The 57,671-nt window shown below is 51.7% G+C and carries 50 protein-coding genes (2 of these 50 only partly in view); 19 read left to right on the forward strand and 31 right to left on the reverse strand.

The genetic code is table 11. The features are described from left to right. From ACYVBJ_RS19295 to ACYVBJ_RS19315, 5 genes are all read right to left on the reverse strand, one after another. A protein-coding gene (locus tag ACYVBJ_RS19295; RefSeq protein WP_460983943.1) for a glycoside hydrolase family 130 protein crosses the window boundary here: on the reverse strand, positions 1-63 show its 5' portion. 1,425 nt of this gene lie to the left of the window's left edge; only the first 63 of its 1,488 coding nucleotides appear in the window; the start codon lies at positions 61-63; its stop codon lies off the left edge, out of view. A gap of 115 nt (positions 64-178) precedes the next feature. After that, entirely contained in the window at positions 179-2,494 is a 2,316-nt protein-coding gene (locus ACYVBJ_RS19300) for a glycosyltransferase family 4 protein (RefSeq protein WP_460983944.1), read from the reverse strand. Positions 2,495-2,751: 257 nt separating this feature from the next. Beyond that, positions 2,752-2,880, reverse strand: a complete 129-nt coding sequence (locus ACYVBJ_RS19305; RefSeq protein WP_460983945.1) for a hypothetical protein — start codon at positions 2,878-2,880, stop codon at positions 2,752-2,754. Positions 2,881-3,307: 427 nt separating this feature from the next. Beyond that, positions 3,308-5,362: a sialate O-acetylesterase gene (locus ACYVBJ_RS19310; protein WP_460983946.1), complete on the reverse strand. Its 2,055-nt coding sequence runs from the start codon at positions 5,360-5,362 to the stop codon at positions 3,308-3,310. Between the two features lie 101 nt (positions 5,363-5,463). After that, on the reverse strand, positions 5,464-5,766 hold the full coding sequence (locus tag ACYVBJ_RS19315; protein ID WP_460983947.1) for a DUF4286 family protein: 303 nt from the start codon (positions 5,764-5,766) through the stop codon (positions 5,464-5,466). Between the two features lie 87 nt (positions 5,767-5,853). Here ACYVBJ_RS19315 and ACYVBJ_RS19320 point away from each other — a divergent pair, with 87 nt between their 5' ends. Both ACYVBJ_RS19320 and ACYVBJ_RS19325 read left to right on the forward strand, forming a co-directional pair. After that, positions 5,854-6,309 (forward strand): cytochrome B, encoded by a 456-nt coding sequence (locus ACYVBJ_RS19320; RefSeq protein WP_460983948.1) that lies wholly within the window; start codon positions 5,854-5,856, stop codon positions 6,307-6,309. Between the two features lie 301 nt (positions 6,310-6,610). Beyond that, positions 6,611-7,180, forward strand: coding sequence for a C40 family peptidase (locus tag ACYVBJ_RS19325; protein WP_460984151.1), 570 nt, complete (start codon positions 6,611-6,613; stop codon positions 7,178-7,180). A 56-nt stretch (positions 7,181-7,236) separates the two neighbouring features. Here the strand turns inward: ACYVBJ_RS19325 and argB are convergent, their stop codons facing one another. The 9 genes from argB to ACYVBJ_RS19370 all read right to left on the reverse strand — a co-directional run bounded on the left by argB (position 7,237) and on the right by ACYVBJ_RS19370 (position 15,873). Continuing rightward, positions 7,237-8,019, reverse strand: a complete 783-nt coding sequence (argB, locus tag ACYVBJ_RS19330) for an acetylglutamate kinase (protein ID WP_460983949.1) — start codon at positions 8,017-8,019, stop codon at positions 7,237-7,239. Positions 8,020-8,082: 63 nt separating this feature from the next. Continuing rightward, complete coding sequence (locus ACYVBJ_RS19335) at positions 8,083-9,051, reverse strand: N-acetylornithine carbamoyltransferase (protein ID WP_460983950.1); 969 nt, start codon at positions 9,049-9,051, stop codon at positions 8,083-8,085. A gap of 48 nt (positions 9,052-9,099) precedes the next feature. Continuing rightward, positions 9,100-10,233: an aspartate aminotransferase family protein gene (locus ACYVBJ_RS19340; protein WP_460983951.1), complete on the reverse strand. Its 1,134-nt coding sequence runs from the start codon at positions 10,231-10,233 to the stop codon at positions 9,100-9,102. Between the two features lie 136 nt (positions 10,234-10,369). After that, complete coding sequence (locus ACYVBJ_RS19345) at positions 10,370-11,098, reverse strand: alpha/beta fold hydrolase (protein ID WP_460983952.1); 729 nt, start codon at positions 11,096-11,098, stop codon at positions 10,370-10,372. Between the two features lie 14 nt (positions 11,099-11,112). After that, on the reverse strand, positions 11,113-11,730 hold the full coding sequence (locus ACYVBJ_RS19350; RefSeq protein WP_460983953.1) for a hypothetical protein: 618 nt from the start codon (positions 11,728-11,730) through the stop codon (positions 11,113-11,115). Positions 11,731-11,949: 219 nt separating this feature from the next. Beyond that, complete coding sequence (locus ACYVBJ_RS19355; RefSeq protein ID WP_460983954.1) at positions 11,950-12,537, reverse strand: hypothetical protein; 588 nt, start codon at positions 12,535-12,537, stop codon at positions 11,950-11,952. A gap of 161 nt (positions 12,538-12,698) precedes the next feature. After that, complete coding sequence (clpX, locus tag ACYVBJ_RS19360) at positions 12,699-13,931, reverse strand: ATP-dependent Clp protease ATP-binding subunit ClpX (RefSeq protein ID WP_460983955.1); 1,233 nt, start codon at positions 13,929-13,931, stop codon at positions 12,699-12,701. A gap of 216 nt (positions 13,932-14,147) precedes the next feature. Further along, entirely contained in the window at positions 14,148-15,029 is an 882-nt protein-coding gene (locus ACYVBJ_RS19365) for a hypothetical protein (RefSeq protein WP_460983956.1), read from the reverse strand. 163 nt (positions 15,030-15,192) lie between these two features. Beyond that, positions 15,193-15,873 (reverse strand): ClpP family protease, encoded by a 681-nt coding sequence (locus ACYVBJ_RS19370; RefSeq protein ID WP_460983957.1) that lies wholly within the window; start codon positions 15,871-15,873, stop codon positions 15,193-15,195. A 176-nt stretch (positions 15,874-16,049) separates the two neighbouring features. Here ACYVBJ_RS19370 and ACYVBJ_RS19375 point away from each other — a divergent pair, with 176 nt between their 5' ends. After that, positions 16,050-16,463: a helix-turn-helix domain-containing protein gene (locus ACYVBJ_RS19375; protein WP_460983958.1), complete on the forward strand. Its 414-nt coding sequence runs from the start codon at positions 16,050-16,052 to the stop codon at positions 16,461-16,463. 102 nt (positions 16,464-16,565) lie between these two features. After that, positions 16,566-17,636, forward strand: coding sequence for a M42 family metallopeptidase (locus ACYVBJ_RS19380; protein WP_460975997.1), 1,071 nt, complete (start codon positions 16,566-16,568; stop codon positions 17,634-17,636). A gap of 81 nt (positions 17,637-17,717) precedes the next feature. Here the strand turns inward: ACYVBJ_RS19380 and ACYVBJ_RS19385 are convergent, their stop codons facing one another. The 3 genes from ACYVBJ_RS19385 to ACYVBJ_RS19395 form a co-directional block, all read right to left on the reverse strand. Further along, entirely contained in the window at positions 17,718-19,184 is a 1,467-nt protein-coding gene (locus tag ACYVBJ_RS19385) for a M48 family metalloprotease (RefSeq protein WP_460983959.1), read from the reverse strand. A 176-nt stretch (positions 19,185-19,360) separates the two neighbouring features. Then, positions 19,361-22,387, reverse strand: a complete 3,027-nt coding sequence (locus tag ACYVBJ_RS19390; RefSeq protein ID WP_460983960.1) for an outer membrane beta-barrel protein — start codon at positions 22,385-22,387, stop codon at positions 19,361-19,363. 32 nt (positions 22,388-22,419) lie between these two features. Then, positions 22,420-23,334 (reverse strand): GLPGLI family protein, encoded by a 915-nt coding sequence (locus ACYVBJ_RS19395; protein WP_460983961.1) that lies wholly within the window; start codon positions 23,332-23,334, stop codon positions 22,420-22,422. Positions 23,335-23,454: 120 nt separating this feature from the next. Between ACYVBJ_RS19395 and ACYVBJ_RS19400 the strand changes: the two genes are divergently transcribed. Both ACYVBJ_RS19400 and ACYVBJ_RS19405 read left to right on the forward strand, forming a co-directional pair. After that, positions 23,455-24,204, forward strand: a complete 750-nt coding sequence (locus tag ACYVBJ_RS19400; RefSeq protein ID WP_460983962.1) for an ABC transporter substrate-binding protein — start codon at positions 23,455-23,457, stop codon at positions 24,202-24,204. Positions 24,205-24,246: 42 nt separating this feature from the next. Further along, complete coding sequence (locus ACYVBJ_RS19405; protein WP_460983963.1) at positions 24,247-25,275, forward strand: AraC family transcriptional regulator; 1,029 nt, start codon at positions 24,247-24,249, stop codon at positions 25,273-25,275. A 25-nt stretch (positions 25,276-25,300) separates the two neighbouring features. Here the strand turns inward: ACYVBJ_RS19405 and ACYVBJ_RS19410 are convergent, their stop codons facing one another. From ACYVBJ_RS19410 to ACYVBJ_RS19420, 3 genes are all read right to left on the reverse strand, one after another. Next, positions 25,301-25,645 carry a DUF4260 domain-containing protein gene (locus ACYVBJ_RS19410; RefSeq protein ID WP_460983964.1) on the reverse strand — a complete coding sequence of 115 codons (345 nt, stop codon included), beginning with the start codon at positions 25,643-25,645 and terminating at the stop codon, positions 25,301-25,303. Between the two features lie 68 nt (positions 25,646-25,713). After that, positions 25,714-26,724, reverse strand: a complete 1,011-nt coding sequence (locus tag ACYVBJ_RS19415; RefSeq protein ID WP_460983965.1) for an NAD(P)H-binding protein — start codon at positions 26,722-26,724, stop codon at positions 25,714-25,716. Between the two features lie 427 nt (positions 26,725-27,151). Further along, positions 27,152-28,432: a 3-phosphoshikimate 1-carboxyvinyltransferase gene (locus ACYVBJ_RS19420; protein ID WP_460984152.1), complete on the reverse strand. Its 1,281-nt coding sequence runs from the start codon at positions 28,430-28,432 to the stop codon at positions 27,152-27,154. Between the two features lie 108 nt (positions 28,433-28,540). Between ACYVBJ_RS19420 and nagA the strand changes: the two genes are divergently transcribed. Further along, positions 28,541-29,743, forward strand: a complete 1,203-nt coding sequence (gene nagA, locus ACYVBJ_RS19425) for an N-acetylglucosamine-6-phosphate deacetylase (RefSeq protein WP_460983966.1) — start codon at positions 28,541-28,543, stop codon at positions 29,741-29,743. A 36-nt stretch (positions 29,744-29,779) separates the two neighbouring features. On the opposite strand, the gene ribD is transcribed toward nagA, so the two are convergent. Beyond that, entirely contained in the window at positions 29,780-30,853 is a 1,074-nt protein-coding gene (ribD, locus tag ACYVBJ_RS19430) for a bifunctional diaminohydroxyphosphoribosylaminopyrimidine deaminase/5-amino-6-(5-phosphoribosylamino)uracil reductase RibD (protein WP_460983967.1), read from the reverse strand. A 113-nt stretch (positions 30,854-30,966) separates the two neighbouring features. On the opposite strand from ribD, the gene prmC reads away from it, so the two are divergent. The 5 genes from prmC to ACYVBJ_RS19455 all read left to right on the forward strand — a co-directional run bounded on the left by prmC (position 30,967) and on the right by ACYVBJ_RS19455 (position 34,545). Then, positions 30,967-31,815 (forward strand): peptide chain release factor N(5)-glutamine methyltransferase, encoded by an 849-nt coding sequence (gene prmC, locus ACYVBJ_RS19435; RefSeq protein WP_460983968.1) that lies wholly within the window; start codon positions 30,967-30,969, stop codon positions 31,813-31,815. 479 nt (positions 31,816-32,294) lie between these two features. Continuing rightward, entirely contained in the window at positions 32,295-33,272 is a 978-nt protein-coding gene (locus ACYVBJ_RS19440) for an AAA family ATPase (RefSeq protein WP_460983969.1), read from the forward strand. A 36-nt stretch (positions 33,273-33,308) separates the two neighbouring features. Then, positions 33,309-33,812 (forward strand): peptide-methionine (R)-S-oxide reductase MsrB, encoded by a 504-nt coding sequence (gene msrB / locus ACYVBJ_RS19445; RefSeq protein ID WP_460983970.1) that lies wholly within the window; start codon positions 33,309-33,311, stop codon positions 33,810-33,812. Positions 33,813-34,042: 230 nt separating this feature from the next. Beyond that, positions 34,043-34,372 carry a hypothetical protein gene (locus ACYVBJ_RS19450; protein WP_460983971.1) on the forward strand — a complete coding sequence of 110 codons (330 nt, stop codon included), beginning with the start codon at positions 34,043-34,045 and terminating at the stop codon, positions 34,370-34,372. Further along, positions 34,348-34,545 carry a hypothetical protein gene (locus ACYVBJ_RS19455; RefSeq protein WP_460983972.1) on the forward strand — a complete coding sequence of 66 codons (198 nt, stop codon included), beginning with the start codon at positions 34,348-34,350 and terminating at the stop codon, positions 34,543-34,545. The genes ACYVBJ_RS19450 and ACYVBJ_RS19455 overlap by 25 nt, the downstream gene beginning before the upstream one ends. Positions 34,546-34,584: 39 nt before the next feature. On the opposite strand, the gene ACYVBJ_RS19460 is transcribed toward ACYVBJ_RS19455, so the two are convergent. The 10 genes from ACYVBJ_RS19460 to ACYVBJ_RS19505 all read right to left on the reverse strand — a co-directional run bounded on the left by ACYVBJ_RS19460 (position 34,585) and on the right by ACYVBJ_RS19505 (position 46,789). Continuing rightward, complete coding sequence (locus ACYVBJ_RS19460; RefSeq protein ID WP_460983973.1) at positions 34,585-36,117, reverse strand: MBOAT family O-acyltransferase; 1,533 nt, start codon at positions 36,115-36,117, stop codon at positions 34,585-34,587. Further along, positions 36,107-37,402 carry a hypothetical protein gene (locus ACYVBJ_RS19465; protein WP_460983974.1) on the reverse strand — a complete coding sequence of 432 codons (1,296 nt, stop codon included), beginning with the start codon at positions 37,400-37,402 and terminating at the stop codon, positions 36,107-36,109. Before ACYVBJ_RS19465 ends, ACYVBJ_RS19460 begins: the two co-directional genes overlap by 11 nt. An 8-nt stretch (positions 37,403-37,410) precedes the next feature. After that, positions 37,411-38,727: a hypothetical protein gene (locus ACYVBJ_RS19470; RefSeq protein WP_460983975.1), complete on the reverse strand. Its 1,317-nt coding sequence runs from the start codon at positions 38,725-38,727 to the stop codon at positions 37,411-37,413. 161 nt (positions 38,728-38,888) lie between these two features. Next, entirely contained in the window at positions 38,889-39,881 is a 993-nt protein-coding gene (locus tag ACYVBJ_RS19475) for a glycosyltransferase family 2 protein (RefSeq protein ID WP_460983976.1), read from the reverse strand. 76 nt (positions 39,882-39,957) lie between these two features. Beyond that, complete coding sequence (locus tag ACYVBJ_RS19480) at positions 39,958-41,700, reverse strand: hypothetical protein (protein WP_460983977.1); 1,743 nt, start codon at positions 41,698-41,700, stop codon at positions 39,958-39,960. Beyond that, positions 41,697-42,434, reverse strand: a complete 738-nt coding sequence (locus tag ACYVBJ_RS19485) for a glycosyltransferase (RefSeq protein ID WP_460983978.1) — start codon at positions 42,432-42,434, stop codon at positions 41,697-41,699. The genes ACYVBJ_RS19480 and ACYVBJ_RS19485 overlap by 4 nt, the downstream gene beginning before the upstream one ends. Before the next feature lie 14 nt (positions 42,435-42,448). Further along, on the reverse strand, positions 42,449-43,888 hold the full coding sequence (locus ACYVBJ_RS19490; RefSeq protein ID WP_460983979.1) for a DUF6056 family protein: 1,440 nt from the start codon (positions 43,886-43,888) through the stop codon (positions 42,449-42,451). A 44-nt stretch (positions 43,889-43,932) separates the two neighbouring features. Beyond that, the gene (locus ACYVBJ_RS19495; protein ID WP_460983980.1) at positions 43,933-44,868 is read right to left on the reverse strand and encodes a DMT family transporter; all 936 of its coding nucleotides are present in this window, start codon (positions 44,866-44,868) and stop codon (positions 43,933-43,935) included. Between the two features lie 92 nt (positions 44,869-44,960). Beyond that, positions 44,961-46,037: an LptF/LptG family permease gene (locus ACYVBJ_RS19500; protein WP_460983981.1), complete on the reverse strand. Its 1,077-nt coding sequence runs from the start codon at positions 46,035-46,037 to the stop codon at positions 44,961-44,963. A 98-nt stretch (positions 46,038-46,135) separates the two neighbouring features. Next, the gene (locus ACYVBJ_RS19505; RefSeq protein ID WP_460983982.1) at positions 46,136-46,789 is read right to left on the reverse strand and encodes a metal-dependent transcriptional regulator; all 654 of its coding nucleotides are present in this window, start codon (positions 46,787-46,789) and stop codon (positions 46,136-46,138) included. A gap of 159 nt (positions 46,790-46,948) precedes the next feature. Between ACYVBJ_RS19505 and ACYVBJ_RS19510 the strand changes: the two genes are divergently transcribed. The 7 genes from ACYVBJ_RS19510 to ACYVBJ_RS19540 form a co-directional block, all read left to right on the forward strand. Next, on the forward strand, positions 46,949-48,277 hold the full coding sequence (locus ACYVBJ_RS19510; RefSeq protein ID WP_460983983.1) for an Nramp family divalent metal transporter: 1,329 nt from the start codon (positions 46,949-46,951) through the stop codon (positions 48,275-48,277). 373 nt (positions 48,278-48,650) lie between these two features. Then, positions 48,651-51,851 carry a SusC/RagA family TonB-linked outer membrane protein gene (locus ACYVBJ_RS19515; RefSeq protein WP_460983984.1) on the forward strand — a complete coding sequence of 1,067 codons (3,201 nt, stop codon included), beginning with the start codon at positions 48,651-48,653 and terminating at the stop codon, positions 51,849-51,851. Between the two features lie 6 nt (positions 51,852-51,857). Next, entirely contained in the window at positions 51,858-53,240 is a 1,383-nt protein-coding gene (locus ACYVBJ_RS19520) for a RagB/SusD family nutrient uptake outer membrane protein (protein ID WP_460983985.1), read from the forward strand. Between the two features lie 488 nt (positions 53,241-53,728). Next, complete coding sequence (locus ACYVBJ_RS19525; RefSeq protein WP_460983986.1) at positions 53,729-54,082, forward strand: PadR family transcriptional regulator; 354 nt, start codon at positions 53,729-53,731, stop codon at positions 54,080-54,082. A gap of 17 nt (positions 54,083-54,099) precedes the next feature. Further along, positions 54,100-54,627, forward strand: coding sequence for a hypothetical protein (locus ACYVBJ_RS19530; protein WP_460983987.1), 528 nt, complete (start codon positions 54,100-54,102; stop codon positions 54,625-54,627). Between the two features lie 694 nt (positions 54,628-55,321). Continuing rightward, positions 55,322-57,265: a KUP/HAK/KT family potassium transporter gene (locus ACYVBJ_RS19535; protein WP_460983988.1), complete on the forward strand. Its 1,944-nt coding sequence runs from the start codon at positions 55,322-55,324 to the stop codon at positions 57,263-57,265. A 94-nt stretch (positions 57,266-57,359) separates the two neighbouring features. Next, positions 57,360-57,671, forward strand: the beginning of a protein-coding gene (locus ACYVBJ_RS19540; protein ID WP_460983989.1) for an NAD-dependent epimerase/dehydratase family protein. The gene runs 750 nt beyond the window's last position; 312 of the gene's 1,062 nt are visible here — the first part of the coding sequence; its start codon is at positions 57,360-57,362; its stop codon lies beyond the right edge, outside the window.

Raw genomic sequence — 57,671 nt, forward strand, 5'->3', positions numbered from 1 at the left:
AAACAAGACACGCGTCGGGTCGGGCCGGAGAACAATACCCGTCCGGGTTGCTTTAATACTCATTCAGCAAAGACGTTACAGAATCGATTAGATACACGCTTAAAATTGGCTAATGCGGCCGTAACCTGCAATGCCTGATGCGTATAACTTGAAAATTCTGTCTCTTCATTTAAACAACTTAGCTTAAGGACGTAATTTCGAGGTTAACGGACTTTTTTTCCCGACGACGTTTTTGAACCGTGTCCAGTTCAGCCAGGGCCAGCAGGTAGGACAAGGTAGACTCCGCCCCCTGGTTTTTGTTGACCCGGTCGATGTGTAAGCCATCGCGGCAGCCACCCGTTTGCTGATCGTACAGGGGCAGCCCCAGGTCATTCAGACCGATAAACCATTTAAACACCTGAACGGCTGTCCGTTGCCATTCGTCGTCGCCAGTTACCTCATAAGCCGCCAGGCAGGCCGACACGGTACTTTGGGCTTCGAGCGGCTGTTGATCGAAATAAGCGCGTGGCTGCCCTTTCACGTAAAAGCCATTGGAGCCAATAGGCTGAAAATGCCCGTGCTCTGCCGTCTGGAGCTTGAGCAACCACTGCAACGACTGCACACCAATCCGAACGCACTGTTCATCGCCCGACCGAATAAATGCGTGAGCCAGCACGGCGTTGTCGTATGTCAGGACGTTTTCAAACCAGGGCCAGTCCTCGGTTGCGGTTTCCGTGTAGCAGTACATGAGCTTGTCGAGCAGTTGCCGCTGAATTGTCTTCGCCAGCCGGTCGTCGTTGAATTTTTTCTGGTATTGATAGATGCCCAGCAAGGCAAAGGCCCAGGCCCGTGGGGAGGTCATATCTGCTACCGATGGCATCACTTTTTCGAGTAATCCCAATGCCCACGTTACGGTGTTCCGGTCGGTGGCCCGGCCAATGCAGGTACCCAATGCCCAAATCGTTCGTCCCGTGCTGTCGTCGGAACCTACCTCTTCGAGCCAACGGCGGTCGTAGCTCATGAAGTTGCGGAACCGGCGGTGCTCATCGGTATAGGCGTAGTTTAGAAACGCACAGTAATTGTCGGCCGCTTTGGCCAGCTTCTGATCTCCTGCGCTGGCTTCCAGAAGGGTGAGAGCCAGAATGAGCGCCCGCGCGTTATCGTCGGTGCAGTAGCCTTCTTCGTAGAACGGCAGGTGGAAGCGGGCATGCTGAATAATACCGGTTGAATCGGTCATTCGATACAAATGATCGAGCCGTAAAGCAGGCAATCGGAAGGCAGAGCTGCTCAGCCCCCCCATCGTATACGAAGCCTGATTATTTACCAGACCCATCCGCTCGTGCCGGGCCTGAACAAATGAGTCAGCGTAGGCTTGAATCACCCGTTCCCAGATCATCTCACGGCCCAACATATACGCTTTCTTACGGATACCATGTCGGCGGGATTCGTCAGTAAGCAGATTGATAAGCTGATCGGCAATGGCCTCCGAATCGCCAAACGGCACCAGCACACCACGACCGTCGGCCAGCAGTTCTTCGGCATGCCAGTAGGGAGTCGACACCACCGCCTTACCACAGCCAAAGGCGTAGGACAACGTACCGGATGTAATCTGAGCCGGGTTCAGATAAGGCGTAATGTAAATGTCGGCCGAGCCCAGATACTCCAGCAAATCGTCTAATTCAACAAACTGGTTATAGAACCGGACATTGTCCCGAACGCCAAGATCGGCCGCCAGTTTCTTCAAACTATCCCGGTAGACCTCCCCTTCGTGTTTTACCAGATTGGGGTGCGTGGCACCCAGAATCATATAAACCGCGTTCGGCACCTGTTCAACGATACGGGGCAGGGCACGAATCACATGCTCGATGCCTTTGTTGGGCGACAATAAACCAAACGTAAGTATGGTTTGCTTGCCTTCCATCCCGAATTTGTCTTTATAGAAATGGGGATCAACGAACGGCATATCCGGAATACCATGCGGTATTACGTCTATTTTTTCGCCTGGTACGTCGTAAATATTGATCAGAAAATCGCGCCCTTTCTCCGACATGCAGATGACCCGCGCCGACAGATCGGCAATACTTTTCAGGACCAGCAACTGCTCTTCGCTCGGGCTTTTCAGAATGGTATGAAACGTCGTCACGATGGGCATCGTCAGGTTCCGGAGCAGCGTCAGAATATAACTCCCCGCCGGACCACCGTAAATACCATACTCGTGCTGTAGACAAACAACGTCAATATCCTTTGAATTCAGAAATTCGGCCGCTTTGCGGTACGCTTCCTGGTCGTGCTGATAAAAATCGTACCGAACTTCGCTCGGATAATCGTATCCTTCAGCTACGTCGTTAACCGACACAACCTGCGGCTTTGACTCCGGAATAAATGCATTGTACGACTTGAAAAGATCGGCGGTAAAGGTGGCGATCCCACACTGACGAGGAAGGTAATCACCGATAAAGGCTACATTTTTGGGTTTGTGACTCCACATGTCCGAGCCGTTTATTTGATCGATCATATCGTTGAATGGTATATAAGTTTCTATAACTCTAGCGGTTAAGATGCTTTTACTTATAAAAGTAGGTTAACCTGCCTTTTGTTTGTAAAAACAAAACAATTTAGCGGTATCAAATAGCGAAGTAGATTAACGAGCGAACAGTCCTGCCTGATATATGAATTCAACCCTATTTTATATTGAAAAAAGGAAAAAGCCCATCATCTTTTCGCGTGAAAAAAGCCGGTATGCGTTGTACACCCGTTAAAGAATAATGTTTACTATTTTTTCGTCTTTCTTAAAGCGCGCTGTAGATTTTTGTTCTGCTGCCGTAGCTGCTCCACTTCGCGCTTGAGCTGAATAATGTACGGCATGGTTTCTTGGATCTTCTCAAGCAGCCGCGCATCCATGATCGATGCGTCATATCTCTGCTTAACCACTTCATCGGCCGACGAAACGTCAGGTAGGTGTTTATTAATTTTACAAACTGCTCAACCTCCGCCAACGGACACAAAGCGTAGCCCAGCTCCATGGCTAATGAACGTATTACAGTTGCCCGTTACGTTACCCCGCCCCGACATAACCCCAAAAAAGTATTGCCTTTTCCTGTCGTAGTGTTGTAACGGGACTGATACCCAACAAACGTATTGGAATCCGCAACGGCGTTGTAACCGGATTGATAGATGAGGTAGGTGCTAAGCTGTCCGGGTTGGTTAGCAATCTATAAGGCAGGTTACACATACCTAAACGGCAATACGGACGTGGTCAGAATACACCTGACACTGCACCTGGATACGTAACGACGTTGTCCAAGTCGAATATTTCTCCTCTGTATCATTACCTGATTCGCAGCGTAACTTGAGCGGTATCGTCTTCGCCGTTGTCGTAACCATTCCCAGGAGTCGAATCCGGGTCGCCAATAGACGCCTGATTTAGTTGCGACTTAATCACGGCATTCCCGGATTGCAGCGCCCTGGCCCGCAGCCAGACCGTTTCGGTACGTCCCGGCGCAATGTTGCTGATGGTGGCGTAATACTGGCCAGATGCTGCAGTTACGTTCGTGCCATCGATAAAGCTCAAACTTGTCGGTAGTATACACACTACGTTAACCTGCCCCGACGCACTACCACCCTGACTGCCAACGCTCATGCTGATCGACACGATGTCGCCAACCGACACGGCGGGTTGATTAAGGAATACAGTAAGACTTAAATCGGCTTTCGTCGGGTCCGGTATCGGTTGATTAGATGCTACCGGTGGCAGCGGTGGTGCATTGATCGAGATGGGTACGCTAAACTGCCGCGTACCGGCCTGACGCGTTCGAAACGTAACCCGTGCTACATCGTCCTGTCCGTCGCCAATGCTCGTGTTTGGCCTTGAATCCGTATCCAGTTGATCGGCGCGGGCAATTTCGGCTGCTATATGATACGTTCCTTCCTGTGTGGGAACCGCCAGAAAGGTTACGGACACCGGTGCTGTCGGCGTCACTTCGGCCAGTTTTGCCAGTATAAGCCCACGCATATGAGTCAGGCCGGTTCCGCTTACGAACGTAAACGGGGCGGGCAGTTCACAACGCAGCCATACATTTGTAGCCACCTTGGCGCCCTCGTTCCGAACGGTAATTGTTACCCGCACCGGATCGTTCACCCGTGATGACGGAGCATCAATATACGTGTTTATAGCCAGGTCGGTACTCGGCACATCGACCGGTGGCAACGGCGCTACGTTCTGAAAAAATTCATTCGTCAAATGGTTGTTCCAGGCATCACCGAGCAGTCGTAAACCCTCGCCCGAAAAGTGAACCCCGTCGGTTCGGGGCATCTGGATAGTATCTGTATCAGGACCAGGATATACCCGATCAACGTGCTGGATTACGTAATTCTGGGCGGCTATAACCGGCTCATAATGGGTAAGGTTGTAGTTGATGAGCAGGTTATCATCCATCGACACCCGCGCTACTACCCAGGTCAGATCGAAACCCGCATCCCGGCGACTCTGCCGAATCACCGTTTCCAGATCCTGCGCGTAATGGGCTGCCGATGGGTCCGTATCGTAAAACTCGGCTTCGCCCTGATGCCACAATACGGCCCGTAATCCGGTTAAACGGGCATAATCCTGGACAATTCGTTTCAGATTCCCGTAGGGCATCCCCGGCCGGAAATAGTCGTTGTAGGAAGTGGCCGTACTATCGACGGTGATACTTTCCCGCCAGTTGCGCACGGCTGTACCCGACCAGGCCGCGTTGTAAAACAAAACCGGTACGTTGAATCGGGCGGCCAATCGATCGCCTAAACGTCCCCAGCACCAGGCGCTCTGCCCCCTTGGTCCGATGAGACTCGTGGCGGACACTGGGGCGGCATAAAACGGCAGCGGCAACCGAATGGTGTCGGTCAGGTTAAAATGCGGAGCGCACACAACCCGTTCATCGGCCGGATCCACCGCGTCACGCTCCCAGATGCCTTGCCCGTTCGACTGACCTGCGATGGCAAACACCTCGCCAACGCCGACGGGTTGTTTCTGATCCGCAGCAACAATACTACCTCCGGCCCAGGCCCGTACTTCCAGCCGATACCACCCACCGGCAGCGAGCACCCGCCCACCAAACTGCCCGTTTGTCGGGCTTTCATCCAGCACCGCCCAGTCCGTCGACTGTCCCTGACCGGCCGTAACGGCAAGCAGGCGGACTTCTACCCGATCGATGGGAACAGCGCAAACACCGGCGACCGTTATGTAGGCCTGATTGGCATTACTGCGCTGAAAAACCAGACGCGAAACCGGAAACGTTATCGAAAGCTGAGCGTAAGCAGAAACAGCGAAGAAAACCTCAACAACACCTAATCCCAACAGCCAGAACTTCTTCGCCCACGGGGTGGATGACCGAAAGGCATACATAAGGTACAGAGTAACAGTGGATATACATACGACAGAATCACGAATCATGCCGTTGATAACCCAACCTGTCAAATCCTAAACCCTATATTTACCAGACGGTATTAAACTTCTTCCAGCAACGTATCAAACGAGACAAGCTGATTGGCGAACCGATGCTGTATGCGCCTTTGCATAGCGTCGGCATGCTGATGCTGGTAAATGTCATAGTCGTCCCTTGACGTAAAATCCAGTTGCACCGAGTACGTCACTCCCCCATTATCGAGCTCGGTTAACAGTCGCAGCAAACGGTGTCCCGTCGGCAATTTCGTGGCGGCAACGGCGGGGAGGTAAAACGTTTTCATCCAGTGAAGCCAGTCGTCGGCGACCTCCTGGGCTACACTATACGTAGTATTATAAAGAACCATAGTAGTCAAACAAACGATCGTCGGCGTAAGTTGGCCATTTGGTTGTTTCTTTGTCAAAAAACAATATCTCACTAACTCGTTTGTTGAATGCTATACAATATCCTTAGACACGCCCATTCCGGCCTGCGCTGGCTCGTACTTATTTTGTTGATAGCGGCCGCGGTCACAGCCATTCAGCGGCTTCGGGGTCGGAACACGTATACCGACGGAAATCGAAAGCTGTACTTGTTTGCGCTGATCGCTACGCACATACAGTTCTTAGGCGGTCTGCTGCTCTATGTACTCCCGGTTAGCGCAGGCGGTAGCCCGAAGGTAAACTTTGACCTAGCTATGGATAAGTTCTATCGCTTTTACACGGTAGAGCACATTACGACCATGCTGATCGCGATTATTCTGGTGACCATTGGGTATTCACGCCACAAGCGGCTCAGCGATGCCACCGATAAACACCGGATGGTTGCTTTGTTCTACGGATTAGGGCTGCTTCTGATTCTTATTGCAATTCCCTGGCCATTCCGGATGCAGGGGGCTGGCTGGTTCTAATCGCTTAGTGTCCGTTATCACAAAGGGTGCCTGAGTTCAGTAGTGACTCGGGCACCCTTTTCTTTTGACAAAAAAGAAGTCATGCCTACCATATAGTCTACTAATTAGCTTGATTTTTATAGCACATCCTCAATTATCAATTAACCGATAAAAAAGATCACTTACTTAATAATCAGAATACTAAGATTTATGGCATTCTTTTTTTTGAAAATTGTGTAGAAAATATTCCTCAATTATTTGGAGATAATTCCCCATTACTATACTTTTATGACACGTAATTTGAATTTGACCTAATTTCATGATGAGAAAAATGCTCCTGACAGCATTATCTGTTGTCTCGTTTGGCATCGTTCAAGCTCAAACCGTACCCGCCGTAGTTGAAATACCCACCGTACTTAATCAAGTTTCCGTACCTACTGTAACTGAAGTACCCACCGTAACTACACCAAGTTTCTACGAGCAAATTCCCCTCGTAGGTGATGTCATCAACTTCGCCAAGAAGCATCTCACCATTCGCTACCGCTCCGGCGGCACCAGTACTCACGGATTCGACTGCTCCGGCTTTACTCGTTTCTGTTTTAACCACTTCGGTATTACCCTCCCCCATTCCAGCGCGGCCCAAGGCAATGTTGGCATGCCCATCGAGAAGACCGAAGCGCAGCCTGGCGATCTAATTCTTTTTAAAGGACACAGTTCTGGCGGCAGCCGCATCGGTCATGTCGGACTGATTACCGAAGTGATCGGTGACCGGATCAAATTCATCCACTCAGCCTGGAACGGTGGCGTCCGTTATGATTATCTCCACGCCGATTATTACCACAGACGGTTTGTCGGCGTCCGCCGGGTGATGCACCTGCTGGCAGAGAAGTAAAAAAAGTAAAGCGGCCCGAAGCCGCTTTTTTTGGTATATATCTTCCCGTTACTGGCCTATTTTCTCAGCGTCGTTCCGGCTCCCTGCACTACGGCTGCGGCTACTTCATCGGCATGGCAGATGATGACTTTCGATACGCCGTTGTCTAAGGCTCGAAAGGCATTGTCCAGCTTCGGAATCATGCCTTTATTAATGGTACCAGCCGCTTTATGGGTTGCGTAAATCTCCGGAGTCAGCTCAGCGATTACGCTGTTATCGTCGGTAGGGTCAGCCAATACGCCTTTCTTCTCAAAACAGTACACCAGCGTTACGTCGTTGTGCTTAACCATATCGACCGCAATTGCCGATGCCATTGTGTCTGCGTTTGTATTCAGCAGATTTCCCGTTTCATCGTACGTAATCGGTGCATATACCGGCGTTAACTCCTGCCGCAGAAAATACTGGATCCGCCCGGAGTCCACTTCTTTAATGTCACCCACAAAGCCATAGTCAATGTCTTTCACCGGTCGCTTTTCGGACAGAACGGTACCGGCATCGGCCCCCGTTAAGCCAATCGCGTTTACGTCTAAGGCCTGAAGCTTTGCGACAATCTGTTTATTGACGAGCCCTCCGTACACCATTGTCACTACGTCGAGCATTGGCTGATCGGTAATGCGTCGTCCGTCGACCATGGTAGTTTGAATCCCTAATTTCTCTGCTACCTGAGTCGCCACTTTTCCACCACCGTGAATAAGCAGTTTAGGCAGAGTCAGCGTAGAAAACGCGGATAGAAAGCGGGCTAACGCGTCGGGGTTGTCGATGACGTTTCCGCCAATCTTAATAACAGTGAGTGATTGCATCTGGGTATGAACGTAACAGCAGACCAGTTTTGCAAACGCCATAGCTGGCGCGGTCTTCCTTCGTCAGATTGTTTTCAGGATTTCTTTCAGTACTGCCTGAGCCGACCATTCGCGGTTAGCCGCCTGTTCAATAACCAGTGACTGCGGGCTATCCAACACCTCATCAGCCACTTTCAGATTGCGCCGGACGGGCAGGCAATGCATAAACCTGCCGTTGTTGGTTAATCGCATGTGGTCCATCGTTACCGCCCACGACGGGTCCTGGGTGAGCACCTGGCCGTATTGGGTATACGATGACCAGTTTTTGCCATAGATAAAATCGGCTCCGGCAAACGCTTCGGCCTGGTTATAGGTAACGGGCGCGTCGCCAACAAATTCAGCCGCTAATTCATACCCTTCGGGATGCGTCACCACAAACTCAACATCTCCTGACCTGGCGCGGGCGTTCATCCACTCGCAAAACGAGTTTGCCACGGCCTGGGGAAGCGGTTTAAAATGCGGCAACCAGGTCAGTACGACCTTCGGCCGAACCAGGCCCGACGCGGCTTTCGCTTCTTCGATGGTTATGCAATCGGCCAGCGACTGTAGCGGGTGCCGCGTTGCCGATTCCAGGTTAACAATAGGTACTTTGGCGTATTTAGCAAACTGGTGCATGACCTGCTCCCGATAATCCTTGTCCCGGTCTTTCAATTCGGCGAACGCGCGGATGCCAATGATGTCGCAATAGCGGCCAATAACGGCGGCTGCTTCGCGAACGTGTTCGGCCTTATCGCCATTCATGAACACTCCCTCTTCCATCTCCAGGCCCCAGCTATCCTGTCCAACGTTCATGATCATTACGTTCAGGCCGAGGTTCTGCGCGGCCTTCTGCGTACTCAGGCGGGTGCGTAAGCTGGAATTAAAGAAAATCAACCCTATTGTTTTGTTAGTACCCAGGTGCTGTTCGGCAAAAGGATCGGCTTTGGCGCTACGTCCGGATTGAATCAACGCGTCGAGATCCGTCACGTCGGCCAGGGAAAGGAAATTGGTCATTAGTGTATAAACGCCCTGTGTCCTTGTGCAGGGTGATAAAATTCAGAATTATAAAACGACACTCACTTCTTTACGCAGCGCTTCCAGGAATTGATCGGCCTCATCGGTACCAATAGCCAGCGAAGGAAGCAGTCGAATGATGTTTTTACCGGCTACGCCCGTGAACTGCTTGTGTTCGAACAACAGCGATTTCCGTAACGCATCAACGGGGAAATCGTACTCGATACCGATCATCAGTCCCCGGCCACGCAGGTCCTTATAGCCACCTACCTGACGGATGCCATTCATCAGATAGTCACCCATTCGCGAAGCATTTTCGATCAGGCCTTCGTCTTTCATGATGTCCAGCACCGCAATGGCCGCGGTACAGGCCAGATGATTTCCGCCGAAGGTTGTTCCGAGCAGGCCGTAGCTGGCTTTGAACTTGGGTGAGATCAGAATCCCGCCAATCGGAAACCCGTTGCCCATTCCTTTCGCCATCGAAATAATATCGGCCTGAATGCCGCTGTACTGGTGCGAGAAAAACTTACCCGACCGGCCATAGCCACACTGAACACCGTCGAGGATCAGCACGGCACCGGTTTCGTTGCAACGCTGGCGAAGTGTTTGCAGAAACTCGTCGGTAGCAACGTTAATCCCGCCTACGCCCTGAATGCCTTCGATGATAACGGCGCAGGTATCGGAGGTAATACCGGCCCGGGCCGCTTCAGCATCGTTGTACGGCAGAAACGTTACGTGTTGGTTATAGTTGATCGGTGCCACAATAGCCGCGTTATCGGTTGCCGCTACAGCACCGGCGGTACGCCCGTGGAATGATTTCGAGAACGCAACCACCTTCGTCCGGCCGTTGTGAAACGACGCCAGCTTTAAGGCGTTTTCGTTAGCTTCCGCGCCCGAATTGCATAGAAACAGGGTATAATCGGGATGTCCGGAAAGAGCGCCCAATTTCTCGGCTAACTCCTGCTGCTGCGGTATCCGGACCGAGTTCGAATAAAACGAGATTTTATGAAGTTGGTCTGTCAGCGCCTGCACGTAACGCGGGTGCGTATGCCCAACCGAAATTACAGCGTGGCCCCCGTACAGATCGAGGTAACGGGTACCGTTGGTGTCCCATAAATAGCTGCCCTGTGCCCGAACGGGTTCAATGTCGTACAGCGGATAAACGTTAAAAAGCTCAGCCATTTCGCAAAGAAGTAACAGTCGTCGGTATACGACTTACAAAACCTGGTGCAAGTTTACGGATTATCAGGCGAAAACCGGTTAAAACGCAAAAAGGAAGCCGACTCGACTTCCTTCCAGATTCTTCGTTTATGACTGCTTACACGGTAGCGACGAGTGAGTGAATCGCCTGCAACGTAGCTTCTTGTTCTTCCACCATACCTACATGTCCGGACTCGTTCAATACAACAAGACCAGCTTGGGAAAGTATCTCGGCCAGACGACGATTTTTCTCGATTGGAATAATCTGATCATGTTGCCCGGCCACAATCATCACGGGGAACGTAGCGTGCTGGAGTACGTGCGTTCGATCGGGACGTAACAGCATGGCCTGTACACCCGCGCTCAACGCTTCGCGGGGCAGATCACTGTACCGGTCAATCAGCGCTTTTATCGTATCGGCCATCTTCGTCCGATTGTCAGGCGCAAACATATTGGTAATGGCTGTTTGAAGAAAATCGCGGCTTCCCTCCGTTTTCAATTTGCCAATCACCTGCCGACGCTGCTCTTTCTTGGCTTCGTCGTCGGCCGATACCGTTGAGTGAAATAAGCACATACCGCTCACTCGCCCGGGATACTGCTCGGCAAACGCCAGAGCGATATACCCGCCCATTGAGTGGCCCACTAACAGAACCTTATCAACCTGAGCATTTTGCAGATAAGCATGCAGTTCTTCGGCATACGCTTCGATGGTCTGGAGATGACTAAAGCGAGAAAAATCAGGTCTCAGGACGGAGGTCGTTACAGACAAATCGGCGTAGACGCCATCCCAGATAGAAGCATCTACGCCGTGACCGTGAATGAGACAAAGAGTGGTTTGCTGACTCATTACACGCATTATACTTATTCGAGTACGCCCAGCAGAATCAGAACAATACCCACGATGAGCAGAATCAGACCAAGAACGCCGATAACGCCACCGAATAGCAACGACAGGATCAGACCGATAGCACCAATAATGATCCCGTTACGGGCGTTACGGTTCAACGCTTTGGCTTCGTCCGGCGCTACGTGGTTTTTAATTTTCTTATCCAGCTTTTTCAGTACTGTACGCTCCATCAGCGACAGTTTCTTGGTCGAAGCTGCGCTTGCTGATACGTTCGACTTATCGCTGGCGGTGGTGAGCAGTTCGTTAACCCGGGCCATCCGCTTGGTCAGTTTCTTGTTCGAAGCCAGTTTACTATCGTTCCGAACGTAGGCTTCTACCTGACTCATCACTTGTTTAGCCTGTGCGACCTCAGCCACAGCGGGTGCTGGCGCGGGCGTTGCTTCGGGAGTTAGTGTTTCAACAGCAACGGGCTGCGCGGCTTCAACTGGCGTGGCTACAGCAACCGTTTCCTGCTGGGGTGATTTAAATTGTTCGCGTGGGCCTTTTTGAAAATAAGCAACTGGACGGCTGCAGGATGAAAGAATGGCGGCACCCATAAGGGCTGCAAAAAGGTGCTTGGAAAGCGTGCTCATAGAGAACATGGTTTAAATGAATGAACGATTGAGATATCACCCACAACAACTGCATCTTTTGGGGTTTGTTGTGAGGTAAGGCGAAAAACTGAATGAATCTGATTAAACGAAATTAGACTGGCTCGGCAATACAGGCAGAACTGGACAGGGTTTACCTTGCGCTAATGACTTCGCGAATAGCGGTTTACGAAGTCATTAGCGCCCTTGAGAAGGCTGATTTTACAAAAGCCCTACCAGCAGGATAACTGCTCCGGCCAGTAGCAAAATAACGCCTACACCTGAACCTACGCCGGTCAGCAGTAGAATCAGCCCAACAATAACGACAACCGCTCCAGCGGCCAGAATACCAGTGCTGGCCATCGCTTTGTCTGGGTTGGCGGGGGCCAGTCGTTTGCTGAGCTTCTTATCCAGTTTTTTCAGCACCATCCGCTCCATTAGGTTTGCTTTGCGGGGAGCACTTGCGGCATCAGGCGTCAGCGTTACGTTGGTCGAAGCAGTAGCCAGCATCGTCCGGGCGCGGTTCATCCGTTTCTGTAAGGTTTTATTAGCAGCCAGTCTGCTATCGTTACGTACCAGGGCGTCGATCTGGTCGAGGGCGGCCGTAGCCTGCGCAATCTGTTCAACAGGCGTTGCCGTAAGGCCTGTTGCCGCCGGGGTAGCTTCCGCCACCGGGGCCGTTACCTGAGGCTGAGCGGAAGTAAACTGCTCGCGTGGGGCTTTTTGAAGATAAGCGACCGGGCGGCTACAGGCCGCAAAAAATAAGGTCAGCAGCAAGCCGACCAATACGCGATACGTAGTTGTTTTCATTTGACAAGGTCATTTTGAGCGTTAATCAATTAATTGTCAAGGGCTCAACTGACCGGCTGTCCGCTTTGTTATCGATACATGAACAATTCCTAGTAAGTGGGAATGCAACGAGCCCCAGCCTCTGTCGAAGCTGGGGCTCGTTGCACTTTATTATACAGGTCTTAGGCTACCGAACGAAGCTGATAAGTTGTTGACTTACCAAATTTCTCACGAGCATATTCCAGACTGACGGTCAGCTCTTTAATGCCAGCCTGAGAAGGCATTTCGAACATAGCGTCGGTGATGATCGATTCGCAGATTGACCGCAAACCGCGCGCCCCCAAACCATACTGGAGCGCCTGATCGACGATGTAATTCAGGGCGCTGGGGTCCCAGTGCAACGTAATGTCCTCCATCTGGAAGAGCTTGTCGTACTGCTTGGTAATGGCGTTTTTAGGCTCAGTCAGGATCTGCATCAGAGCCGCCCGATCCAGCGGTTCGAGGTGAGTCAGCACGGGTAAGCGGCCAATAAGCTCCGGAATAAGCCCGAACGATTTCAGATCAAGCGCGGAGATATACCGCATCAGATGACCTTTCTCAAACGTATCGTTCAGCCGACGGTCGCCCGAAAAACCGATCGGACGCGTATTGATCCGCTTGGTGATGTGCCGCTCGATACCGTCGAAAGCGCCCCCGCAGATGAACAGAATGTTTTCCGTGTTGAGTGCAATCAGCCGCTGATCGGGATGCTTACGACCACCCTGGGGCGGTACGTTCACGACCGAGCCTTCGAGCAGTTTCAGCAGCGCCTGCTGCACTCCTTCGCCACTGACGTCGCGGGTAATGCTGGGGTTGTCCGATTTGCGGGCGATTTTGTCGATCTCATCGATATAGACAATCCCCCGTTCGGCCGACTCAACGTTATAATCAGCGGCTTGCAGCAGCCGGGTCAAAATCGTTTCAACGTCTTCGCCAACGTAACCCGCTTCGGTGATCACCGTGGCATCGGCAATACAGAAGGGCACTTCCAGAATTTTGGCAATCGATCGGGCCAGATACGTTTTTCCGGTACCCGTTTCGCCAACCATGATGATGTTCGACTTTTCAATCGTTACGTCGTCGCTGGTCTTGGGCTGCATCAATCGCTTATAGTGATTATAAACGGCAACACAGATCGCTTTCTTCGCATCGTCCTGACCAATTACGTATTGATCGAGGTGGCGCTTCATATCGACAGGCTTGATCAGATTGATGTTTACCTCGGCCGGTTCGCTTCGTCGCGGACGCATCTCTTCCAACACCACCTGGTGGCCTTGCTCAATGCAATAGTTGCAGATGTGTGCGTCAATTCCTGACAGCAGCACCATCACCTCGTTTTTGCGTCTTCCGCAGAACGAGCAACTGATTTGTGGCATGTACGTTTGCAGTGTAAATAGGCTGGTTTTGCAACAGACCGCCGGGTTTTATACCGTTTTCGGTCCGATGCAGTTAACAGTTCGTTTGAGTGCTTTGTTAGAGCAACTTGGCTAAATAAAGACGACCCAGGTGTGCCTGGGTCGCGAGCTATTGACAAAGTTATTAATCGGCCGTCAGATCGCCAAGCAGGCTGAGCCTTACCGACCAAGTTTTTATTAATCGTAAACGAAAGTACCGCTCACAGTGCCAGCCTGGTAGCTGACGGGTAAGCCACTATTGGCAAAGGTGTATTGATAGGTCGCTTCGTTCGTTGACTCAATCACGGCCGGGTCGGCAGGTGACAGGTTCTGGGATTTCGACCGGACCAGATTGTTCCTGCTCGAATAGGTTTGTACGTCGATCAGCCCTCCCTGCGAGATCAGCCCACGCAGGGGATTTTGGGACGTATCATACTCATACGTATCACGCGCCCGGGAGGTTATGGCACCCGAAGCATCCGTAATCGTGACGTCCTGCTGGATGACGTTATCGTTGGCGTAGACATATACCCGCTTATTTTTGCTGCCATCGGCAAATCGCTGCGTTTGTTTAACGATATGCCCGGTCTTATTAAGCTCATAGACTGTTTCCAGGCTACTTCCCGTTGAGGCAGGCGCTACCGTTGTTCTTGCCGTTACGGTTAATCCTTCGTACGCCAATTCGCAGCGTCGGACAACCTCCAATGCTACAGCGTTGCCCGTAGCGGGGTCCGTTGAGAAACGGCCTTCTTCGATCTTTTGAAGCCGATTCTGGGCATCGTACGTGAATACGGTCTGAGGCATATCGTCTTTCCCCTCGCCCGACCGCTGATTGTACGTCCATACTGATGCCTGCCGTCCCTTAGTATCGTAGGTAAAATCCGAAGAAAATATATTTCGCTGCGTTAAGATGTATTGCTTCAGATGCCCCTGTACGGCAACCGACATAGATACCGGTGCCGATACTGCGGTAGAATCGGGAGTTTGCGGCTTGGTAACTTCCGTTGCGTTGATGCAAGCCGCTAGTAAACCAGGTAATGCCAGACTGACGCACCAGCCAATCAGGGTATGAGGTCGCATAAGGTAGTTTTTTGCCGATATAGGCCAAACGCCTGTAAGACAATATAACTACTGAAAATGGGAAATGGCCTGATCTATTTTTATTTATCGGCAAAAAGAAAGGCGCGAAAACCACATCTGTAGCTTTCGCGCCTTTTTACTCAGGTCGATTTAACGAAACAGCTCAGGCCGTTTTTTCGCGACGTAACACTTCGTCGATCAGACCGTATTCTTTAGCTTCCTCAGCCCGCATCCACTTGTCACGGTCCGAGTCTTTTTCGATTTCTTCGACTGTTTTTCCGGAGTGGTGCGCCAGAATCTGGTATAATTCTTCGCGGAGCTTAACGATTTCGCGGGCGGTAATTTCAATATCAACCGACTGCCCCTGTGCACCACCCGATGGCTGGTGAATCATAACCCGGGCGTGAGGAAGTGCAGTACGCTTTCCGGCCGCACCACCCGCCAGCAAAACAGCGCCCATCGACGCGGCCAGACTGGTACAAACGGTGGCGACATCAGGCCGAACGTATTGCATAGTGTCGTAGATACCTAAACCGGCATATACCGATCCGCCAGGGCTGTTCAGGTACATCAGGATGTCTTTCTTCGGATCGGCCGATTCCAGGAACAGCAGCTGTGCCACAATGATGTTGGCAATGTTATCGTCGACGGGAAGGCCCATAAAAATGATCCGGTCGGCCATCAGCCGCGAGAAAACGTCTACCTCACGGAAGTTCATGGGCCTTTCTTCAATAACCGAGCGGGTCATATTTTCGACGGTGTGGTTCACATAACCGTCTACCGTAAGGCCGTTAAGGCCCATGTGATGTACGGCATACTTGCGGAATTCTTTTTCGTAATTCATATATTGGGTTTACTCTTTGGTTTGAAAACGAATAACAGACAATGTAAGTTTCGGCCGATAACGTTGCGGGGTTGTTGCGCCCTGGCAGGTTTAGCTGCACCGAACACTGCAAAATTGCGTTATCATACCGAAAAACAGTATCGGTTTAGGTTTAGATTTTATCGTACTTACTTGATATGAAGGCTTCCATCGCAGAGAAAATACGACTTCAGCGGCTCCAGAAAGGGTTATCGCAGGAGAACATGGCCGATCTGCTCAACTTATCCACTACGGCTTACGGCGACATTGAGCGCGGAAAAACTGACCTGACCCTCTCCAGGCTTACGCAGATTGCCAGTGCCTTGCAGGTTTCGCCGGTGACCCTGTTAGCCGATGAAGCCGTTTCCGCACAGGTAATTGATGATAAACAGAGTGAGGTTGCTCATCATGAACTGGAGACCTTACGCCTAACCATTGAGAAGCAACAGGTCGAACTCGACAAGCTGCGGCTGGAGGCTGACTACTGGAAGCGTAAATACGACGACCGCATCGCTATGGACCTCCTCCGGTCGATGGGTGTGGAGCAAAAACGCGAGCGGATCGGGTTCTAATTACTTGGCCGAAATTGAAAAGACGCTTACCTTGCAGACAGGAAGAACTTACGTTACCGACGCGCTAGTTGGATGCGCTCCTGGTTTTAGATGCATAAGCGAATGACCGACCAAAGTAAAAATTTTCTCTACCAGTACCTTAACAACGCTTCGCCGACCGGCTTTGAATCGTCGGGGCAGCAGATTTGGTTAGACTACCTCAAACCCTATACCGACGAGTATATTGTTGATACCTATGGAACAGCCGTCGGTGTGATCGGGCCCGGAAAGGACTACAAAGTCGTGATTGAAGCCCACTCCGACGAAATTTCCTGGTTTGTTAACTACATCTCCGACGACGGCTACCTGTTTGTTCGCCGGAACGGTGGCTCCGATGCGGTAATCGCTCCCTCAATGCGGGTGCATCTCCATACAAAAAAAGGGGTTGTGGATGGTGTATTCGGTTGGCCAGCCATTCACGTTCGGGATCTGGCTAAAGATACGGCTCCCAAAGTAACCGATCTGTTCATTGATGTGGGCGCGGCTACCAAACAGGAAGTAATTGATCTGGGCATTCACGTCGGTACGGTCTGCACATTTTCGGATGGTTTGATGGAGCTGAACGGGCGCTATTTTGTGGGCCGGGCGCTGGACAACCGCATGGGTGGCTTCATGATTGCCGAAGTGGCCCGTCTGCTGAAAGAAAACAACGTTACGTTGCCCTATACGCTCTATGTGGTCAACGCGGTGCAGGAGGAGATCGGCCTGCGCGGTGCCGAAATGATCGCCCGCCGGTTACGACCCGACCTCGCTATCTGCACCGACGTAACGCACGACACCCAATCACCGAAGTATGATAAGAAAGAGCAGGGAGATCTGAAATGTGGCGATGGCCCCGTATTGTGCTATGGCCCGGCGGTGCAAAACAACGTACTGGATTTCATGATCAGCGTGGCTGAGCAACAGGGCATTGCCTTTCAGCGGCAGGCCGTTAGTCGTTCGACGGGCACGGATACCGATGCTTTTGCGTATGCTACCGAAGGCATTGCCTCGGCCCTGATTTCGCTGCCCTTAAAATATATGCACACGACTGTCGAAACGGTGCACATGGACGACGTACAGAACGTAATCAAGCTTATGTACGAAACGTTGTTAGCCTTAAAAGGCGGAGAAGATTTCCGGTATATCAAGTAACATTAGTTCAACCGTATACGAAACCACATCGCAGCCGATTTCCAATCCCGTAAGCCCTGCCAGCCTACGGGATTGACATTTCTAGCGGGTTATAATTTTAAGTGATGTACCGGCGGCTACGCGATCATCGGCCTTCAGGCTGTTCAGCGTACCCAGTTCTTCGAGCCGGCTGGAAGGCATTCCCAAGGTCGCCATTACGTCGCGGAACGAGCCGTCGCGGGCGGCTTTTCGGATGGCTACGCGCTCCGGCTTGCGGTTGAGTTTATCAGGGTCCGTGAGCGATCGAAAGTTACCGGCTACGCTTTTAAACGTTTGAAACGCATTGGTGAACCCGCTGGCCGAAGTTAAGCCATGAAGGGCGTAGATGCTGTTATTATACTGAATAAGCCACGTTCCAATCTGTAAGGTGTTCTTCGGGTCAGCTTGCTGCTGCGGCTGTCCCTGTTGTTGCTGCGCTTGCTGTTGTGAAATCAAGACGTAAGCCGGATTCCCGTTGATGGTTGTCTTTGAACTCTCCAGCACCTTCAGACTAAGCTGTTTCACCAAAGCCTGAGCCGCTTCGTCCAGCGATTTGCCGGGTGCCAGCATCAGAATCATCGCCGTCTGCCCATCTTTATCGACCATCTGGAATTGGCTGGGTGCGTTCTGGTATTGCCAGCCGCTCGGCACGGGAAACTGAAACCGCAATTCCGGATGGTAAAACACATTTTTCTCGACAAAGCCCTGCTTCGGATCTTCGCCGTATATGATTCCGTCAATCATTTGTAAGTACCGATCCCGATCGGTTTGATAGTTTCCCGGATTTTTCGCCTGGTATTCTTTTGCCAGTTCATGCACACGTGAATAGCGATTACCCGGATCGGGGTGCGTTGACAAAAACGTAGGCACGGCCTGTCCCGAATTGTCGGAGATGCGTTTGATGGTGGCAAAAAAGTTGGCCATCTGGTGGGCATCGTACCCGATTTTACTCGAGTATTCAACGCCAATACCGTCGGACTCCGACTCGTGTGCCCGGCTATATTTAAGCGTTAACAGGCCTAAGCCCTGCTGAGCCATTTCGGTGAGCTGGGGCGCAAACACGGCGCTGGCAATCGTCCCTAACGTACTCAAGATCTGGGTATTCTGCTGACGAACCGAATGCCGGGCGGTGATGTGGCCAATCTCATGGCCCAGGACCCCGGCAAACTCCGCTTCGTTATTGAAGTGGGCCATAATGCCCCGCGTAAAATACACGTAGCCCCCCGGTACCGCAAAGGCGTTTACGACCGGCGAGTCGACGATGTAGAACTGATACGGCAAATCGGGTCGATGGGATATTTTGGCCATCGCCATGCCTTTCTGGTTGATAAAATCCTGGAGCTGTTTGTTTTCGTAGAGCCCCATCGTAGCAACAACGGAAGGATGTGATTCTTTGCCAAGTGCGATCTCCTGCTCCGTCGACATCAACGACAGCTCGCGTTTCCCCGTTACCGGATTACGCGCGCAGGCGCTTACTATAACGAGCATGATCAATAGCCCAAATCGGGTTGGCGTTAAACAGGCGTGCATGGCTGAATGAGGGTTTGTGTCTGGTGTCAGCGGTTACCGCGCAAAGCGCTTTGTACTGACATCTGAGTATAAACCACTAATGTAGTCCGCTTTGTTTAAGCCAAGTATATTGATAGAGAATACAGAGAAATGTAAGATAGGGCCCTAATCGACTAATTAGCAGATAATAGTGTTTGCTAATTTTCCCGTCGGAATCCGCGCCCATTTGGGGTACCATCGCCCGGCATTCGACCCATACGGCGGAACTGGCGATCCTGCGACTGGTTCGGTTGGCCCGCTCCGAACCGGCGCAGGTTATACACAAAACTGACCATGAAGTAGCGGTTCAGCACCCGGCTTTGCACCTCCTCGGTGTACGTATCCGTTACGTTCCGGACAATGCTCTGGTTCTGACTGAGCAGATCGAACACCTGGAGACGCAGCTCTCCCTGATTCTGCTTGAATAATTGCCGCGAAAGGGCCGCATTCCATAAGGTAAACGACTGATTGTAGGTTGCCGAGCTGCCACCATAATTATTGTAGTACACATCGGTGGTGAACGTGAATCGGAACGGCAACTGGTAAAACAGATCGAACGTAACGGTCTGGTTCAGAAAGGTTGTGTTTTGCTGCGGCTGCAGCGAATACTGAGCGGATTGCAGGTTGATGTTACCCGCTAAACTCAGGTCCAGCTTTTCGTTCAGATTCGTGTTGACACGCACCCCCTGGCCGACGAGCCAATTCTGAAGCTGGTTGGGCTGATTGTTGACAAAACTCGTCCCTCGGTTGTAGGTCAGGTTCGTCGTCAGGTTCAGGTTCACCCGCTGCTCACTGAACATCAGCGGTCTGCCCAGCGCCAGAAAGCCACTCAGATTGTAGTAGCCATCGGTGTTTATGGGTTGAGTAGTCTGGGCACCCGACCGGGTAAACGACGTAGCATTGACGATCTTATTGTCGGTCCGGCTGACGTTCAGGGAAGCAAATAGGCTCCGAAACGTCGTGGGCTCCAACCGGTTAAAATTCATCGACAGCGTATGGGTGTATTCGGGTTGCAGGTTCGCATTGCCGAGCCGGATATTGAGCGGATTGGTATTGTCGGGCACCGGCTGTAATTGATTGACCGACGGTGCGTTGATGCGCGTGCGGTAATTGATACGTAGCGTCCGGCTCTTCCCGAAGTTGTAGGTGAACAGCGCGTTTGGCAGCAAGTTGGTAAACGTCCGGTTCAGGGTTGTGTCTCTGCTGAGGTTGTTCGACCGTAACCCGGCCTGCTGCACATCAACACCGAGGGCGTATGTATACTTCAGGCGCCGGGTTTGCCACGTCAGCCCACCCCGGTTGGTCATATACGTATTCACGAAGCGATTGGTCAATCGCGTATTCAATAGATCGTAGCGCCCCGTCGACTCATTAAAATCATTAACGAGCCGGTCTGAGGTATTCCGGTTGTTCGACAAGGTGTAGTGAAATTCCAGCGTTTGCCGCAACGATAGCGGCTCGGTATAGCTGAAGTTGATCGAATTAGTCATCGACCGGGTTTGCTGATCGTTACGTTGGTTGATGTTCTGGGCGAACAGCCCATTCACAGCCGTTTGACTCCCCGGAACCGCCGTCGTTGAGATGCTCGTGCTTGAGATCGGCGTATTGGGCTGGGCATAGGTGTTGGTCGACCGGTTAAAGCCTTCGTTGTCCTGATCGTTCAGCGATACGTTCCAGTTCAGGGAAAACGTTCGGCCGCGCTTGCGGAACTTACGCAGAAACAGCAGCGAGTTACTGCCGGAAAGCCCTTCGCCCGATGAACTGTACCTGGTATTGCTGGTGTTGGCCACGGCACCTCGCCCATCAAGCGTCTGGGCCTGACTTTGAGTTTCGTAAGTTGACTGAAGCCACGACAGACTCGGAATAACGCGAATGGTTGTCAGCGAATCGATTCGGTAATCGAGCCGGAGATTCGCGCGGTGGTTGGTATTGGTATTGTCGGAGCCGTTGGCGCGGTTTGTTACAAACGACGAATCCGACCGGTTCGTACCCGATGTACCCGTATCGTTCTGGCCTGGCAATACGTTTTCCCGGCGGCTGCGCTGATCGGTTACGGTATTGGTGTTCGATACATTATAACTTCCGGCTACGTCGATTTTCTTACCCCAGCCATCGCGGTAGTTAATCCCCCCCGACCACGACTGCGTAATGGCGTTATTACCCACCTGACCGCCCCCGCCAAATGAGCCGCCACCCTGACCACCCCCGACTCGGATCATATTTCCGCCCCCCGGATTACCGCCCTGCCCCTGGCCGCTGCCCCCAAAGTTGCTACCCAGTCCCAGGTCCTGGGCCGTGAATCCCTGCCGGTTCACGTTGTTAGCCGATCCGATCATTGAAATCTGCTGGCCGTTGTTAAACCGGTTCAGGCTCAGTCCGGCAGAGTACCGAGCCTGGTCGTCGGGTTTGGGACCGGCCCCAATCGACTGCTGGCCAAACATCCCTTTGCGTTTGTCTTTCTTGGTGGTAATATTGATTGTTTTTTCTCGGTCGCCATCGTCCACGCCCGAGAAAGCCGACTGCTCGGATTGCTGGTCGTAGAGTTGCACTTTATCGATGATGTCGGCGGGAAGATTTCGGGTGGCCATTTTAGGATCGTTACCGAAAAACGGTTTTCCATCCACCAGCACTTTTCTTACCTCCTGCCCCTGCGCTTTCACCGTACCGTCGCGGTCGACCTCCACACCGGGCAGTTTTTTCAGCAAATCTTCAACCTGCGCATTCGGTTTGGTCTTGAACGACCCGGCGTTAAACTCCAGCGTATCGCCCTTAACGGCAATGGGTGCCCGTTCGCCCTGTACGGCAACCTCATTGAGGGTTTGGGTCTGCGCAACTAATTCAAGCGTTCCCGCATCGGCAGCAGGCTCAGCTTTGGTAAGCGAGATCCGGCGCGAACGACTCCGATAGCCAACGTACGTAACCAACACGCGATACTGCCCTTCGGCGACTTTCGGAAACAGAAACTGCCCTTCTCCATCGGTAATGCCGAACGTAATAAGCGACGAATCCCGCGCCGACAACAGCGATACCGACGCTTCGAGCAACGGCTTGCGCGTCAGCGAATCGACGACCGCCCCCCGGATCGTACCCGACGACTGAGCCAGCGACGTATTAACGAACAGCGTACACTGAAAAATGACGACCAGCAACCAGTATAGATTCTTCAGAAGTAGCGTTTTTTTCATTGTCCCGTCGGCTTAATCCCGGTCATTGCTTTTTAGTTTCGGTTCATCATGCGCTGACGAAACGTAGCCATCGCCTTCCGGCGCAGTTCGTTCATCTCGTCGGACGAGACAATTTTAGCGTCTTTAGGCGGTTGAACGGCGGTTTCGGGTACGGTCTCTATCGACACGCCCGTTGCTTTGAACGACTCGTTGTCCGATTCGATCTGCAATACAACGCCTTTCTCCGGCGTCAGGCCCGCAACAGGTGAGTAGGTAAACGGCAGATCGGTGGTGTACCAGACGGTATAGGTTTCGGCGGGCCCCGACTGTGCGGCATCGTTTCGTTCAGCCGGTGCAGCGCCGGGCCCTCCGCCCATCATTCGGCGCATCGGCCGATACGTAGCGGTGGCTTTGCGGCAAACGTAGCCCGCAATCTTTTTTGTTTTATCGGACAATTGCCAGCCCTCCGCTTTGGGCATGGGACGTTCCGTACGGTACGTTTGGCTCGACGAATCTTTTTTCATCGTCAGCACCTCAATGTTCGTCCGGTTGGCCAGATCGAGAAAGGTGGTTTGTTCAAACGGGGGCGTCATGCGCATTTCGCGGGGTTGCCCGGCACGATCACCTCCTCCGGGAGCAGCGCCATTAGCCCCTCCACCGAATGTCCGGCGAATCATCATGTTTTGCGGCCGATCACGTTCTTCTTTGGCCATCGTCCCCGAAAATACCAGCTTCTGCGTAAATGACATCACATCGGGCATACCTTCGGGGGGCTCCGGCGCGCCGGGACTGCCGGGCCGCACTTCCTGGCCGTTAATGATCATGCGCATCTGCGAAAAGTCGACCCGGCGCATGCCTTCGTACGTAATTTTACCCGCCATACGGCTGTCCGATGAGGACGACTGAGCGTATAAGGTTGTTAGGGTGAGGAGACTAAGAATAGAGACAGTAAACACGTATTGTTTCATGGTGGAAAGAGCGATTCAGGGGATAAACGTTGCACAATTTAAAAAACCTCTACCTAAAACTTTGGCGAAAGGCGTTAAATTGAGGTTAAGTAGCCGTTTTTACGTCCCAAAAGCCCTTACATGCCTCCACAACGTATCGTTTCGCTGGTTCCTTCGCAGACCGAACTCCTTTTCGACTTAGGTTTAGACACTGAGATTGTGGGCGTTACCAAATTCTGTATCCATCCTGCGGACAAGGTAAAGGAGAAGGCGATTGTGGGCGGCACCAAGACCCTGCACCTCGACCGGATTCATGCCCTGAAACCTGACCTGATCCTGGCCAATAAGGAAGAAAACACCCGCGGGCAGATTGAGGAGCTGCAACACCATTACCGGGTACACGTAACCGATATGACGACCTTACCAGACGCACTGGCTATGATTCGGGAAGTCGGCGTTTTGGTTGGCAAACCGGATAATGCAGAGCAAATGGCCCGGCAGATTGAGCAAAGCCTGCGCGGTGTTCGTACCGAACCGCGCCAATCCGTCGCGTATTTTATCTGGCGCACTCCGTATATGGTTGCCGCAAACGATACGTTCATCGATGCTATGCTCGACACAGCGGGTTTTCGCAACGCCTTTGCTGGTCAGACCCGGTATCCGGAAGTAACACCGACCGGACTTCAGGCTGCCCAGCCAGAGCTGATCTTTCTGTCGTCGGAGCCTTATCCGTTTACCGAAAAGCACATCGCCGAGTTTCAGGCTATATGCCCTTCCGCACAGGTATTGATTGTGGATGGCGAACTGTTCTCGTGGTACGGGAGCCGGTTGTTGCGGACCGCTGATTATTTTAAGAACTTGCACGCAGAAATCGCCCGACTGGCGGTTTAGCTAGCTGTCTGGCTGTGCTTTTCTCGTCTTTTATTACGTCTAATGCAATCACCCGACCACACCCTTTCTATTGCCTCGGTCAATCTGATTCTGTTTGCCGCCCAGCAACGGGGAGCGGATACCAATACGCTGGCCCGGGCGGTGGGCATTCGTCCCGAACAGCTTCGCGATCCCGATGGACGCGTAACGATCCGGCAGGCACAGCAGCTCTGGCGTGAACTCGTAACGGCGACCGGCGACCCAAACATTGCGCTGCACATCGGCGAAATGATTCATCCCGTTTCGATTGGAGTACTGGCTTACGTAATGATGCACTGCACTACGTTGGGAAAAGCGTTCGAAAAGCTCTGCCAGTACCAGGATATTGTCTGCGAAGGCACACGAACCGTTGGGCATCGGGAAGGCGATCAGTTCTGGCTATCGATTCACCTGACAAGTCCCGACATTATTTATCCGGCCTACGTCCTTAACTCTGAGTTGTCGGTTTATCTCTCCGCCATCCGGGCCTTAACAGGCATGCCGGTTGCGGCTCAGGAGATCCGGTTCGCGTATCCACGGCCACTCGACATCTCGGAGCACGAACGCGTTTTTGCTCCGGCACGGGTAAGTTTTGACGCCGACGTAACGACGATGGTACTGGATGCCGCTTTGCTCGATACGCCGATCCTGAACGCCAGTCCGAGCCTGTCGGTCCTGTTCGAGCAGCACGCCGACGATTTATTACGTCGGCTCCAGAAACCAACCTTAAGCGCCCGCGTACGTACCGAAATCATTGCGTTGATGAAAGGCGAAGAACCTACGCTGGCAATCGTAGCCGACCGGCTGGCAATGGGCGTCCGGACGCTTCAGCTTCACCTGAAAGATGAAGGCACTACGTATCAGCAGCTTCTCGACGATATTCGTAAAGAGCTGGCAGTTAAGCACCTGCGCGAACCGAACCTGAGTACAACCGACATCGCGTACCTGCTGGGCTTTGCCGAGCCGAGCGTTTTCTTTCGGTCATTCAAGAAATGGACGGGTCATACCCCCGGTGCCTACCGGAATCTCAACAGCCAGGTTCGCGCAGCCTAACGCCCGGAACCAGTCCAGTAAGCGGCTACAACGTATCCAGACTTGTGTGCTTGAAGCTATCGAGGTATTTCAGGCCGTAACCAGCCACGCGGTCCATGCAGGAGTGGGCAACGAGTATTACGCCAGCCAGCATCAGGTATTGGTTACCCAGAATCAGGCCCAATATCCCAATCGCCAGTCCTAGCCCTTTATGATGCACAACATTATAAAGCACCGCGCCAACCGCCGGGTTGATCAGGTAACCAATCATACTCAGATCGGGCACTAACAATAGGGCTGGAAACCACCACCAGGCGAAATTCAGGCGGGAAAACAGATAAATGCTTGCCAAAAACAAGGCTAGTTCTTCGGATTTGAGTAAGGTTTTCATTGACAGGTTGATTTAGAGTAAATGGATGTTTGAAAAAGGTCGCCTGGCGAATACCAGGATGATCAGCATTAAACGCTGGCAGCTGTGTTTGCGGTCGATACGGGCATAAACGGCTGCTTTAGTTGATGCCGGGCAAACCAGGTCAGCGTTTCGGTGATGGCTTCGTCGATTGGGGTTTCCTGAAAATCAGGGAAGGCGGCCCGCACGTTCGCGTCATCGAGCAGGATCGTATTTTCGTAGAGATACAGCATTTCTTTTACCTCCCGAACGACGGCCACGAACAAACCCAGGAAACCGATGGCGAACCGGCTATGAATCTGCACGCGTAACGGTTTACCGGTTATAGCGGCAACCCGGCCGAAAAACCACCGGGTAGATGGGAACGTATGCCCACCGTAATTCCAGACTTCATAAGGCGCTGTTGCCTTCCGTAGCATCAGGCGCACAATAACCTCAGCGGCATCATTTGTGTATACGGACTGGTGTGGAATACTGGCGTTCAGGAGCCAGGGCAAAGCTTTGCCCGTCAGGGCACCTTCAAAAATAGGCTTCACTCCGGCGTTCAGAACGTTTGGCCCCCAGAAGTCGGGCAACCGAACATTTAGCACACGACAGCGCCCTTCGGTAGCCGCCTGTTCGAGCATCGCTTCAAGGGTAACGCGTAACTCTCCTTTTTTACTGACGGGATTCGGGCGGCTATCTTCCCGGATGGGTTCCTTGGCGTTGCCGAAATTATAGACATTCCCGGGAAAAACGAGGGTAGCCCCATGCTGAGCGGCTGCGTCGATCACATGCTGCGTAGCCTTATCCATGTTGCCGAACCACTGGTGATACGGGTAATTGATGCCGTGAAAAATATGCGTTTTCCCAACTGCAGTGGTTTTTAGCCCCGCTACGTCCTGCACATCACCTTCGACAATGGTTAACGTAGCGGCATTAGGGAACAACGCTTCTGCCTTGGCGCGGTTTCGGACCAGGATGGTCACCGGTAGCCGACGGGCCAGCAGATTTTGGGTGACCGCGTACCCGATACTCCCCGTTGCGCCCAGAACGAGCGTGTTTATTGAATCCGAATTCATGACGTTTGCGCGTTAAAAAAGACTTGTCAAAGGTCACGCGCAAACGTCAGGTCGTCGCTGACTAAAGATGCAAATCGAGTGACGGATTACGAAAAAAGGAGAAGCCTACCGTTTTTCGCAGCTAGCCCTGGAAGCAAGAATAGTCGTCGCGTTCGTTTTCTGGAACGTATTGGTCCGCTTAAAATTTTCGACGGCGACTTCCCCGCATACGTCATACGTAGCAGAATTGGTAATAACGGAGGAGTTTATCACGGTGGTTGTCGCATCGATCCGGCACCGATAGCAATCGCCGTCAACCGTCGGCTGTTTACAGTTGAGTAAACCCAGGAAACAAACAAATACCAACAATCTTCTAATCAGCAGATTCACAGCACTTTCGTTTTACAAGGCGTTAACCGTTCAAGACGGTTAACGCCCCTGACTTATTCTATCTCGCGTTTTCCGAAGCAGCACGTATGTTCTTTACGGTCAGAACTTTCGCCATATCGTCCCAGAACGAGGGGTAGGACTTCGCCACCACGCCTGGCTCTTCGATAATCACCTCGCGCTGCATAGCCACCGGCGCAAACGCCATCGCCATGCGGTGATCGTCGTAGGTGTGAATGACCGGAATGCGCTCGGCAGATGATTGGCTTACCTGATGCACTTCGTACCGCTCATTCGTGTCTACTTCAACTAATTCGGCACCAATCTTCTGCAGCTCAGCCTGCAAAGCCGCCACGCGATCGGTCTCCTTGATTTTAAGGCTTTCGATACCGGTCAGGGTTAACGTAATGCCTTTTACGGCCGCACAAACGGCGACCGTCTGCGCCAGATCAGGGCAATCCGTAAAGTCCCACGAAAGCGCGGCTTCCGTTGGGCGTTTGGTCAGGCGAACGCCTTTCTCCGTGAACGTACTGACAACACCCAGGGACTGCATGATCTCGACAATGGCGCTGTCGCCCTGCAATGACTGCTCTTTCAGACCGAGTAATTCAAGCTCCGTCGACGGGTCGCTGGCTACTGCCACAACGCTGTACCAGTAGCTCGCTCCCGACCAATCGGACTCGACCTGGTACGTTCTGGCAGTATACGGTATCGGAGCAACGGTGATGGTGTTGGTGGACCAATCGGCCCGAACGTCGGCACCGAAATACGCCATCTGCGCCATCGTCATCTCGATGTACGGACGTGATCCAATCGCGCCGGTTAAGCTCAGCGTAATTCCCTGGGGCAATTTGGGCGCAATCATCAGCAGGGCTGATATATACTGGCTGCTCACATCGCCCCGGATGCTCACCCGGCTCTCGCCCGACGATGTAAAGCCGTTTAACTGCAAAGGTGGGTAGCCCTCATTGTTCAGATACGTAATGTCGGCTCCGAGAACACGTAGCGCATCGACCAGAATACCAATCGGCCGTTCGCACATGCGCGGTGTACCGGTCATTGTTTTTTGCTGCCCCGCTACGGCAAAATAAGCCGTTAGAAACCGCATCGTTGTACCGGCATCCAACACATCGGCCGTGCTGTCCTCCGACCGGAGCAGGCGGATCATCGTCTGCGTATCGCGGGCGGTCGACAGGTTCTGAAGATCGCTCTGGAAACCGGTTAGTGCGTCAATAATTAAGGCGCGATTGCTTTCACTTTTCGACGAAGCCAACGGAATGGTGGCCCGGACTGGACTGCCTTCAACAGAAGTAGCTGGGGGGATTAAGCGGACGGCGTTCAAAAGACTGGCAAATTGATTGGGAGACAAACGAGTCGCAAAAAAACGAAAATCCTGGTAGATTCCGGCCATTAATGGCTTGTTACCCCAGATTGAATTCTTTTTTTACAAATGACTTACTTTCTCAACGCAACCGTCTTTACCGGCACCCAATGGCTGACGGGCGCTTCTGTCTACGTTGCCAACGGCCGGATTCAGGAACTTTCTACCGCACAAAACCTAGTCGATAAAAACGGCAGCGACGGAGCAGTCATTGATCTCGACGGCGATTACCTCATACCGGGTCTGATCGATTTGCAGCTCTATGGCGGCTCACACATCTTTCTGAACGAGCAGCCAACCCCCGAAGCCGTCCGGCATATTTACGACTCGCACGCCAGCAACGGCACGACGACCCTGCTGCCGACGATTCACTCAACCTCGCTGGAGATCATGCAGCAGGCGATGGCCGCCGGGCAGGTTGTACGTACCGAGAACCCGCATGGCGTACCCGGCATCCACCTTGAAGGGCCTTATTTCAACCCAGTCAAACGCGGAGCCCACAGCCCGGCCTTTGTGCGCACACCCGCCGAGGGAGAGCTGGAAGCCCTATTCAGTACTAATGCCGACGCCGTGCGTATTCTGACACTGGCACCAGAAATGTTGTCGACCGAACAGCTACAGACCCTTACCCGGCTGAAACACCCCAATACATTGCTTTCCCTGGGTCATTCAAACGCTACATATCAGCAGGCGATGCACGCGTTTGACGAAGTAGGCATACCGTTAGCCACTCACCTCTACAATGCCATGCGCGGATTTGAAAGCCGCGAACCCGGCGTTGTTGGCGCGGTCTTCGACAATCAGCACGTTCGGGCCAGTATCATTGCCGACGGTTACCACTGCGACCCAGCCACCATTCGCATTGCTCGCAAACAACTCGGCGACCGGCTGTTTCTGATTTCGGACGCTTTGTTCGCCAACCCACCCCGCCCCGACTTCAGCTTAGGCCAGTTCGTCGTTCGGTTTGAACCCGACACGGACGAGTCCGGCGGGTTCCGGCCGGGTGAATCCACGCGGGGCCGTTACGTTAACAATGAAGGAAAGCTGGCCGGATCGGCCATAACCTTGATCGACTGCGTGCGAATTTGCGTGGATCGGGTTGGGTTATCGCTTACCGACGCCTTACGGATGGCCTCCGTAATTCCAGCCGAAATTATTGGATTAGGTCATGAACTCGGTGCGATTCAAGCCGGGTATGTAGCCAATCTGGTTCGACTCGACAAATCGTTAACCGTGAAAAACGTATGGGCAACCGGTGAGCAGCTCCGTTAACGAAGCTGATACTTACTTATCTCCTTTCAGAAGCTCTTAATGCGGTTTATAGACGGTTAGCTCATCGTCACCTACCCGCTCCCGGCTGACGAGATTGCCCCGCACAGTTGGTGCGTTCACGCCCCCGTTGAGCAGGGTCTGACTGCGAAACACGCGCATTTCATCCCACAAACCGGCGTCGATGAACGAGTTCAGCAACGTAGTGCCGCCTTCCACCAAGACGGACTGGATTCGGCGTTGGTATAAATCGTTCAGAAGCTGAGTCAGGAACGGTTTATCCGGATCGAGCCGAATATACTGCATAGCTTCTGTCATTTCGTTGCCCGAATCATCTTCGTTGTTCGAAACGTGACCGTAAACCAGCGTAGCTTGCGACCCATCGAACAGGTGCAGATCGGGAGGTAAGGCTAGTTGTTTATCGATTGCGATACGTATTGGATTACGCCCCGGCCAACGTCGTACGTTCAGTTGCGGATTGTCAGTTCGGGCGGTGTTTGTGCCGACCATAATGGCGTCCTCCTCCGTCCGCCACCGATGCACCAGGCGCTGGCTGAGTGGCCCACTGATTTGAACTTGTTTGCCGCCCGCTCCGGTTATGTATCCGTCGGTTGTTTCCGCCCATTTAAGAATGATGTAAGGGCGCTGTTTTTCAAAAAAGAGAAAAAAGCGAGCGTTAAGGTCCCGACCCATGTCCTGCAGCAAGCCGGTTTCAACGGCAATACCGGCATCGCGTAGTTTCTGAAACCCCTGCCCGGCTACGAGTGGATTGGGGTCATCGTTGCAGCAGATTACCCGCTTTACCCGCTTTTCGATGAGTAAATCCGCACAGGGTGGCTGCTTGCCATAATGGGAACAGGGCTCCAGCGTTACGTAGGCTGTGCTTTCGGATAACAAATGCTCATCTTCCGGACGTACCGACAGGACGGCATTACGTTCGGCATGTGCTTCGCCATAGCGCTGATGCCAGCCTTCGCCAATAATTCGTTCGTCACCGGTTGCGCCATGAACAATCACGCAGCCGACCATCGGATTAGGGCTCACCTGCCCCCGGCCCAGGGTAGCCAGTTCCAGTGCCCGGCGCATGAACAGAATTTGTATGTTTTCGGACATTACTTGTCGATTTGAGGGCTCACTGTACCGGAAAACTGACAACCGGGACGGAGAACCGTCGAAAACTAAAAACTAAAATTTAGTTTTACACAAAATTACACGACCTCGACCGAATGGCTACAGCCAAACCGCTATACGAACGCTTAAGTAAGAATATTACAGCCTACCCACCCGAAGAAGCGCGGGAAATGGCGTTTATGCTCCTGGATCACTACTTCGGTCTGCGCAAAACCGACGTACTTACCGATAAACCGCTTCCACCAAACCGCACCGAGCCCGACTGGTTCAAGATTCTGGAACGGCTGAACCGGCAGGAGCCCATTCAGCACGTTATTGGCACCACTATATTCTGCGGGCTGGAATTTGAGGTGTCGCCCGATGTGTTGATTCCACGGCCCGAAACCGAAGATCTGGTGCGGCTGATTATGCACGATTTCGCCGATCGTACGGACGACGTTCCCATTCTTGACATTGGCACGGGCAGCGGCTGCATTGCCGTTACGCTCGCCCGGTTTCTGCCCCAGTCGGTGGTAACGGGCTGGGACGTTTCGGCTGAAGCGCTAGCGCTGGCCCAGCGTAACGCGGAGCATCTGAACGCTGACGTAACGTTCGGGATTCAGGACATCCTGAACGTACCGGCTGACTTTACCCAGCGGTTTGATTGTGTGGTGAGTAACCCGCCCTACGTAACGCGTTCCGAAGCGGCCGATATGAACCGCAACGTACTCAACTACGAGCCGGATCTGGCTTTGTTCGTCGAGGACAACGATCCGCTGGTGTTTTACAAGGCGGTCGCGGATTTCTGCGTTCGCCACCTGACGAAAGATGGGGCTTGTTACGTTGAAATCAATGAGCGCTTTGGTGAGGCTACCCAGCAGGTGTTTGCCGATCGGGGGTTTACCAAAATTCAGGTATATAAAGACATCCACGGCAAAGACCGTAGTATCCGAGCCACGTTTTGATTGAAGTTGTAAAGTTGTATAGTCATACAGTTATAAAGTTGCTCCACCGAACTTCTAACTTACGAGCATTGAATCTTAATACTGCATAACTATAGAGCCTTACAACTCAGGACATGGCTACCGTTAACCGATTAGAAGCCCTCAGGGCTTGGCAGAAAGCCAGACTTTTGTCAAGCAGTATTCATGAAACTCCACGGGATAAAACGTTCCATGACGATTACGACTTAAAGCGTCAGATACGACGGTCGGGAGGTTCGGTCGCAGTTATACCGTTCATTGGAAACCGCTACGTTACACAGACAACGTTTGATCAGCTCTATATACAAGCAGATGAAGTGAGCCGAATCATCGACAGCTTACTTTTTTATTTGAACAACACAGACAATAAAGGGAGACGCTATTCAAAGGGAAACTTAAACACCGATTAGCGACACGGACTATACAACTGTATAACCATACAACCTTACAACTTCATAAGGATGCAGGCGTCAACTTCGACTACGTATCACACAAAAATTCGGGAAGTGTTCCGGGAGATGAGCCAGGTGGTGGTTGGGCAGGATCGGCTGCTGAACCGGCTGCTTATTGGTTTGTTTACGGGCGGACACATCCTGCTGGAAGGGGTCCCGGGCCTGGCCAAAACCCTGACCATCAACACGCTTGCCAAAGTACTGGAACTGGATTTTCAGCGCATTCAGTTTACGCCGGATCTATTGCCCGCCGATCTGATCGGCACGATGATTTTCAATCAGAAAACGGCCGAGTTTGAAGTGAAGCAGGGGCCAATTTTTGCCAACCTGATTCTGGCCGATGAGGTCAACCGGTCGCCCGCCAAAGTGCAGGCGGCTTTACTGGAAGCCATGCAGGAAAAACAGGTGACCATCGGCGAAGAAACGTTCGTGCTCGACCGGCCATTTCTGGTTCTGGCCACTCAAAACCCCGTGGAGCAGGAAGGTACCTATCCCCTACCCGAAGCCCAGGTCGACCGATTCATGATGAAGGTATTCGTTGATTACCTGAGCAAAGACGATGAGCTGGAGGTCATGCGCCGAATGTCGAACATGAATTTTGACTACGAGGTGCAGCCAGTTTTGGTGAAAGACGACTTAGTTGCCATTCGGAATGAGATCAACAGCATCAGCATCTCCGAAACCCTCGAACGCTACATCATCGAACTCGTTTTTGCCACCCGTCGTCCGATGGAATACAACCTTCGCGACGAAGCCCGGTACATTCAGTTCGGCGTGTCGCCCCGCGCCAGTATCCACTTAAACCTGGCCGCTAAAGCCCTCGCTTATTTCGATCAGCGCGATTACGTGCTGCCCGAAGACATCAAAGAAGTAGCTCCCGACGTGTTCAACCACCGCATCATGCTCAATTACGAAGCCGAAGCCGATGGCATTACACCCCTGCAGGTGATCGACTCGATTCTGCGGAAGGTCGCCATTGGCCGCTGAACCAGTCCCGTACCGAATTCTGTTTTATACATACCCATGAAGCAGAACCAGTTTTTCCTCATCATCGCCCTTGTGGTAGCAAGTGGCCTTTGGTTTTACGGCACCTATGTAGCGAAGCCTAAAGTCGCTCGTCACCTTCCTCCCGGTGCTACGTCACCCGGTGGCCGACGGGTCGAAAAGCCGGAGGCTGAGTGGAAAAACATCCTGACCTGGTCGCAGTATCGGGTTATGCGTAATCGGGGCACCGAATGGCCGAACAGCAGCCCACTTACGCACGAACACAAGCCCGGCACGTACGTCTGCGTCGGCTGTCGGAATCCGCTATTCTCGTCCAGGACAAAATTTGAGTCAGGTACCGGCTGGCCAAGCTTTTACGCGCCCATTGTGGCGAATGCGATTTATACCGAACCCGACGGCAGCCGCACCGAAGTTCGCTGCTCGGTTTGCGACGCGCATCTGGGCCACGTGTTCAAGGATGGCCCAGAGCCAACTGGCCTTCGCTACTGCATGAACGGCGTGGCGCTGGCCTTAACGCCCTGATGTGACTAACGGGCAATCGTTCTTTTGCAACCCAACCGGCGATATGCCCAGTTAACTACCCGTGTCTGCCAGCGACTGACGGTTGGGTAGTCCGCTGGACCATCAACGGAGCCACGGCCGGGACTGAACAAAGTACAGACTACACAAACATTGAGCAAATCACGGAAGAGCGGACGTATGCCAACGCAACCTATGAGGCCCCGCCCCGCGAACCCGCCACAAATCCGGTCGTGATTGGAGCCGAAATCGACCTGAAGCAGTGGGGGCGGCTTATTCTTGTGCAACCCATTCGCGTTGAGTCAAGCTCGTTTATAAACGTAGAGGGCACCTCAGCATTAACCTTGACCGGCTCCGGGCTTCGGGCGGGTATGGTGTCGGGAAACGGTCTGCCGATGGTTAGTTTTATCGTCTACAATTTCAAGGGGAAAGGCACCTACGCGTTTCCTGAACCGAAAGGAACTGTAAACGAAGCCGTTGCCATGCTCGGGTATGGTGGTGGCTTCAGCCAGGGCTATTACGAGCCCCTATCGGGCAAATGGATAGCGGGCAATGTACGCTGAACGTTACCGAACACGGAGGCAATGGCAAGCCCACCAAGGGCACCTTATCGGGTGTGTTCTACTACGGCACCTCACCCGTTCCGGTGCAGGTGAAATTCAAGAGCGCGCCCGTTTACTACCACAACGTAGCAAGCAAACGCCGTACTCGCAGTCTGAGTACGGCGTTTGTGTAGTTCAGTAATGAATCCCTCAACCAGACCCAGCTCACCCGGTTAGAACTGGAAGTAAATAAACTGGTTTGACGAGAATACGCCGAATAAGTAGGTGACGAACGTAATGAGCACGAACAGCGCGTAGAACCGGACGGTATTCCGGGTTGGGATATAGAGATAGAAGTATTCTTTCACCAGCAGAAACCCGATCAGGAAAACGCTAAATCCCATCTCAATGGCGTTCATCGGGCTATCGATTGACTCGGTTGGCGAGAGCGTCGCAATACGTTGCAGGATCAGCATAGCATCACTCAGATTACGGGCCCGGAAAAACACCCACGTCAGCATGATCAGCACAAACGTAAACAGGACGTTACCTACGATACGTATCGGAGACCGCTGGCGTTCTGTTCCGGCTACCGGCGAGGTGACCATACGGGCTGGCGTTGCTGAGAAGCCGAGCCGGACCAGCAGCTTGTCGCGCAGTACGGCCAGAATCTGGTAGACCCCATTCAGGCCGCCCCAGATTACGTACGTCCAGTTAGGCCCGTGCCAGAGTCCACTCGCCAGAAATACAATCAGCATGTTCAGGTACTGCCTGACTTCTCCTTTTCGGTTGCCGCCCAGTGGAATGTACAGGTAATCGCGGAACCAGGTCGACAGCGAGATGTGCCAGCGTCGCCAGAATTCCGATACCGACTGGGCAATGTAGGGCGTTCGGAAGTTTTCCATGAGCGTAAAGCCCATCACCCGCGCGGCTCCAATGGCAATGTCCGAGTAGCCCGAAAAGTCGCAGTAAATCTGAATGGTATAAAAGAAGGTTGCCGCCAGTAAGGTGAGCCCATTGTGCTCCGATGGGTCGTTATAAGCGTAATCGACCAGCATAGCGAGCCGGTCCGCGATTACAACTTTCTTGAACAGGCCAAAGGCCATCTGCATCAGGCCCGCCTTTACGTTCTCGAAGTCGAAGGGAAACGTCTTGTGAAACTGCCACAGGACGTTTTGCGGCCGTTCGATGGGACCCGCCACGAGCTGCGGATAGAACATGACGTAGAGTGCATAAATACCAAAATGCCGCTCCGCCTTATGATTACCCCGGTACACCTCAATGGTGTAGCTCATGGCCTGAAACGTGTGGAACGACAGGCCCACCGGCAAAATACTCTTATTGTCTTTAAACGACGAAATGCCACTCTCGCCAAACAGGTGCAGAACTTTAACAAACAGCCGATTGCCGATATTCATGGCTTTCCCGGCCACGCCTGGCATATTCAAATGCTCGAACAGCCAGGATATGTTCTCCGTAAAAAAACCCAGGTACTTAAAAAAGGCCAGAATACCCAGGTTCGACACCAGCGATATGATCAGCAGCCATTTCCGGGTTTTACCCCCCGACTGTTCGATCCAGATTCCGGCGAAGTAATCGATAACAATAGTCAGGAACAGAATCAGAATGTACTCGGGCTTGAGCACCATGTAGAAGTAGCAGCTTGCTACCAGCAACAGGATCCAGCGGCCCCGCCACTTCAGCCCGAAGTAGCTCAGCGTAACGACAATAAAGAAAAGTAGAAACTGTAGCGAATTAAACAGCATACGGTTCGGCCTGCGTCACCGATCGAGGTCGGCGCAGGGCGTTCATAGCCTGAACGGCGTAATAGAAAAAACCAATAACGAGTAACACTTCAATTGAATATTCCAGCAGGGCAATCGGCTTGAGCAGAGCCGACAGCCGATCGTAAACGGGCATCCCCAGCCGCCACCACAACGACGGGTGAATAGCCGCCAGTACGTTGAACCCAATCAGCCCAATGCACCAGCGATTGCGCCGAAAGTCGACTAATGTAAACACCAGCGGCAGCATAAACAAATAGGCGTAATGACTGATTGCGTTCTGCTGCACAACGGTCATGACGCTATACACCAGCACAAAGATAAACGGTACGTAGTCCCGATAGCGCCAGCGGGGAGCCCGGCTGCGCACAAATCCTGTGCCGGCTAAAATAACCAGCAAGGTAATGGCCAGTCCACCCCATTTCCAGATCGCTCCTACGGAACGTAGTCCGTCGGTCAGCACCGGGTTAAGCACCGAACGCCAGTTGGGCGCTTTAATGATATCGCCTTCGGACGACTGCTGCTGTAAAAACAGTAACCCCGTTTTCCAGTACATCCACCCCATTACCGGCAAAATCACGATGGCTAACCCGACTCCAAATCGAATAGCCGTGCGCAGATTACCCAGCATGAGCAGGCATACCGGCATCAGCACCAGCGCAAATACAATTTTGGTTGCCATCATGCCCAGGCCCAGTACCACACCGGCCAGCAGCGGCTGACGGTCCATGAACGGAATGGCCAGCAGGGCGAAAAGCCACAGCACTACGTCTTCCTGTCCGCTGAACACCGACATGGTGAAGGGCAATGGCAAGAGGTAATAAAACAAGGCGCGGAACAACCGGTCGCCGGTTGAATCCTGATTTTTGTAATACCGATAGGTTAGCAGAACCGCCAGCCCTTCGACCAGCAGCATAACCAGCACCACCATCCGCGAGTCGCGCCAGACGGCTAAAAACGGAGCAATCCAGTACCCAAACAACGGCGAGTAGCCACTGTACACATCCCGGTACGGAATCCCCCCGTCCAGAGCCGTTAAGCTGATTGGATAATAATACTCGGATGCGTCAGACTGGGGCATATAGCCCAGGATCAGGTAAACGCCCACAAACGGTAACAGGCGAAACACAGTCCAGAAAACGAGCAACCACGGCACCTGTACCGACGAATCGAACTGAGTTTTGATCCAGCTTCGCCGGTTCAGTACCAGAATAAGTACCAACGCCAGCGCAACCGAAACCCCAGATTTTACAAAGACAATAAACATTTGTTCGACTAATCAACCAGAAACGGCTTGGATGGATGGCCGGGAACGGGCACTTCAACAAGCTCCTGACGGTCCGATGCAAACCATAACTGCCTTAAAACGATACGTAGCATGTACACCAATATGCCCAGTTCGACACACTGAAACAGGTAATCGATCCACTCGGAAGGTCGGTTAATCAGCGACCAGCCGTTGTATAACTCCTGATCATTGTAAATAACGGATAAAATGGGCTGTGCAACGGCCAGGAAATTCAGCAGCGTGAACGCAATCCACAGCTTCGGGCGATCATTCACCGACAGAACGACAAAGACGAGTGGCAGTGCGTAGGTAAATAGATAATAGCCCGGTGAGCTTGGCAGGCATACCATAAACAGATTAAACGTGAACACGTACAATAAGGGCATCAGGCGTCGGTAGCCCAGCGCCCGGTACTGATGACCGATGAATGAAGCGCCCCCAATGGTCAGGATCAAACCGCACCAGTTAAGGTAGGTGAGCGGAACCTGATCAAAATAATTTCCGAACAAGGGACGTAACACGCTCACGGCATTGGGCGTCATCGGCAGGGACGAGTGCTGAATAGGCATCAGAAAATCCATGCCGACTAGGCCATACAGAATGGCCAGACTGGGAATACCCACCAGCAAAAGGCCCGTTACGTATTGAAGCCGGTTCGGCACAATAAAGAACAGCGGAATCAGGAGCACCACCAGCATGAATTTAATCGTCAGCATGCCGATTCCCCAGATAATGCCCGCCCACAGACTGAATCGCCGACTTTCGGGCAGGGCCAGCACAATTAAACCAAAACCCCACATCCACAGATCCTCTTCGCTGCTGAGAATCATGGCCACAAAAGGCAAAGGCAGCAGGTAATACAGCACAAACCACACGATCCCGCCGTCAACTCGATTGTTGTAATAGCGTAAGGTTGCCCGAGCCACAATAAACTCGGCCAGCGCCATCAGAAGAACAATCGATTTGGCACTGTACCAGATAAATAAAGGCAGACTGATCAGATAGCCAAACAAGGGGGCGTGGTAGGACAGAAAGTCCCGGTATACCAATTTACCCTGCATAGCTGCGATGGCCTTACGGTAAAAGAAATCGACATCACTACGCGGGTCCTGATCTAACAGTAAATACACCACAACGAACGGTACTATACGCAGGGCCACGAACGTCAAAAACACCGTAGCGGTTTCGTGGCGGGTTAGCAGCGGCTTCAACCGCTTACGATTGAAATAGGCCAACAGAACAACTATTGCCAAACCGGCTGCAATAATTACTTTGACCAAAGAGGTAGTCCCTAATGAAATCATACAAGTTTGGCAAATAGAATTAGGCGCTTAAGGGATTATCTCCCTGGTGTTATAATTGTCCAACTGCCCCACAGGAACACTGTACAACTCAAAAAACAGTTACAAAGGCCGTGCCTAATATTCCGGGATGGCACTATCTTACAGCAATAGTATATAAAATCTTATAATTTCTCGTCTTGTCGTACATAAGACCTGTCCGGGCCATAGGCCGATTGCCGCTGCTGCTGCCGGATAATCTCCCGCACAACGTATAAAGGCCGCCCTTTCGTCTGAAAGAAGATACGTAACACGTACTCCCCGATCATGCCGAGCGCAATCAACTGAACGCCACTGAACAGAATGATGACGAACAGAAGCGCGGTAAAACCCTGTGGAACATCGCCGTAAAAGTATTTTTTTACCAGCGTTTGGATGAAATAAAGACCTGATATACCGATCGTGATCAAACCCAGTCGGGTAACCAGCTTAATGGGATATTCACTAAAGTTAAAAATCCCGTTATACGCCAGCTTACGCAGCATTTTAAAGGAGTACTTTGGCGCTCCGGCTACGCGGGCATCGCGTTCATATTCCACACCGATCTGCCGAAACCCGATCCAGCTCCGCATACCCCGAATGAAGCGGCTTTCTTCGGGCATCTGATTCAGGACATCGGCCACCCGTCGGCTGATCAGCGAAAAATCACCGCTGTCTAAAGGAATGTCGACGTAGGAGATTGACCGCATGAACCGGTAAAAGGCCGAATAAGCCAGCCGTTTAAAAAAGCTTTCTTTCCGCTTTTTCCGAACGGCATACACAACGTCGTACCCTTCCTTATACTTTTCATAGAACTCCGTCAGCAGCTCGGGCGGGTCCTGCAAATCCCCATCAATGATGAATAAGGCTTCGGTACCTCTGGCGGCAGCCATACCGGCCGTTAACGCTGTTTGATGGCCGTAGTTTCTCGACAGAAAAACACAATGATACCGGCCATCTGCCAGGGCAAGCTGCTGCATTAACGCGGCCGTATTGTCGCGGCTGCCATCATCAACGAGCACAACTTCAATCGATAGGGACGTTGACTCCATCACAGCGTTCAACCGCTTTACCAGGTGCGGGAACGATTCTGTTTCATTATACAATGGAGCAACAATGGAAATCTGCGGGTCTGACAAAGGCGTAACAAAGGACGATTCTCTGCCCGCAAAAGTACGTCTTTTTGCCTCTTGGCCCACACTCACCGGGCGTTTCTCAAGGAATCGTTATTGTCTGGCTACTGAACCGCACGGGTTGTCCGGCGGATGGAATGAATAAACCGACCCGATACGAACCCGGTGCCAGCAGGCTGTTCACCACTTCGGCCCGCACATTGTCCGGGGATTGGTTCAGCCAGAAGGCCTTCGTTCCAAACGGCAGTTCGGATACGTATAAATACGAACGCTGCGGAGATTGCACCACTACCGCCGACGGCCCATTCACCGACAGTGTAGTGGGTGGCACCGTCTCGGCAATGTAGCTATAGCCTCCCCCCGACACGTTGACATGAATAAGAGAATCAGGAATGCGGGACTGAACCGATGGACGTAACGTCGACTCAAAAGCCGTGTAATAAGCAGCAGGATACTGATAGATACCTCGCTTAACCGCTTCGGTCATGGCATGATTAGCCAGGTCGGCGAAGGGGGTTCCCCAGGTCGGTCCTAAGCCAGTGCCATTATGTTTCTGGTTAAATGCACTGGTTAACAGCACCTGCTTGCGATAGGCTACCTTCGGCCAGCGGATAAAGTAGGAGATACTGAAAATGGCAATACTACTCAGTATACCGACCCTAACCCAGCGGTTCAGAGCCTCACTCCGGCGGTATTCACTCAATACGGTTAGGTAAAGAAGCGAAATCAAGAGAGCCGGGTAGATCATGTAATTACTCACGAGCATGACCGAGTACCCGAAGCGGGGCCGCAGAAAGGCCACAACGCTGGCATTCACCATCAGAAACGCGTAGCATCCGACGAAAAAATACTGCCGCTGCCGGTCTGGTTTGAATCCGTTACCGGCCGAGCGCGCATAGCGCGTGTTCGGACCCAGGAAGTTAGGAAGCAGGTTCCAAAGCAGCGCCAGCATAGTGGTAATTAACACCAGACCCGCCAGCGTTGGCAGGATGCTTCGCTTAACAATGTCGGCATCCGGAAAGAAATCGAACAAACCGCCAGTGAACGTAAAGAAAGCCGCGACAATCAGATACGGCTGCCGGATAAAAAACGAGAAGCTGCTTTCATTGCCCTGAGGGCTATGGAAATCATGGAAGTAAAACAGGATGGTAGCAACTCCGATGACAAGCCAGATTCCTAATCGATACCAATTCCTCTGTAAAGCCAGTACGACGGCCCCCGCAACCCAGCCAAACAGGCCATTACTCATCGAGAGCGACGCCAGGAGCTGTAAACCGGTTGCAACCGCGAAGCGGTTCGGACGACCGTTGGCCAGCATGTACAGTGCCGTTAGAATCAGACACACGACTACCTGGTGCTGCAAGCCCGTGATCGCCCAGATGCTGGTCAGGTAGTACTGAGGCTGAAGTACAAAAAAAGGAATGGGTACGAACGCCAGCAACGGCAGGTTGAGCCCTTTAAACACCCGGTAAAACAGCCAGACGATACCGAGCAGAAACAAGTACCCCGCCAGAATCAGCCACCGGAAATTCACCTGCCCGCTAAGGGTGTACAGGAGCAACGTAATGAGTTTGGCCGTCAGGATTCGGTGCTCATTGTTCGGCCGGAGCAGCCAGTCGGCTTTCTCCGCGGCCGTATCGGCATCGATGTAGCCTATTATGAAACTCAGGAACGCATCAATGTCGTCCATCCAGGGCACATTAACGGCGTAGGTTACAATCAGCAGGGTAAAGCAGACGATGGGCGCAGCAGCCAGCGCAACCGCCCCCCAACCTGATTTAACCGACATAGACGTTCTATACGTGGGCGTCCTTAATGAATTCATAGGTTACGGTACTTACGTTGAATCCGGTATAGTTCATACCACATCTTAAAGACATAGGTTGAGCTCAGGCGCGAGTCACTCTGCTCGATCCACTGCTGTAGAGGCCGCTCCGCCACGCGTTCCAGGATCGTAGGCCGACCGTGCTGCTCAATGAGCCGGGCCAGCAATTCCACGTCGAACAGCCAGGGACTAATAAACGGCTCTTTAAATAACACCGGTACGACCCGGCGACGAAACAGTTTTGCTCCGCACTGACTGTCGTAAACGGGCAGTTTAAGAATGGTACTGATGAACGTAGCGATTACCCGCCCGACGTAGTGCCGAAACGCATTCCGCTGAATGTCAGCCCCCATACGTTTGATGCGTGATCCCATCACCAGATCGAGGCTGACATTGGCGTCAAGAACGTAGGCGAGGTCGGTAATCGCACTGAGGGGGGTAGCCAGGTCGGCATCGAAAAAACCGACGTAATCAACGGATTTCTCGGCGGCATACTGCATACCCGCACGTACGGCACCTCCTTTCCCTTCGTTACGGGACAGCTTCAGCGCATCGATACGTTCAGGGTTTTGGTTCTTTAATCGCTCTAAAACGGCGTATGTGTTGTCCACGCTGCCATCGTCCACGAAGCAGAAATTCACATTCGGAACCTCCCGGATGTACGCCAGAAATAGATCGGCGGGTAACCGGGAGGCTTCGTTATAACACGGAATAATAATACAGACAGAGGACATGTAGCGAATGATAGTTAACGGCGGGCAGTGGACGATTGAGCGTCGAGTAACACGACTTTATGGCCATAATAGCCAGCCTGACAGCGATTCCACCAGTGGTCACTGTTGGTATGGATGTCTTCGATAAACAAACTGCGAGGATACACACTGATGGGGCTGAGCCGCAACGTATCGGAAGGCTGCAAAAGCCGCTGATGACGTTCGGTCATCTCCCGGTCGTAGGTTGCCGCGTTACCACTTATGAGGTCGCCGTAAAGCTGCCGGATTGTTGGACTGCCCCAGGCGCTGGCCAGTATCCAGATTCCCGCCAGCAGGAAAACAAAAGCCGGTAGCGGTTTGGGGTTCGTCAAAAAGCGACCGAATGAATTACCCCGACGTAACGCCCAGCCAATAAGGGTCGTTAATGCATAAAACCAGCCAACGATGAAAACGATATACACCAGGTTTATGACCCGGCTGGGCGGTACACCCAGACCATACGTAGAGGGGAACGTTAAAACGATCAATACACCCGCCAAAACCACAAGCAGTAACAGCGTAGGCAGTTGAAATAAGAAACGTACAGAACTGGACCGGTTATTGAGCCGAACGGCAACGGGCAGCCAGAATAGAGACAACGGAATAATAGGCGTTTGCCAGAGCCAGATAACAATGTATTTTACCAGCCAGCGCAGCGTGGCTATGAACGATACAAGTACATTCCCCTGGATTTCGTTGGCGTTTAACCGGATCGAGTTGCCGGGCGCACTGAACACCAACCAGGCCGATGCTACGGCCACGATCAATAAATAAGCGAGAAAAAAGTCAACCGTTCGCTGGAAGAACAGCCGGTAAGCCGCCAGTCCCAGCAGTAGCATGGCCAGCAGCAGCAGGTTCGTTTCGCCCGATCCAACGATGGCGAATACCAGTACCCCCGCCCAGATACTCGTCAAGGTTCTGAACCAGCCCGTCGGCAGGCGATACCAACGTAACAGCACGGCGACGAAATAAATCGTCAGGATGGTTGGCACGGTGTAAGAAGCTACGGCCGCCGTCCAGAAAAAGGCTTCGGCAATGCTTTGCAGCGCCAGAATAATGCCGAAAAACAGCAAAGCCGTAGCCGTAAGACGTCGTGTAATGGCCTGGTCGCGGAGAATCTCGCCCACAAAGGCGTACAGCGCGGCAACTAACCCAGTTGCGGCTACCGCCGGAATGACCCGAAATCCATTGTACCAATTCCAGACCAGCGGATTACCGTGCACGAGCATGTTGGAGAAATAGCGCCCGGTCCAGCCATCGTAATAATATTTCTGAGCTTGCCAGAAGCCATAGCGCACGGCCGTATCTGCAAAGCAATAATCATCGGCGGCCGAGGGATGATTGTGAACAGAGAGCACAACTAACGGTACGTACGCCAGCAAAAACAAGATTCCGGCGATTACGGTCACCAGCCGGTCATCCAACATTTCTTTCATGCCAAATCACCGGCCCAAGGGCCGGCGTGAATGGTGTTAGTGCTTCAGGGAACAACAGAATCCCCTTTAGCTGTGGCTACGGCCGATTGCAGCCGTATCAGGAATGGGTAAGCCAGCACGGCCGCCAGAATCACGAGTGTTCCGGCATAAAAGCCCGTTGTCATGCGTTCAGCATCGCCGAAAATCAGTACGGCCAGCAAAATTCCATACACTGGCTCCAAATTTACAGTTAAGATTGCCAGATACGGCGAAAATTTACGTAACAGGCGCACACCGACCGAATAGGCATAGACTGTACAGACCAACGAAAGGAGTAAAAGCCAGAACCACTGGATAGGTGTGTTCGGTACGTACTGCACCGCCTGCCCAGCCGCTACCGGATCTATGGCCTGCACCAGCAGCCACATCCCAAAAGCGCCTAGCGATGCTCCCGCCATTTCATAAAACGAGATGACCAGGGCGTCGTGCCGCTGGGTAAATCGGCTGTTAATAATGGTAAACAATGACGATAGCATGGCCGAAAAAACCGCCATGGCTAGTCCGGCCACTTTGTCGAACTCAAACCGGAAGATCAGGTACAGCCCACTCATCACGGCGACTCCCAAGAGTACCTCAATAAGCCGGATACGCCGACGTAACAGGATGGGTTCCAGCACACTCGCCCAGAGCGAACTGGTAGCCATACCGGCTAGGCAAACCGATACGTTGGCAATCCGGGCGGCTAAAAAAAACGTTACCCAATGCAGGGCGATGACCCCGCCGGTGGCGAGGAGTTTCCAGCGATCAGCTGCAGGTACCGCAATCGTCTGCTTGCGAATTCTCAGCACAACGCCCATGCCGACAACCGCCAGCAGCGTACGAAACAGCACAACCGCCGACGAGTCGAGCGGTTCGAGCAGTTTCCCAAGAATGGCCGTAAATCCCCAGATTAAGACGATAAAGTGAAGCTGGAGGTAATCGGTGAAGGCAGGCTTATTCATAAATAAAGAGCGAAAGAGTGAATGAGCGAAAGAGTGAATAAAGTAGCTACTAAGTATTCGCTCTTTCACTCTTTCGTTCTTTCGCTCATTAATTACCTCGGGATTGTATTGTACAACAAGACCCCAATGGCGGCAAAAATAGCGTTTGGTAACCAGACCGCCACAATGGGATTCAGATTACCGGACTCGGCAATCCCTTTGGCCAGCATAAAGAACAGCAGGTAGGTAAAAGCCAGAAAAAACCCAAGCGCCACCTGCCAGCCAACTCCCCGCCGGCTTTTACGCGCCGACATGATCACCCCGATAATGGCGAGGATGACGATGGCGAAGGGGCGCGTATCCCGGCTGTATTTCTCCAGCAAATAGGTTTCTACGCCATCGGCCCCGCGGCTACGTAACAGGTCGATGTGCTTGTTTAGCTCGGGTAGCGTGAGCGTTTCGTACAGGTTGAAATTTGAGCTGAAGTCGTCCGGTTTCAGGTTCAGCGCCGTATCCAGCCGGGTGCCGGGCGTAAGCGTTTCCTGTAGGCCGTTGATATCCCGGATCTTGTAATCGTAGACTGCCCATTTCTTTTTCTTGACGTCCCACTCGATCCGGTCGGCCGAGAGCTTTTGCTTGAGTTTGTTGCCTTCAATACGTTCCAGAGTGAACTTATAACCGGTGTTACTCAGGTTGTTGTAACTTTCCAGGTACGCATACGTATTGGGTGCAATTTTTATGTGTACGTTCCGGCCCGAGTACGTATAAGCCTCGTTGATGTACTCTACCTCAAAAGCAATGCGGGTTTTGTTCGCTTTCGGAATAATATAATTGACCATGAAGTAGGTCAGCACGGCCAGCACGGTAGCCCCCATAAAATACGGCAGCAGCAACCGCACAAAGCTCACTCCGCTACTCAGAATGGCAATAATTTCGGTGCGGGCCGCCAGCCGGGACGTCAGGAATACCGTGGCGATAAAGACCATCAGCGGGCTGATGTAGTTGGCCCAGTAGGGAATAAAATTCAGGTAATAGTCCCACAGAATCTTGCTGGCGGGCGCGTTATGTTTGTAGAAGTTGTCGACCTTTTCGGTGTAGTCGATCATCACAACCACTAGAACGATCACCAGCACCACAAAGACGTATGTTTGTAGGAACCGCTTCAGTATATACCAATCGAGTAATTTCATGTTGATGGTTTTGCGTACAGGTCACAGATGCAGCATGAGTAGCGCACCAGTTTTAGGGTCGTCGGGATACGCTGCTATCGTTACCAGCGCTTGTTCACTCAGTTGACTAACAGGTTTTTGGCAACTTCATAACTAACAAACACCAATCGGCCGTTTTCAATTTGCACAACTGCTGATTTGTCGAATGCATTAATCTGGGTCACCGTAACTGCACAGCCCAGCGTCAGGTTCGAGTGATCGAGGTGCTGAAGAAACTCCGTCGAGTGTTCCAGAACCGCCATCAGCCGTGCCTTCTCCCCTTCCTGCATCTCCGATAACTTTCGATATCCGGTTTCGGGCATCAATCCCGCTGGTGTTGGAATTGGATCACCGTGCGGATCAAACTGCGGGTGGCCCAAAAACGTATCTAAGCGGGTAACCAACTCCTCCGAACGAATGTGTTCAAGTTCTTCCGCGATCGCATGTACGGCATCCCACCCAAACCCGAGCTTTTCGACCAGAAAAACCTCCCAGAGCCGATGCCGACGGATAATTTGCAGCGCCACTCGCTCACCTTCTTCCGTCAGCCGGACACCCTGGTACTTTTTATAATGAATCAACTGTTTTTCAGCCAGTTTTCTGAGCATGTCCGTTACCGACGCGGCTTTGGTAGCCGTCATCTCGGCCAATGCATTCGTGCTCACCTCGCCCGCCTGCCGTGTAGCCAGATAATAAATGGTCTTTAGGTAATTTTCTTCGGTGAACGAATGCATAGCCGGTTACTGCTTACCGAAAACAGCAAAAAGAAGTCAAACAGTTTACCGACAAAGGTAGTTTTTATGTTAAACTTTCTAAAAATTTAGACTGGTCTAAATTTTTATTTAAACATTGCTTACCTTTGATTCGTTGATGGTCTAGTACGTAGAGAACTAATGAATACAGCTATAAAAGGGTGGCGCCAGGAGAACGAATCAAATTCACTGGGTGAAGTCCATGGTTCTGTCCACGTTCCCACTAACAGTGGTTTCTTTAAAACATTGATGGCCTATGTCGGGCCGGGCCTGATGGTTGCTGTGGGCTACATGGACCCCGGTAACTGGGCTACCGATATTGCTGGGGGGGCGCAGTTTGGCTACCGGCTCCTATCGGTCGTTTTGATCTCAAATCTTTTCGCGATTCTCCTTCAGCACCTGGCGCTGAAGCTCGGCATTGCCACCGGCCGCGATTTAGCCCAGGCCTGCCGCGATCATTTCAGCCGACCAGTGTCCATTCTTTTTTGGGTGTTAGCCGAGATTGCTATTGCAGCTACCGATCTGGCCGAAGTCATTGGTTCGGCTATTGCCCTGAACCTGTTATTTGGTTTACCGCTTACCGTGGGCATACTTATCACGGCTCTGGACGTCCTGCTTTTATTATACCTACAGAATAAAGGGTTTCGTGTGCTGGAACGTATCGTGGCCAGCCTGATCTTTCTGATTGTGGGGTGCTTCGGCTACGAACTGCTGATTGCCAAACCCGCCCTTAACGATATTATGGATGGGCTACTGCCCCGTCAGGAGATCATTACCAACCCGGGCATGTTGTACATTGCAATCGGTATTCTGGGGGCTACGGTCATGCCGCATAACCTATATCTTCATTCGAGCATCGTGCAGACCCGCAATTTCAGCCGCGACGATGCGGGACGTAAATCCGCCATCAAATTCGCCACGATCGACTCAACCATCTCTTTATTCCTGGCTTTCTTTATCAATGCGGCCATCCTGATGCTGGCAGCCGCTACGTTCCATACGTCAGGCAACCAAAACGTAGCGGACATTACCGATGCTCACCGCCTGCTCGATCCGATTTTAGGCGTTAAGCTAGCGGGACTTCTCTTTGCCGTAGCGCTACTGGCATCGGGGCAAAACTCCACGCTAACCGGCACGCTGGCTGGTCAGATCGTCATGGAGGGTTTTTTGAATCTGCGGCTCAAACCCTGGTTACGTCGGCTCATCACGCGTCTGATCGCCATCGTACCGGCGCTTATTGTGGCCATCTTATACGGCGAGAAAGGCACCAGTGATTTATTGGTGTTCAGTCAGGTAATTCTTTCCTTACAACTTAGTTTTGCCGTTGTACCGCTCGTTTCCTTCACCAGCGATAAGCTGAAAATGGGGAGGTTTGTCAACCCTGGCTGGGTAAAGGCTTTGGCCTGGACAGTAGCCGTCGTTATTATCAGTTTGAACACGTACCTGCTTTGGGATACCGTTCTTCATTGATAAATCTATAAGGCATACAGAACAAAATCGGGCGAGTTTATAAACTCGCCCGATTTTGTTCTGTATGCCTGTGTCAGGCTAATTTACGTAACGTATTATTGACTTTTTTAAAGTATATCGAGTATATCTACTACCAGACTTAATAATTTAACAATCAAATAAAACCAATTTCAAAACAAACAATAGTCCAAATTCCAATGCATTAAATCCTTATTTCGAGAAGAGACAAAAATAGAAATTAGTACTATATCTATAATTCAAAAAGCTGTTTGTATTATTACGCCCGGCCAGTGTGCTTAACGAATCGGGTCCTTTTTCTCCCACACCCCGCACGATAGTAAACACTCCTTATTCACTAGTAAACCGTCTTATTATGCTTGATTTTCTACGCAGTTGGCGTCCGGATGAAGTTCGTCGCTGGGTGCTGCTCAGCTTGCTTGTGCTTATAACTCACCTGAGTTATGCACAGACCGTTATCACTGGTACAGTAACTGATGCTGCCAATGGTGATGCACTGGCGGGGACAACCATCCAGGTAAAAGGAACCAATACCGGAGCAACGGCCGACGCCAATGGCCGTTATCAACTAACTATGCCAGTCGGCGAAAAAACGCTGATTTTTTCCTTCATTGGCTACCAGCCCTTCGAAGCAGCGGTCGGCAATCGTAGTGTGATCGATGTTCAGCTCACAGCCACGAACAACGCTTTAAGCGAGGTCGTCGTTGTTGGGTATGGCGTACAGAACCGACGCGACATCACTACGGCTATCGGCTCGGTTAAGGCGCGCGATCTGGCGAACCAGCCCGTTGCTAGTTTTGATCAGGCGCTGGCCGCCAAAATTGCCGGGGTGCAGGTAACCCAGACCTCCGGCGCCCCCGGAGCAGGCTTATCCGTCCGCGTTCGGGGGACCGGTTCAATCAGTGCTGGCAATGATCCGTTGTACGTTATTGACGGGATTCCGCTTTCGCGCGACACAAAATATGCGACCGGCAGCACCAGCACGCAGTTTCCGGACAATCCGATCAACGTACTGAGCACAATCAACACAGACGATATTGAAAGTATTGAAGTATTAAAAGATGCGTCGGCGGCTGCCATTTATGGCTCCCGAGGTTCCAATGGCGTCGTTCTACTCACCACCAAACGGGGGAAAGAAGGCAAAACGACCATCAATTACGATTCGTTTGTAGGCGTTCAGAATGTTTCGAAGAAGATTGACATGATCAACGCGTATGAATACGCTCAGCTAAGCTACGAAGCGAAAAACAATGCGTATCTCGACCGAAACCCGACGGGTAAACCGACTGACTCGAATGACATTCGAAACAAAGGCGTTGGTGCACCGAGTACGCTGATTCAGCCCGAAATCGTTCCTTACCTTTCAGGGCAACCGGGATTAATTAACACCGACTGGCAAGATGCTATTTTCAGGGCTGCTCCCATCCAAAACCATACGCTTTCGATCTCGGGCGGGAAAGATAACGTCAAATTTTACGTATCCGGTAACTACCTGGATCAACGAGGAGTGGTTATCAATTCGGGCTTCAAACGCTACAGCGCCCGAGCGAATGTCGATGTGAAATCCGGTAGATTGACCGTCGGCGCTAACCTAAATCCTACCTACTCCTACCATGACCTGATTAAGGCTGAAGGACCTTATTTGGGTGAAGGCGTAGTTGGTTTAGCCCTTCAAATGCCGCCTATCTTTCCGGTCTATAACGCCGACGGATCGTACAACTGGGGAGGCAATGCCTGGGGGTACGGAGCTACCTCTATCCTGAACCCGGTCGCCATTGCCAATCAGGTGAGTGATAAGTTGAGTCAGTTACGTGTACTCGGTAATGCTTACGCGCAGTACGAGATTTTCAAAGGCTTATCGTACCGCCTAAACGTAGGGACCGACATCAATAGCTTTCAACGTGATTACTACCGACCGTCAACGCTCGAAATCAGAGATCGTAAAGGCCCTTCTGTGCCGACAGGCTTTTCGAGAGCGCAGAATTTTATAAACTGGTTGGTTGAAAATACCCTGAACTACAATCAATCGTTCGGCGCACACACGGTCGCGGCATTAGTAGGTTTCACCTCACAAAAAGACCGGCGGGTTGCTAATGAACTTACGGCGACCAACTTTCCCAATGACCTGGTGTACACGCTGAACGCGGGGCAAGTATCTGCCGGGGCTTCTGATGTTCAGGAATGGTCGTTACTGTCTTACCTAGGCCGAGTTCAATACGATTATAACGGAAAATACCTGCTCTCGGCCGCCATTCGGGCGGATGGCTCCTCGCGCTTTGGCCGCGATAACCGTTGGGGTTACTTTCCATCGGTATCAGCGGGATGGAATTTGTCGCAGGAATCATTCTTAAAACCCGTTACGTGGTTAAGTGATCTGAAACTACGCGCCAGCTATGGCTTAACCGGAAATTTCCAGATCCCTAACTACGGATCAATCAGCTTATTAAACTATCAGAACTACATTTTAGGTCCCGAAACAGTTGTCAGTGGCCTGGCGCCGGGCAATTCCGCCAATGATAGGTTGAGATGGGAGAAGACGGCCATGCTCGATGTCGGTTTCGATGTTAGTTTCTTTAGAAACAAGCTGAATCTGACTGTTGACTACTACAACGCAAATACCTCTGACCTGCTCCTGAACGTACCGGTTCCGAGAACGTCAGGATTTAGCACAGAACTACAGAACATCGGTAAAGTAAACAACCAGGGGTTCGAGTTTACACTTGGAACCCGTCAGACGTTCGGCCGTTTCCGGTGGGACGCAAGCGCCAATATTGCGACGAACCGAAACAAAGTAATAGCCCTGGGGCCATCCGGTGACCCAATCATTGTAGCGGGTGGAGTCGCCGGTGCGCAGTTTATTACGCAGATCGGCCATCCGATTGGCGAATACTATACGATGATTTACGACGGTGTCTTTAAAAACCAAGCCGAAATTGATGCTTATCCGCATACGTCTACAACCAAACCCGGCGATTTCCGATTCGTCGACAAGAATGGCGATGGCAAAATTGACTTCAGCAGCGACCGCACCGTAACGGGCAGCTATTTCCCGAAGTACACGTTTGGGTTTACCAACAATTTCGCCTTCCGGGGTTTCGATCTGGGCATCGCGATTCAAGGCGTTCAGGGCCACAAAATTCTGAATCTGATACGTCGGTATATCTACAACATGGAGGGGAACGGCAATCTGTTCCGGGGGGCCTTGGACCGCTGGCAGTCGGCCGATAACCCAGGAAACGGATTGGTCAACCGCGCGAACCGACTTTCTACCGGATCGAACGGCGAAATCTCGACCTGGCACATTGAAGACGGCTCATACGTCCGTATTCGCACCCTTACGCTCGGCTATTCGTTGCCCAGCACAGTACTACAACGGTTGCGTCTAACCCGCGCCCGCCTATACGTTTCGGCTCAGAATCCGTTCACGTTCACCAAGTACCTCGGTTTCAATCCGGAGGTGAACAGCCGTCCTGACAGTGCCTTGTCTTCGGGCGAAGATTACGGAACCTATCCCTTACCACGTACCACATCAGTCGGTATCAATCTTTCTTTCTAACCAGCCATGAAAAAGCTCGCTATAGTTTCTGCACTGATCATCAGTCTGTCGGCTTGTCAGAAAGGCTTTCTTGATTTAAAGCCTCTATCGCAACCAAACGTAGATAATTTTTACAAGACGGCTAATGATTTCGGAAATGCCGTCAACGGCGCTTATGATGCACTTCAAAGTTCAAATCAATACGGAGGAGATTACAATACGTTAGTTGAAGCCAGGGGCGATAACGTACTGGACAACGATCCATCGTCCGGCTCAGGCTTACGGTATAATATCGATCGGTTTATTGAACCGACGACGAATACATTGCTGCGCGACACCTGGGGGAGTTTGTATGCAGGTATCAACCGGTGCAACCTTATTCTGGACAAGATCGACGCCGTATCGATGGATGCAACTTTGAAAGCTCGGTATAAAGGCGAAGCGCAGTTTATACGTGCCCTCTCCTATTTTAATCTGGTTCGGTTATGGGGCAAAGTACCGCTCGTGCTGAAAGCAGGCACTACGTCAGATGCTCGCTCGTACGTCCGTAATGAAGTAACGGATATTTATGCCGCCATCGAAAACGACCTGACAGCCGCAGCGGCAGGTCTACCCGCCAGCTATACAGGTAACGACGTGGGCAGAGCTACTTCTGGCGCAGCCAAAGGACTATTGGGAAAAGTTTATGTGACGGAGAAGAAGTACGATCTGGCAGTGCCTGTCCTGAGAGATCTCGTCAACGGAACTACGTATCAGTTACTTCCCAACATTGCCGATGTATTCGCCGTAACTAATAAAAATAACGCTGAACTTCTCTTCGCCGTCAAGTACAAGAAAGGCGGATCGCTTGGCGAAGGTCATGGCTCATGGTTTGGTACAAGCATTGGTGACATTATTGAACCCTCTCTACGAGCAGCGTATCCAGCAGGCGACAAACGGCTTCCTCTCACGGTGCAAGTACCGGTACCAAGCAGTATCAACGTAGTGCCCAGAAAATTCTATGATGAGCTATCAGGGACCAACGACGTCGGGAACGACTTTCCTGTATTACGCTTTGCAGACGTATTACTCTTATATGCAGAAGCATTAAACGAAGTGAGTTACCAAGCTGACGGCGAAGCGTTTAAAAGCCTTAACCGCGTACGGACCCGAGCAGGTGTTCCAAACTATACAGCAGCACAACTTTCAACAAAAGAAGCGTTTCGTACGGCTGTTATCAACGAACGGCGCCTTGAACTAGCCCTGGAGAGCGATCGCTGGTTCGATCTCATCCGAACGGGCACAGCCGTTGAAGCACTTAAAGTAACTGGCATTACTGTACCCGGTTATCGAGTGTTGTACCCGATTCCGCAGTCGGAGATTGACACGTATAATAACTCCACGAACTTCCCCCAGAATCAAGGCTATTAGCGGAGCCGGTTACACGATGAAGGACTACGTCTTAATAAGCATTAAGACGTAGTCCTTTTGTATTTGAAGCCATTTCACCTGTTTCTTCGTTCGTTTCACTTCTTACCAAACTAAACTTAATTCTGTATGGAACTGCCTGCCAATCAATCATAAATAGCTACGTCTCAAATATATACGTAAAAGTCTCAAAATCGGAAAGTGCAGTCAATAGGGTATGGCGTACTTAACCAGCTTATATAGATTCCATGCCCGTGTTCCACTATGAGCCTTTTACTATTGCCTGCTGACGACAATCGACTCAATAAGCTAATTAACAGTTAAGTCAGCTTTCTAAAAGTCAAAAAGACCCAAAATAATATTTAGGTTACCATTTGTTTAACCAGCAACTGGGGATGCAGCTTCATAAAATAAAAAGTTGCCCTTAGGCTGTACATATATACAGTTTTCCTACATATATTCACCCCATTAATTTTTGGATCTGGATTAGTATGGAACAGTCGGGCAGTGAATTCCTTCGGGGGACGTTAAAGACTATTGTTCTCAAGCTTTTAGCTGAGCAGGGACGGATGTATGGGTATGAGATTACACAATCGGTTAAAGAACGTACACAGGGCGAGGTAACGCTGACCTTTGGTGCCTTGTACCCGGTTCTGCACAAACTTGAACAGGATGGGCTGCTAATAACCGAATCCGTTGAGGTCGACGGTCGCCTACGTAAATATTATTCGCTCACCCCTACCGGCACCGCCACAGCTATCCGGAAAGTATCGGAATTCGAACGCTTTGTTGAGCATATGCGTACCCTTCTACAATCCTCTCCTGACGTAGCCCTCGGTAAATAACTCAACTCCATAAAGTCATGGAAAAGCTAAACCCGCAACAAGTAGCCCGGTTGTACGACCACCTGATCCAGCTAGGTACCAGTGATTCGCTCATCAGCGAACTGCTCGATCACCTCGCCTGTGAAGTTGAGTATTACATGTGGATTGGTCTCCCGTTTGAGCCGGCTTTCGACAAGGCCTTACTCGAAGCTAATGCTGGAAGCCTGCATCAACTCCGCAAAACGTACCAGAAAGAGCTTACTCTTACCGAAACCCAACTTCGCGAGGCAACCCTGGATGACATTGTCTTTCAGTTTCGGAATAAGGCGTATGGTGCCTATGACCTACGACGTACTTACCGGCAGACCTTACGGAATTCCATTATTATGACTCTGGGCATTTGCATGATGCTGATGGCCCTGGTTCAGATGATCAGTCGAGGTACCTGGTCGTATTGGAGTAGCTGGGGGGCAATTTGGCTGGTTGGTTTGATCGCCGTTACGTTCGCCGGATTCAGTTGGTATCTTCAGCATGAGCAGCAAAACGATTTGCCCGCCTATCAGTAAATACCTTTTCTTTTGAGGAATCCATTGGTTGCTATAAAATCACTTAGCCACTAAGGCTACGTACCCAAATCGCCTTAAAGTTAACTGCCAGCCAGCCTATAGGTTACTGGTAGAACAGGAGCTCCTGTTCTACAGACCGGGCTGTATATGGACTTACGATAGGTATTCAACCTGCTCCGCTACCCAGGTTACTTCTCCAAAAAAACAGGCTTACTTTTTGCACGCGACAGGTATAAAAAAGAGACGACCCGCTCAAGGAACAAGTCGTCTGCTAACACACCTAATTAAACAAAACTTAGTAGGTGAGATTGGTGGAGTTATACCTACGAGTGTAAGGGCAATTTGGTTTGCTGTCGAGGCATATCACGCATGAACATAGTAATGTACCTCAACAACTAAACCATTATCAGGTGCACGTAGTACGCCTTTTGGCAGATCGTAGCTCCAACTATTTTCAGTCAACCTGCTGACCAAGCAGTTGCCTACGAACAAGAGCGTCAATGGCAAAAAAGCCTTCGGAATACGTAGCGTGAGATCGGATCAGAATAGACCTGTTTAGCATTTTGCCCGGTCTTTTTAAGACGTATTCTGTGTTTTATAACTTTCCCGCAGCGCCACATCAAGGAATCCAAACATAGGCTATCTTTGCCCAGTTTTTACCCGCACGTGCAACAGTAAGGCGAAAGCCTATTATATGGAAGATAAGAAGCATTTAGACACCGTCACGGCTGCTGGCCTGCTGGTGGCAATGGGTATCATCTATGGCGATATCGGTACCTCGCCTTTATACGTGTTAAAGGCCGTCATTGGGCCTACCAAGCCTATTCAGGCAGAAATGGTGCGGGGAGCGCTCTCCTGTATTTTCTGGACAATTACCCTCCAAACTACCGTTAAATACGTCATTCTGGTTCTCCGGGCCGATAACAAGGGGGAAGGTGGCATTTTTTCATTGTACGCGCTGGTTCGTCGCCATGCCCGCTGGTTAACAATTCCGGCCATTATTGGGGGAAGTTCGCTGCTCGCCGACAGCATTATCACCCCACCGATTTCGGTATCTTCAGCGGTAGAAGGTTTGCGAATTCTGTACCCCAACATCGAGACGATTCCCATCGTCATTGCCATTCTATCGGTTCTATTTCTGATTCAATCGTTCGGTACGGGAGTTGTCGGTACGGCTTTTGGGCCCATAATGTTCGTATGGTTTACGATGCTCGGCGTGCTGGGGATTGTCAACATCATCGGTGACTTGAGCATTCTGGCTTCGTTTAACCCTTATTACGCGTATCGTTTTCTGACTGACTATCCCGGATCATTCTGGTTACTAGGGGCCGTATTCCTGTCCACAACCGGTGCCGAAGCGTTGTATTCCGATATGGGTCACTGCGGTCGGGGCAATATTCGCGCCAGCTGGGTCTACGTCAAAAGTTGCTTATTGCTAAATTACCTCGGCCAAGGGGCCTACGTTGAATCACTATCGGGCCAGGCGCTGGGCGAACGAAACCCGTTCTACGAACTGATGCCCGAGTGGTTCCTGATTATCGGCATTGCCATTGCTACGGCCGCCACCATCATTGCCAGCCAGGCGATGCTGAGCGGAGCTTTTACACTCATCAGCGAAGCCATCCGGTTGAATTTCTGGCCTAAGGTCAGGCTGCGCTACCCCAGCGTTCAGAAAGGTCAGCTCTACGTTCCCAGCATCAACTGGCTGCTGTTTTCGGGCTGCGTCGCCGTTGTCCTGTATTTCCAGGAGTCCTCGCGCATGGAAGCGGCCTATGGTCTGGCGATTACATTAACCATGTTAATGACTACAATTCTATTTAGTTATTACATGTACTCCCATAAGTACAATGCCTGGTTAGTTTTTACCTTCCTGATTTTCTACTTATGTATCGAAGGCAGCTTCCTCGTTGCCAACCTGGTTAAGTTTCCAGCGGGTGGTTGGGTATCTGTATTGATTGCCGGACTGATGGCCGCCATTATGATTATCTGGCTACAGGCGTTCCAGATTAAACTTCGTCTGACGGAATACGTCCGGATCGACCATTACATTCAGGCTATCAAAGAACTTAGCCGCGACATCAGTATTCCGAAATACGCTACCCACCTGGTGTTCATGAGCAACGCGGCCCGGCAGTCCGAGATCGAGTCCAAAATCATTTATTCCATCTTTCAGAAGCGGCCTAAACGCGCTGACATCTACTGGTTCGTCCACGTCGACACCACCGACGATCCATACACGATGGAGTATAAGGTAAACACCATTGCGCCGGACGACGCGTATAAAGTGACCTTCAAGCTGGGCTTCCGGGTTGAGCAACGTATCAATTTGTTCTTCCGGAAGGTGATCGAAGACATGGTGAAAAATAAGGAAGTGGACATCACCAGCCGGTACGAATCACTCAGCCGCCAGAACGTGATCGGCGACTTCCGGTTCGTGGTACTCGAAAAATTCCTGTCGTTCGAGAATGAGCTGCCGGTTCGCGAGCGATTCATCATGAACATTTACTTCACGGTAAAAAGCTTTACTACGCCCGAAGACCGCTGGTTCGGCCTAGATAGCAGCTCGGTCAAGGTCGAAAAAGTACCGCTGGTCATTCGCCCCGTCGAAAACGTCAAACTCAAACGAATTGCGAGTTGATTAAAGAGCGAAAGAGCGCAAGAGTGAAAAAGGGATATACCGCAACCGTTCACTCTTGCGCTCTTTCGCTCTATCACTCTTTCACTCTCTATTTATGAAAATTCTGATCACCGGCGGTGCCGGATTCGTTGGCTCATCGCTGGCCATTTCGCTTAAAAAGGACTATCCAACTTATCAGATTTTCGCCCTCGATAATTTAAAACGGCGCGGCTCTGAACTAAGCCTTTCACGACTGAAAGCCGTGGGAATCGAGTTTATCCACGGCGATATACGTAGCAAAGAAGATTTTGATGCGCTGCCCGCCGTTGATACGGTGATTGAAGCCTCCGCCGAACCTTCCGTACTGGCTGGCCTGGACGGCACGCCCGATTACCTGATTAACACCAATCTGTTTGGTACTGTAAAC

It is taken from the genome of Spirosoma fluminis (assembly GCF_054778895.1).

What these genes read in the sequence shown, in the direction of transcription:
- ACYVBJ_RS19325 (WP_460984151.1), top strand. Translation starts at nt 6,611, where the DNA reads ATGAGAAAAATGCTCCTGACAGCATTATCTGTTGTCTCGTTTGGCATC.
- ACYVBJ_RS19495 (WP_460983980.1), bottom strand. Translation starts at nt 44,868, where the DNA reads ATGAATAAGCCTGCCTTCACCGATTACCTCCAGCTTCACTTTATCGTC.
- ACYVBJ_RS19385 (WP_460983959.1), bottom strand. Translation starts at nt 19,184, where the DNA reads ATGCACGCCTGTTTAACGCCAACCCGATTTGGGCTATTGATCATGCTC.
- ACYVBJ_RS19460 (WP_460983973.1), bottom strand. Translation starts at nt 36,117, where the DNA reads ATGCTGTTTAATTCGCTACAGTTTCTACTTTTCTTTATTGTCGTTACG.
- ACYVBJ_RS19355 (WP_460983954.1), bottom strand. Translation starts at nt 12,537, where the DNA reads ATGAAAACAACTACGTATCGCGTATTGGTCGGCTTGCTGCTGACCTTA.
- ACYVBJ_RS19375 (WP_460983958.1), top strand. Translation starts at nt 16,050, where the DNA reads ATGAAGGCTTCCATCGCAGAGAAAATACGACTTCAGCGGCTCCAGAAA.
- ACYVBJ_RS19305 (WP_460983945.1), bottom strand. Translation starts at nt 2,880, where the DNA reads ATGGATGCGCGGCTGCTTGAGAAGATCCAAGAAACCATGCCGTACATT.
- ACYVBJ_RS19320 (WP_460983948.1), top strand. Translation starts at nt 5,854, where the DNA reads ATGCTATACAATATCCTTAGACACGCCCATTCCGGCCTGCGCTGGCTC.
- clpX (WP_460983955.1), bottom strand. Translation starts at nt 13,931, where the DNA reads ATGCCACAAATCAGTTGCTCGTTCTGCGGAAGACGCAAAAACGAGGTG.
- ACYVBJ_RS19515 (WP_460983984.1), top strand. Translation starts at nt 48,651, where the DNA reads ATGCTTGATTTTCTACGCAGTTGGCGTCCGGATGAAGTTCGTCGCTGG.
- ACYVBJ_RS19300 (WP_460983944.1), bottom strand. Translation starts at nt 2,494, where the DNA reads ATGATCGATCAAATAAACGGCTCGGACATGTGGAGTCACAAACCCAAA.
- ACYVBJ_RS19415 (WP_460983965.1), bottom strand. Translation starts at nt 26,724, where the DNA reads ATGAATTCGGATTCAATAAACACGCTCGTTCTGGGCGCAACGGGGAGT.
- ACYVBJ_RS19340 (WP_460983951.1), bottom strand. Translation starts at nt 10,233, where the DNA reads ATGGCTGAGCTTTTTAACGTTTATCCGCTGTACGACATTGAACCCGTT.
- argB (WP_460983949.1), bottom strand. Translation starts at nt 8,019, where the DNA reads ATGCAATCACTCACTGTTATTAAGATTGGCGGAAACGTCATCGACAAC.
- prmC (WP_460983968.1), top strand. Translation starts at nt 30,967, where the DNA reads ATGGCTACAGCCAAACCGCTATACGAACGCTTAAGTAAGAATATTACA.
- ACYVBJ_RS19485 (WP_460983978.1), bottom strand. Translation starts at nt 42,434, where the DNA reads ATGTCCTCTGTCTGTATTATTATTCCGTGTTATAACGAAGCCTCCCGG.
- nagA (WP_460983966.1), top strand. Translation starts at nt 28,541, where the DNA reads ATGACTTACTTTCTCAACGCAACCGTCTTTACCGGCACCCAATGGCTG.
- ACYVBJ_RS19410 (WP_460983964.1), bottom strand. Translation starts at nt 25,645, where the DNA reads ATGAAAACCTTACTCAAATCCGAAGAACTAGCCTTGTTTTTGGCAAGC.
- ribD (WP_460983967.1), bottom strand. Translation starts at nt 30,853, where the DNA reads ATGTCCGAAAACATACAAATTCTGTTCATGCGCCGGGCACTGGAACTG.
- msrB (WP_460983970.1), top strand. Translation starts at nt 33,309, where the DNA reads ATGAAGCAGAACCAGTTTTTCCTCATCATCGCCCTTGTGGTAGCAAGT.
- ACYVBJ_RS19535 (WP_460983988.1), top strand. Translation starts at nt 55,322, where the DNA reads ATGGAAGATAAGAAGCATTTAGACACCGTCACGGCTGCTGGCCTGCTG.
- ACYVBJ_RS19405 (WP_460983963.1), top strand. Translation starts at nt 24,247, where the DNA reads ATGCAATCACCCGACCACACCCTTTCTATTGCCTCGGTCAATCTGATT.
- ACYVBJ_RS19390 (WP_460983960.1), bottom strand. Translation starts at nt 22,387, where the DNA reads ATGAAAAAAACGCTACTTCTGAAGAATCTATACTGGTTGCTGGTCGTC.
- ACYVBJ_RS19440 (WP_460983969.1), top strand. Translation starts at nt 32,295, where the DNA reads ATGCAGGCGTCAACTTCGACTACGTATCACACAAAAATTCGGGAAGTG.
- ACYVBJ_RS19345 (WP_460983952.1), bottom strand. Translation starts at nt 11,098, where the DNA reads ATGAGTCAGCAAACCACTCTTTGTCTCATTCACGGTCACGGCGTAGAT.
- ACYVBJ_RS19310 (WP_460983946.1), bottom strand. Translation starts at nt 5,362, where the DNA reads ATGTATGCCTTTCGGTCATCCACCCCGTGGGCGAAGAAGTTCTGGCTG.
- ACYVBJ_RS19350 (WP_460983953.1), bottom strand. Translation starts at nt 11,730, where the DNA reads ATGAGCACGCTTTCCAAGCACCTTTTTGCAGCCCTTATGGGTGCCGCC.
- ACYVBJ_RS19505 (WP_460983982.1), bottom strand. Translation starts at nt 46,789, where the DNA reads ATGCATTCGTTCACCGAAGAAAATTACCTAAAGACCATTTATTATCTG.
- ACYVBJ_RS19335 (WP_460983950.1), bottom strand. Translation starts at nt 9,051, where the DNA reads ATGACCAATTTCCTTTCCCTGGCCGACGTGACGGATCTCGACGCGTTG.
- ACYVBJ_RS19315 (WP_460983947.1), bottom strand. Translation starts at nt 5,766, where the DNA reads ATGGTTCTTTATAATACTACGTATAGTGTAGCCCAGGAGGTCGCCGAC.
- ACYVBJ_RS19490 (WP_460983979.1), bottom strand. Translation starts at nt 43,888, where the DNA reads ATGAAAGAAATGTTGGATGACCGGCTGGTGACCGTAATCGCCGGAATC.
- ACYVBJ_RS19480 (WP_460983977.1), bottom strand. Translation starts at nt 41,700, where the DNA reads ATGAATTCATTAAGGACGCCCACGTATAGAACGTCTATGTCGGTTAAA.
- ACYVBJ_RS19530 (WP_460983987.1), top strand. Translation starts at nt 54,100, where the DNA reads ATGGAAAAGCTAAACCCGCAACAAGTAGCCCGGTTGTACGACCACCTG.
- ACYVBJ_RS19525 (WP_460983986.1), top strand. Translation starts at nt 53,729, where the DNA reads ATGGAACAGTCGGGCAGTGAATTCCTTCGGGGGACGTTAAAGACTATT.
- ACYVBJ_RS19510 (WP_460983983.1), top strand. Translation starts at nt 46,949, where the DNA reads ATGAATACAGCTATAAAAGGGTGGCGCCAGGAGAACGAATCAAATTCA.
- ACYVBJ_RS19400 (WP_460983962.1), top strand. Translation starts at nt 23,455, where the DNA reads ATGCCTCCACAACGTATCGTTTCGCTGGTTCCTTCGCAGACCGAACTC.
- ACYVBJ_RS19395 (WP_460983961.1), bottom strand. Translation starts at nt 23,334, where the DNA reads ATGAAACAATACGTGTTTACTGTCTCTATTCTTAGTCTCCTCACCCTA.
- ACYVBJ_RS19470 (WP_460983975.1), bottom strand. Translation starts at nt 38,727, where the DNA reads ATGATTTCATTAGGGACTACCTCTTTGGTCAAAGTAATTATTGCAGCC.
- ACYVBJ_RS19465 (WP_460983974.1), bottom strand. Translation starts at nt 37,402, where the DNA reads ATGTTTATTGTCTTTGTAAAATCTGGGGTTTCGGTTGCGCTGGCGTTG.
- ACYVBJ_RS19365 (WP_460983956.1), bottom strand. Translation starts at nt 15,029, where the DNA reads ATGCGACCTCATACCCTGATTGGCTGGTGCGTCAGTCTGGCATTACCT.
- ACYVBJ_RS19500 (WP_460983981.1), bottom strand. Translation starts at nt 46,037, where the DNA reads ATGAAATTACTCGATTGGTATATACTGAAGCGGTTCCTACAAACATAC.
- ACYVBJ_RS19520 (WP_460983985.1), top strand. Translation starts at nt 51,858, where the DNA reads ATGAAAAAGCTCGCTATAGTTTCTGCACTGATCATCAGTCTGTCGGCT.
- ACYVBJ_RS19370 (WP_460983957.1), bottom strand. Translation starts at nt 15,873, where the DNA reads ATGAATTACGAAAAAGAATTCCGCAAGTATGCCGTACATCACATGGGC.
- ACYVBJ_RS19380 (WP_460975997.1), top strand. Translation starts at nt 16,566, where the DNA reads ATGACCGACCAAAGTAAAAATTTTCTCTACCAGTACCTTAACAACGCT.
- ACYVBJ_RS19455 (WP_460983972.1), top strand. Translation starts at nt 34,348, where the DNA reads ATGGATAGCGGGCAATGTACGCTGAACGTTACCGAACACGGAGGCAAT.